This is a genomic window from Paraburkholderia sp. GAS334 (assembly GCF_050436625.1).
Taxonomy (GTDB): Bacteria; Pseudomonadota; Gammaproteobacteria; order Burkholderiales; family Burkholderiaceae; genus Paraburkholderia.
In genome coordinates this window covers 230,251-285,020 of the sequence record NZ_JBNDMO010000006.1, presented here as the reverse complement: position 1 = coordinate 285,020, position 54,770 = coordinate 230,251, and the positions used below count along the sequence as shown (strand labels likewise).

59 protein-coding genes and 2 tRNA genes (2 of these 61 only partly in view) are annotated in these 54,770 nt (G+C 63.8%); 38 read left to right on the top strand and 23 right to left on the bottom strand.

The window, feature by feature from the left end:
• The 3 genes in view from P3T21_RS14195 to P3T21_RS14185 are tightly spaced (at most 2 nt apart) and all read right to left on the bottom strand, a layout consistent with a single transcriptional unit that may run on beyond the window.
• A protein-coding gene (locus P3T21_RS14195) for an amino acid--[acyl-carrier-protein] ligase (protein ID WP_429256558.1) crosses the window boundary here: on the bottom strand, positions 1-840 show its 5' portion. Its footprint begins 186 nt before the window's first position; the window shows 840 of its 1,026 coding nt (coding positions 1-840); its start codon is at positions 838-840; the stop codon falls past the left edge of the window.
• A 2-nt stretch (positions 841-842) separates the two neighbouring features.
• Complete coding sequence (locus P3T21_RS14190; protein ID WP_429256557.1) at positions 843-2,114, bottom strand: acyl-CoA dehydrogenase family protein; 1,272 nt, start codon at positions 2,112-2,114, stop codon at positions 843-845.
• Positions 2,111-2,362, bottom strand: a complete 252-nt coding sequence (locus P3T21_RS14185; protein ID WP_090533874.1) for an acyl carrier protein — start codon at positions 2,360-2,362, stop codon at positions 2,111-2,113. Before P3T21_RS14185 ends, P3T21_RS14190 begins: the two co-directional genes overlap by 4 nt.
• Positions 2,363-2,608: 246 nt before the next feature.
• Here P3T21_RS14185 and P3T21_RS14180 point away from each other — a divergent pair, with 246 nt between their 5' ends.
• The 7 genes from P3T21_RS14180 (at position 2,609) to P3T21_RS14150 (ending at position 11,736) form a co-directional block, all read left to right on the top strand.
• On the top strand, positions 2,609-3,145 hold the full coding sequence (locus tag P3T21_RS14180; protein WP_429256556.1) for a GNAT family N-acetyltransferase: 537 nt from the start codon (positions 2,609-2,611) through the stop codon (positions 3,143-3,145).
• Positions 3,142-4,836 carry a hypothetical protein gene (locus P3T21_RS14175; RefSeq protein ID WP_429256555.1) on the top strand — a complete coding sequence of 565 codons (1,695 nt, stop codon included), beginning with the start codon at positions 3,142-3,144 and terminating at the stop codon, positions 4,834-4,836. Before P3T21_RS14180 ends, P3T21_RS14175 begins: the two co-directional genes overlap by 4 nt.
• Positions 4,833-6,011 carry a glycosyltransferase family 4 protein gene (locus P3T21_RS14170; protein WP_429256554.1) on the top strand — a complete coding sequence of 393 codons (1,179 nt, stop codon included), beginning with the start codon at positions 4,833-4,835 and terminating at the stop codon, positions 6,009-6,011. The genes P3T21_RS14175 and P3T21_RS14170 overlap by 4 nt, the downstream gene beginning before the upstream one ends.
• The gene (locus P3T21_RS14165; protein ID WP_429256553.1) at positions 6,008-7,162 is read left to right on the top strand and encodes a glycosyltransferase family 4 protein; all 1,155 of its coding nucleotides are present in this window, start codon (positions 6,008-6,010) and stop codon (positions 7,160-7,162) included. The genes P3T21_RS14170 and P3T21_RS14165 overlap by 4 nt, the downstream gene beginning before the upstream one ends.
• A 169-nt stretch (positions 7,163-7,331) precedes the next feature.
• A complete protein-coding gene (locus P3T21_RS14160) occupies positions 7,332-8,837 on the top strand; it encodes an oligosaccharide flippase family protein (RefSeq protein ID WP_429256552.1) in 1,506 nt (501 codons plus the stop codon).
• A gap of 128 nt (positions 8,838-8,965) precedes the next feature.
• The gene (locus P3T21_RS14155; protein WP_429256551.1) at positions 8,966-10,915 is read left to right on the top strand and encodes an alpha/beta fold hydrolase; all 1,950 of its coding nucleotides are present in this window, start codon (positions 8,966-8,968) and stop codon (positions 10,913-10,915) included.
• Complete coding sequence (locus P3T21_RS14150; protein ID WP_429256550.1) at positions 10,912-11,736, top strand: class I SAM-dependent methyltransferase; 825 nt, start codon at positions 10,912-10,914, stop codon at positions 11,734-11,736. Before P3T21_RS14155 ends, P3T21_RS14150 begins: the two co-directional genes overlap by 4 nt.
• 136 nt (positions 11,737-11,872) lie before the next feature.
• Here the strand turns inward: P3T21_RS14150 and P3T21_RS14145 are convergent, their stop codons facing one another.
• The gene (locus tag P3T21_RS14145) at positions 11,873-12,637 is read right to left on the bottom strand and encodes a hypothetical protein (RefSeq protein ID WP_429256549.1); all 765 of its coding nucleotides are present in this window, start codon (positions 12,635-12,637) and stop codon (positions 11,873-11,875) included.
• Positions 12,638-12,998: 361 nt separating this feature from the next.
• Between P3T21_RS14145 and P3T21_RS14140 the strand changes: the two genes are divergently transcribed.
• The 6 genes from P3T21_RS14140 (at position 12,999) to lepB (ending at position 19,648) form a co-directional block, all read left to right on the top strand.
• Positions 12,999-14,327 carry a hypothetical protein gene (locus P3T21_RS14140; RefSeq protein ID WP_429256548.1) on the top strand — a complete coding sequence of 443 codons (1,329 nt, stop codon included), beginning with the start codon at positions 12,999-13,001 and terminating at the stop codon, positions 14,325-14,327.
• 157 nt (positions 14,328-14,484) lie between these two features.
• A complete protein-coding gene (locus tag P3T21_RS14135) occupies positions 14,485-16,095 on the top strand; it encodes a mannose-1-phosphate guanylyltransferase/mannose-6-phosphate isomerase (protein WP_429256547.1) in 1,611 nt (536 codons plus the stop codon).
• Positions 16,067-16,615, top strand: a complete 549-nt coding sequence (locus P3T21_RS14130) for a flavin reductase family protein (RefSeq protein ID WP_429256546.1) — start codon at positions 16,067-16,069, stop codon at positions 16,613-16,615. Before P3T21_RS14135 ends, P3T21_RS14130 begins: the two co-directional genes overlap by 29 nt.
• A 437-nt stretch (positions 16,616-17,052) precedes the next feature.
• On the top strand, positions 17,053-17,772 hold the full coding sequence (locus tag P3T21_RS14125; protein WP_429256545.1) for a FadR/GntR family transcriptional regulator: 720 nt from the start codon (positions 17,053-17,055) through the stop codon (positions 17,770-17,772).
• A 117-nt stretch (positions 17,773-17,889) separates the two neighbouring features.
• Positions 17,890-18,870 carry a Gfo/Idh/MocA family protein gene (locus tag P3T21_RS14120; RefSeq protein ID WP_429256544.1) on the top strand — a complete coding sequence of 327 codons (981 nt, stop codon included), beginning with the start codon at positions 17,890-17,892 and terminating at the stop codon, positions 18,868-18,870.
• Between the two features lie 91 nt (positions 18,871-18,961).
• Positions 18,962-19,648: a signal peptidase I gene (lepB, locus tag P3T21_RS14115; RefSeq protein ID WP_429256636.1), complete on the top strand. Its 687-nt coding sequence runs from the start codon at positions 18,962-18,964 to the stop codon at positions 19,646-19,648.
• Positions 19,649-19,655: 7 nt separating this feature from the next.
• Here lepB and P3T21_RS14110 read toward each other — a convergent pair whose 3' ends face one another.
• The 7 genes from P3T21_RS14110 to P3T21_RS14080 form a co-directional block, all read right to left on the bottom strand.
• Positions 19,656-20,696 carry a quinone-dependent dihydroorotate dehydrogenase gene (locus P3T21_RS14110; RefSeq protein WP_429256543.1) on the bottom strand — a complete coding sequence of 347 codons (1,041 nt, stop codon included), beginning with the start codon at positions 20,694-20,696 and terminating at the stop codon, positions 19,656-19,658.
• Positions 20,697-20,751: 55 nt separating this feature from the next.
• Entirely contained in the window at positions 20,752-21,609 is an 858-nt protein-coding gene (locus tag P3T21_RS14105) for an arginyltransferase (protein WP_429256542.1), read from the bottom strand.
• A gap of 106 nt (positions 21,610-21,715) precedes the next feature.
• A complete protein-coding gene (gene aat, locus P3T21_RS14100) occupies positions 21,716-22,453 on the bottom strand; it encodes a leucyl/phenylalanyl-tRNA--protein transferase (protein ID WP_429256541.1) in 738 nt (245 codons plus the stop codon).
• Positions 22,454-22,466: 13 nt separating this feature from the next.
• Positions 22,467-23,012 (bottom strand): NUDIX hydrolase, encoded by a 546-nt coding sequence (locus P3T21_RS14095; protein WP_429256540.1) that lies wholly within the window; start codon positions 23,010-23,012, stop codon positions 22,467-22,469.
• A gap of 119 nt (positions 23,013-23,131) precedes the next feature.
• Positions 23,132-24,712: a hypothetical protein gene (locus P3T21_RS14090; protein WP_429256539.1), complete on the bottom strand. Its 1,581-nt coding sequence runs from the start codon at positions 24,710-24,712 to the stop codon at positions 23,132-23,134.
• A 97-nt stretch (positions 24,713-24,809) separates the two neighbouring features.
• Complete coding sequence (locus P3T21_RS14085; RefSeq protein ID WP_429256538.1) at positions 24,810-25,118, bottom strand: ligand-binding protein SH3; 309 nt, start codon at positions 25,116-25,118, stop codon at positions 24,810-24,812.
• Positions 25,119-25,523: 405 nt separating this feature from the next.
• Positions 25,524-25,600, bottom strand: a tRNA-Met gene (locus tag P3T21_RS14080).
• Positions 25,601-25,817: 217 nt separating this feature from the next.
• Here P3T21_RS14080 and P3T21_RS14075 point away from each other — a divergent pair.
• Positions 25,818-26,315: a heme-degrading domain-containing protein gene (locus P3T21_RS14075; RefSeq protein ID WP_429256537.1), complete on the top strand. Its 498-nt coding sequence runs from the start codon at positions 25,818-25,820 to the stop codon at positions 26,313-26,315.
• A 10-nt stretch (positions 26,316-26,325) separates the two neighbouring features.
• Positions 26,326-26,658: a DMT family transporter gene (locus tag P3T21_RS14070; RefSeq protein WP_429256635.1), complete on the top strand. Its 333-nt coding sequence runs from the start codon at positions 26,326-26,328 to the stop codon at positions 26,656-26,658.
• A gap of 50 nt (positions 26,659-26,708) precedes the next feature.
• Here the strand turns inward: P3T21_RS14070 and P3T21_RS14065 are convergent, their stop codons facing one another.
• Together P3T21_RS14065 and P3T21_RS14060 are read right to left on the bottom strand one after the other, a co-directional pair.
• On the bottom strand, positions 26,709-27,062 hold the full coding sequence (locus tag P3T21_RS14065; RefSeq protein WP_429256536.1) for a hypothetical protein: 354 nt from the start codon (positions 27,060-27,062) through the stop codon (positions 26,709-26,711).
• Positions 27,063-27,148: 86 nt separating this feature from the next.
• On the bottom strand, positions 27,149-27,346 hold the full coding sequence (locus P3T21_RS14060) for a hypothetical protein (RefSeq protein ID WP_429256535.1): 198 nt from the start codon (positions 27,344-27,346) through the stop codon (positions 27,149-27,151).
• A 325-nt stretch (positions 27,347-27,671) separates the two neighbouring features.
• Here P3T21_RS14060 and P3T21_RS14055 point away from each other — a divergent pair, with 325 nt between their 5' ends.
• Positions 27,672-27,959 (top strand): DUF1488 domain-containing protein, encoded by a 288-nt coding sequence (locus tag P3T21_RS14055; protein ID WP_429256534.1) that lies wholly within the window; start codon positions 27,672-27,674, stop codon positions 27,957-27,959.
• Between the two features lie 54 nt (positions 27,960-28,013).
• Here the strand turns inward: P3T21_RS14055 and P3T21_RS14050 are convergent, their stop codons facing one another.
• The gene (locus tag P3T21_RS14050; RefSeq protein WP_429256533.1) at positions 28,014-28,982 is read right to left on the bottom strand and encodes an NAD-dependent epimerase/dehydratase family protein; all 969 of its coding nucleotides are present in this window, start codon (positions 28,980-28,982) and stop codon (positions 28,014-28,016) included.
• Positions 28,983-29,134: 152 nt separating this feature from the next.
• Between P3T21_RS14050 and P3T21_RS14045 the strand changes: the two genes are divergently transcribed.
• Together P3T21_RS14045 and P3T21_RS14040 are read left to right on the top strand one after the other, a co-directional pair.
• Positions 29,135-29,878: a TetR/AcrR family transcriptional regulator gene (locus P3T21_RS14045; RefSeq protein WP_429256532.1), complete on the top strand. Its 744-nt coding sequence runs from the start codon at positions 29,135-29,137 to the stop codon at positions 29,876-29,878.
• A 40-nt stretch (positions 29,879-29,918) separates the two neighbouring features.
• A complete protein-coding gene (locus P3T21_RS14040) occupies positions 29,919-31,049 on the top strand; it encodes an enoyl-CoA hydratase/isomerase family protein (protein WP_429256531.1) in 1,131 nt (376 codons plus the stop codon).
• 132 nt (positions 31,050-31,181) lie between these two features.
• On the opposite strand, the gene P3T21_RS14035 is transcribed toward P3T21_RS14040, so the two are convergent.
• Positions 31,182-31,607: a hypothetical protein gene (locus P3T21_RS14035; RefSeq protein ID WP_429256530.1), complete on the bottom strand. Its 426-nt coding sequence runs from the start codon at positions 31,605-31,607 to the stop codon at positions 31,182-31,184.
• A gap of 388 nt (positions 31,608-31,995) precedes the next feature.
• On the opposite strand from P3T21_RS14035, the gene ssuD reads away from it, so the two are divergent.
• The 4 genes from ssuD (at position 31,996) to P3T21_RS14015 (ending at position 35,379) form a co-directional block, all read left to right on the top strand.
• On the top strand, positions 31,996-33,153 hold the full coding sequence (gene ssuD / locus P3T21_RS14030) for an FMNH2-dependent alkanesulfonate monooxygenase (RefSeq protein WP_429256529.1): 1,158 nt from the start codon (positions 31,996-31,998) through the stop codon (positions 33,151-33,153).
• Between the two features lie 121 nt (positions 33,154-33,274).
• Positions 33,275-34,081 carry an aliphatic sulfonate ABC transporter permease SsuC gene (ssuC, locus tag P3T21_RS14025; RefSeq protein WP_429256528.1) on the top strand — a complete coding sequence of 269 codons (807 nt, stop codon included), beginning with the start codon at positions 33,275-33,277 and terminating at the stop codon, positions 34,079-34,081.
• Positions 34,078-35,115 (top strand): ATP-binding cassette domain-containing protein, encoded by a 1,038-nt coding sequence (locus P3T21_RS14020; RefSeq protein WP_429256527.1) that lies wholly within the window; start codon positions 34,078-34,080, stop codon positions 35,113-35,115. The genes ssuC and P3T21_RS14020 overlap by 4 nt, the downstream gene beginning before the upstream one ends.
• A 48-nt stretch (positions 35,116-35,163) precedes the next feature.
• Positions 35,164-35,379, top strand: coding sequence for a TOBE domain-containing protein (locus P3T21_RS14015; RefSeq protein WP_117333809.1), 216 nt, complete (start codon positions 35,164-35,166; stop codon positions 35,377-35,379).
• A 72-nt stretch (positions 35,380-35,451) separates the two neighbouring features.
• Here P3T21_RS14015 and P3T21_RS14010 read toward each other — a convergent pair whose 3' ends face one another.
• Positions 35,452-35,712 (bottom strand): hypothetical protein, encoded by a 261-nt coding sequence (locus tag P3T21_RS14010; RefSeq protein WP_429256526.1) that lies wholly within the window; start codon positions 35,710-35,712, stop codon positions 35,452-35,454.
• Between the two features lie 234 nt (positions 35,713-35,946).
• Between P3T21_RS14010 and P3T21_RS14005 the strand changes: the two genes are divergently transcribed.
• The 3 genes from P3T21_RS14005 to P3T21_RS13995 all read left to right on the top strand — a co-directional run bounded on the left by P3T21_RS14005 (position 35,947) and on the right by P3T21_RS13995 (position 36,685).
• Positions 35,947-36,141 (top strand): hypothetical protein, encoded by a 195-nt coding sequence (locus P3T21_RS14005; protein WP_429256525.1) that lies wholly within the window; start codon positions 35,947-35,949, stop codon positions 36,139-36,141.
• Between the two features lie 122 nt (positions 36,142-36,263).
• Positions 36,264-36,527, top strand: a complete 264-nt coding sequence (locus tag P3T21_RS14000) for a hypothetical protein (protein WP_429256524.1) — start codon at positions 36,264-36,266, stop codon at positions 36,525-36,527.
• Between the two features lie 2 nt (positions 36,528-36,529).
• Positions 36,530-36,685 (top strand): glyoxalase superfamily protein, encoded by a 156-nt coding sequence (locus tag P3T21_RS13995; RefSeq protein WP_429256523.1) that lies wholly within the window; start codon positions 36,530-36,532, stop codon positions 36,683-36,685.
• 118 nt (positions 36,686-36,803) lie between these two features.
• Here P3T21_RS13995 and P3T21_RS13990 read toward each other — a convergent pair whose 3' ends face one another.
• Positions 36,804-37,073: a hypothetical protein gene (locus tag P3T21_RS13990; protein WP_429256522.1), complete on the bottom strand. Its 270-nt coding sequence runs from the start codon at positions 37,071-37,073 to the stop codon at positions 36,804-36,806.
• A 305-nt stretch (positions 37,074-37,378) separates the two neighbouring features.
• Here P3T21_RS13990 and dusA point away from each other — a divergent pair, with 305 nt between their 5' ends.
• Positions 37,379-38,380, top strand: a complete 1,002-nt coding sequence (gene dusA, locus P3T21_RS13985; protein WP_429256521.1) for a tRNA dihydrouridine(20/20a) synthase DusA — start codon at positions 37,379-37,381, stop codon at positions 38,378-38,380.
• Between the two features lie 98 nt (positions 38,381-38,478).
• Positions 38,479-38,554: transfer RNA gene (locus P3T21_RS13980), tRNA-His, on the top strand.
• Between the two features lie 131 nt (positions 38,555-38,685).
• Here P3T21_RS13980 and P3T21_RS13975 read toward each other — a convergent pair.
• Positions 38,686-40,116: a DHA2 family efflux MFS transporter permease subunit gene (locus tag P3T21_RS13975; RefSeq protein ID WP_429256520.1), complete on the bottom strand. Its 1,431-nt coding sequence runs from the start codon at positions 40,114-40,116 to the stop codon at positions 38,686-38,688.
• Positions 40,117-40,261: 145 nt separating this feature from the next.
• Between P3T21_RS13975 and P3T21_RS13970 the strand changes: the two genes are divergently transcribed.
• From P3T21_RS13970 to P3T21_RS13960, 3 genes are all read left to right on the top strand, one after another.
• Positions 40,262-41,314: an NADP(H)-dependent aldo-keto reductase gene (locus P3T21_RS13970; protein WP_429256519.1), complete on the top strand. Its 1,053-nt coding sequence runs from the start codon at positions 40,262-40,264 to the stop codon at positions 41,312-41,314.
• A 133-nt stretch (positions 41,315-41,447) separates the two neighbouring features.
• Entirely contained in the window at positions 41,448-42,500 is a 1,053-nt protein-coding gene (locus tag P3T21_RS13965; RefSeq protein WP_429256518.1) for a permease, read from the top strand.
• A 279-nt stretch (positions 42,501-42,779) separates the two neighbouring features.
• Complete coding sequence (locus P3T21_RS13960) at positions 42,780-43,202, top strand: hypothetical protein (RefSeq protein WP_429256517.1); 423 nt, start codon at positions 42,780-42,782, stop codon at positions 43,200-43,202.
• 41 nt (positions 43,203-43,243) lie between these two features.
• On the opposite strand, the gene P3T21_RS13955 is transcribed toward P3T21_RS13960, so the two are convergent.
• Positions 43,244-44,074 carry an ABC transporter permease gene (locus tag P3T21_RS13955; protein ID WP_429256516.1) on the bottom strand — a complete coding sequence of 277 codons (831 nt, stop codon included), beginning with the start codon at positions 44,072-44,074 and terminating at the stop codon, positions 43,244-43,246.
• A gap of 87 nt (positions 44,075-44,161) precedes the next feature.
• Positions 44,162-45,082, bottom strand: a complete 921-nt coding sequence (gene nodI, locus P3T21_RS13950) for a nodulation factor ABC transporter ATP-binding protein NodI (RefSeq protein ID WP_429256515.1) — start codon at positions 45,080-45,082, stop codon at positions 44,162-44,164.
• A gap of 248 nt (positions 45,083-45,330) precedes the next feature.
• On the opposite strand from nodI, the gene P3T21_RS13945 reads away from it, so the two are divergent.
• On the top strand, positions 45,331-45,801 hold the full coding sequence (locus P3T21_RS13945; RefSeq protein WP_429256514.1) for a universal stress protein: 471 nt from the start codon (positions 45,331-45,333) through the stop codon (positions 45,799-45,801).
• 37 nt (positions 45,802-45,838) lie between these two features.
• Here P3T21_RS13945 and P3T21_RS13940 read toward each other — a convergent pair whose 3' ends face one another.
• The 3 genes from P3T21_RS13940 to lexA all read right to left on the bottom strand — a co-directional run bounded on the left by P3T21_RS13940 (position 45,839) and on the right by lexA (position 47,631).
• Positions 45,839-46,510 carry a DUF2939 domain-containing protein gene (locus P3T21_RS13940; RefSeq protein WP_429256513.1) on the bottom strand — a complete coding sequence of 224 codons (672 nt, stop codon included), beginning with the start codon at positions 46,508-46,510 and terminating at the stop codon, positions 45,839-45,841.
• 109 nt (positions 46,511-46,619) lie between these two features.
• On the bottom strand, positions 46,620-46,961 hold the full coding sequence (locus P3T21_RS13935; RefSeq protein WP_429256512.1) for a hypothetical protein: 342 nt from the start codon (positions 46,959-46,961) through the stop codon (positions 46,620-46,622).
• Between the two features lie 19 nt (positions 46,962-46,980).
• Positions 46,981-47,631 carry a transcriptional repressor LexA gene (gene lexA, locus P3T21_RS13930; protein ID WP_429256511.1) on the bottom strand — a complete coding sequence of 217 codons (651 nt, stop codon included), beginning with the start codon at positions 47,629-47,631 and terminating at the stop codon, positions 46,981-46,983.
• Between the two features lie 292 nt (positions 47,632-47,923).
• On the opposite strand from lexA, the gene P3T21_RS13925 reads away from it, so the two are divergent.
• The 7 genes from P3T21_RS13925 to P3T21_RS13895 all read left to right on the top strand — a co-directional run.
• A complete protein-coding gene (locus tag P3T21_RS13925; RefSeq protein WP_429256510.1) occupies positions 47,924-48,961 on the top strand; it encodes a sulfate ABC transporter substrate-binding protein in 1,038 nt (345 codons plus the stop codon).
• A gap of 130 nt (positions 48,962-49,091) precedes the next feature.
• On the top strand, positions 49,092-49,997 hold the full coding sequence (cysT, locus tag P3T21_RS13920) for a sulfate ABC transporter permease subunit CysT (protein ID WP_429256509.1): 906 nt from the start codon (positions 49,092-49,094) through the stop codon (positions 49,995-49,997).
• Entirely contained in the window at positions 49,994-50,962 is a 969-nt protein-coding gene (gene cysW / locus P3T21_RS13915) for a sulfate ABC transporter permease subunit CysW (protein ID WP_429256508.1), read from the top strand. Before cysT ends, cysW begins: the two co-directional genes overlap by 4 nt.
• Positions 50,963-50,974: 12 nt before the next feature.
• Positions 50,975-52,033, top strand: a complete 1,059-nt coding sequence (locus tag P3T21_RS13910) for a sulfate/molybdate ABC transporter ATP-binding protein (RefSeq protein WP_429256507.1) — start codon at positions 50,975-50,977, stop codon at positions 52,031-52,033.
• 50 nt (positions 52,034-52,083) lie between these two features.
• Positions 52,084-53,010, top strand: coding sequence for a CysB family HTH-type transcriptional regulator (locus P3T21_RS13905; RefSeq protein ID WP_429256506.1), 927 nt, complete (start codon positions 52,084-52,086; stop codon positions 53,008-53,010).
• Between the two features lie 91 nt (positions 53,011-53,101).
• Complete coding sequence (locus P3T21_RS13900) at positions 53,102-54,133, top strand: asparaginase (RefSeq protein WP_429256505.1); 1,032 nt, start codon at positions 53,102-53,104, stop codon at positions 54,131-54,133.
• A gap of 191 nt (positions 54,134-54,324) precedes the next feature.
• Positions 54,325-54,770, top strand: the 5' portion of a protein-coding gene (locus tag P3T21_RS13895) for an FAD-binding oxidoreductase (RefSeq protein WP_429256504.1). 877 nt of this gene lie beyond the right edge of the window; the window shows 446 of its 1,323 coding nt (coding positions 1-446); the start codon lies at positions 54,325-54,327; its stop codon lies beyond the right edge, outside the window.

Genomic DNA, 54,770 nt, shown 5'->3' with positions numbered 1-54,770 from the left:
CTTCCAGATGAGACCGAAGTGGTCCATGTGGTAGTTGAACGAGAGGCACGCCGTCTTGCTGTCGTCCAGCGCGACCGGAATCAGCAGCTCGAACTTGAGCGCCTGCGCGCGCTGGCTGTCGGCGACGATCTTGCCGCCGCGACCGAAGAACGGGTCGTTGGCGAGATCGACTTCGACCGGCAGACGCAGCAGATCGATCAGAAGCGAGCCGCGTTCGATCCACATCTGGCGGAATGCCATTACCTGTTCCGGCGAACCGATCCGCACATATTCGCGCTGGCGGAACATCTGCATGCGGCCCGGATCGACCGACGGCTCATGACGGAAGCAGTACGACAGCACGTCGACCGTGTGGCCGCTGGCCGGCGCCGGGCCGCGTCGCGCGATGACCGGATAGATCGGATAGCAGGCCGCGGGCGTCAGCGTGAGCCGCGTCGGCTTCTGGTATTTCATCCATTCCTGGCTGCGGTCGTCGTCGCTCTCTTTCATCGCGTCGTCGAGACAGCGCAGGAGGCGAACGTGATCGCCCTCGTTGCCGCAGAACGAGTGGATCGTGCCCGCGAGATTCGGAAAGCTCTTCAGGTACTCGCTGTCCTCGAAGTCGGTGCGGCGCATTGCCGGCGGAAAACGCAGGAATTCCGGGTGCTGGTCGGCGCCCAGGTGCGTGATCGCGTTGTTCAGGCCGTCCACGACGCTTTCGAACACCTGGCTGCGGCCGTACAGGCCGTTTTCGCCGGTATCGATGAGGATGCCGTGAGCGAAGAGTCCCTCCCGAAATGCCGGCGCATCCGTCCGCGTAGCAGCGGCGGCGAGCGCGGCTGCATCGGTCATCGTATTCATGGTCATGCTCTCCCCGGAGTGGCTGGCCGCTGCGCGAGCAGGAGGCTGGCCGTGTTCTGTGCGATACGGTCGTTATTGATCATCAGCGGCGCCGAGTAAAGGTCGCGCAGATGCCGCCCGACGCTGTATTCCGTGCCGTTCTTGTAGCCCGCCATGCCGCAGATCATCAACACTTCGTGAACAACCTTGAGTGCCATGGTCGAAATGCTGGTTTTCAGCGTATTCATGTCGGACGCGAAGCCGAGCATCGCGGCGAGCGGTGCGTCGGCCTGCTCCGTGGCCTGCGACGCACGGCGCGCCACGCGCGCGGCATCGAGCGCGACCGACAGGCGCGACTGCATCATCTGCAGCAGTCCAACTGCTTCGGCGAGACGCGGGCCCGAAGGCGGAACAAAGCCAGGCTTGCCGCGCGCCTGCGCGCGAAAGAAAGCTTTCGCGCGGTTTACTGCATCGGCAGCGATGCCGGTCCAGACCGCGGCCCACAGCGTGTGCGATACCGGCAGCATGGTCTGGTCGGCGATTTCGGCGAAGGGCGTCGGCAGGATCTGCGCGGTGAGGCCCGTGGCGACGAGGCGAAAGCCTTCGCTGCACGTGCCGCGCATGCCCATCGAATCCCAGCTGCCGCGCTTTTCCAGCGTGATGGTGTCGTTCAGCGCGACGATCAGCACCTGGTCGCTCGCAGGGCTTTCGGCGGTGCGCCGCGCGGTGACGAGAATGCCGTCTGCGTGCGCGCCATATGAAATCGTCGGCGCGAGTTTTTCGATGCGAAAGCGCTCGCCGTCCACTTCGACGGCGCATGCGCTTGTGCGCATATTGCCGCCAATCGTTTCTTCGGACGTCGCCGATGCCAGCAGCCATTGCTGTTCGACGATCTGCGCGAGCACGCCGCGCTGCCACGCCGAATCGCTGCCGTGTTCCTCGATGCAGGCCACCTGGATCTGGTGCATCGCGTAGACCATCGCGGTCGACGCGCAGCTCTGCCCGAGGATTTCGCAGATCGTCGCAATATCGGCGAGCGGCAGGCCGGCTCCGCCGAATTCGGTCGAAATCATCGCGGAGAGCAGGCGTTCGGCGCGCAATGCGGCGAAAGCTTCGGTGGGAAAGCGTGCTTCACGGTCGACCGAATCGGCGTGCTGTGCCGCCACCTGAGCGGCGCGGCGGGCCGCGAGACGCCAGCTGGATTCAGTTTCGACGGTGGCAAGCGGGGCCGGCGCAGGCGCCGGCGGATCTGCGCGACCGAGCGCGACGGCATCCTGCGCGAGCGGGGCGTTCATGCTGCCGCCTGCGCCTGTTGAAGCTCACTGACGGCGGCCGCGAGCGAATCGATGCTCGAAAAGAGGCGCCGGGTCAACATCCGGTCCGGAATTTCGATGCCGAATTCATCTTCGATTGCGAGCATCAAATGGACAGTCGCGAGCGAGGAAAGTCCCGCCGCGTAAAGATCGGCATCGTCGGCCAGGGTGTCCGGTGCCACGTCGAGACGTGCCGACTCGGAAAGAATGCGTCGCAGTGCCGTTTTCATGGAATTCAACCCCTTCAGGAATTGTGACATCGCACCAGCATGGTTGTAGGGAGCCCGTCGCCGGTGAATCCAGGCCCATTGCACGGCGCCCTGGACGAACGCGACTGTGCATCGTTGGCGTATTAAACGGACTGCCAAGGTTGAGCGTCAGTGCGATTCCGCACGGAGAAATGCCGGTTGCAGACGTAAGGTAGCGCCATGGCAACGGGTGTTTGCCATTGAGCGAACTGTCTGGGGGAGACCGTGATGAACTGGAAGACGCTGGAGTTCGAGCATCTCACCGCGCGCGAGCTGTATCTGATCCTGCGTGCACGTAGCGCGGTGTTCGTGGTCGAACAGTGGCACGTCCATCTCGATGCGGACGGCCACGACGACGGCGCACTGCACCTCTTCGCCGCCGAAGACATGACCCGCCCGATGCCGATCATGGCGTACGCGCGCATCCAGCCGGGCGATGCCGAGGATCCGGAAGTCGTAATCGACAAGGTGCTGACGAGCCCCGCGCGACGGGGCGACGGCACAGCAGAAGAATTGATCGAGCGTGCCCTGAACGCAATTTCTGAACGCTGGCCTGGCCGGGTCGTGCGTCTGACCGCGCCTGTCGGGCTGCGCGGTTTCTATGAGCAGTTTGGCTTTCGTAAGACAGATGGGCCGTTTCTGGATCACGGCACACCTTTCATCGGCCTGCGGCGCCAGCCGCGCGGCGGCGGTCAGCCGATGTTCAGCTCGCTTCGCCGGGAGCGCAGTGGCCTGTCGGTCGTCAGTACCTTCGAGTTGCTGTGAATTCGAACGCGGGCTTTCCTGACGGTCTGCCTCCGGGTCGCGTCGCCGGCCTGCCGGTTGCTGGCGGCGCGGGCGCTGTCGCGCCCGCCGCGGAGCCGCCCGAAAGGGACCCGGCGGCGTGGGCGCAGCCGGCGCATCCGCATCTGCATCACTACGCGGGGAGGCGGCATGCGCCGGTAGCGAGGGCGAAAAAGAAGCGCCATATCGGCCCGGTTTCGGTGCCCGCCGGCATGTTCCTCGTCATGTTCGTGATGTGCTTCATGCACATGGGACGGATGGTCGAACTGTTTTATCCGGCCGCCGCGGTGCTGATCGCGCTGTGGCTGTATCGCGTGCATCCGGCGCACTATCTCGGGTTTACGTGCTGGGTATTTTTTCTGTCGGCGGAACTCCGGCGCATAGGCGACTTTTTCGCGGGCGGCTTCAATCCAGTCAGTACGATCATGGTGGCGCCGCTTGCCTGCGCCGCGATATCCGGCCTCGCGCTCATCACCGACATGAAGATTCTCGGCCAGCGCCGCGCGATGCCGCTCGCGCTGGTCCTGTCGGCGCTGCTGTATACGTGGCTCATCGGCGTGACGCGTGCGGGCTTTTCCGCGGCGACGTTCGCGCTTGCCACGGCGATATTTCCTGCGCTGGTCGGCTTTCGCATGGTCGCCACGTGGCGTGAATATCCGGATTATCAGCGTGTGCTGCTGAACACATTCATCTTTGGCGCCATTCTGATGGGTGTTTATGGCATCTACCAGTTCATCTCGCCGCCGCCGTGGGACGTGTTCTGGCACGTCGCATCCGGGATGACATCGGAAGGCGAACCGGTGCCATTTGGATTGCGGATATCGAGCACGATGAATTCGTCCGGTCCGTTCGCCAATACCGCGCTGGTGTGCATCCTGATGGCGCTCGCGGGTAAGGGCAAACTGCGCGTAGCCGCTTCGATTGCGTTGCCGGCGCTGATGTTTACCTCGGTGCGCAGCGCGTGGGGCGGCCTTCTGCTTGGCCTGATCTATCCGGTCATGATGCTCGATGGACGCAGCCGGATGCGTCTGATCGCCGGCATCGTTGCCTGCGTGGTGATCTGCCTGCCGGTCACGATGATCGATGAGGTATCGAAGAATTTCGGCTCGCGGCTTGGAACGGTCCAGAACCTCGGCGAAGACAACAGCTACCAGGTGCGCGCCGCGATGTATTCGAGTTTCATGACGCGTGCACTGACCGACATCTCGGGCCAGGGCTTTGGTACGACGGGGACCGCGAGCAAGCTCGCCGACAATGGCTCGGAGGTGATCGCCGTGCTCGATAGCGGTCTGATGGAAGTGCCTTACACGATGGGCTGGCCGGGCACGCTGCTCTACGTTGCCGGCATTGCCACGCTGATCACCCGCGCGTTCGCGGCGAGCCGTGCGCGGCCGCATGACCGCTTCGCTGTGTCGGGGGTCGGTATCGCTGTCGCGATCGTCGCGATGATGATTTTCTCCAACACGCTGGCAGGGATGACAGGCATGTTCTTCTTTATCGGCGTGCTGATGCCGGTCAACGGGCTACGCTATGCACGCGAGGCTGAAGCGGCCGCGCGTCGCGCGGCCGCGAAACGTCGGGCCGACGCGCCCGCGCCACCCCCAGTCGTCGTTCCTCAATACGGACCGCGCACGGTACCGGCCGTTTCAACACGTGACGGAGTCACGTCATGAAAATACTGATCGTGACGCACGTCGTGGGCAATCACGATGGCCAGGGGCGCGTGAACTACGAGATCGTGCGCGCGTTGCTCGCGGCCGGCCATGCGGTGACGGTGCTCGGTTCGCAGATCGACGACACGTTGCGCGCGCATCCATTGTTGCGTTTCGTATCGATCCGTGAGAGCCGGCTTCCGACGCGGTTGCTGAAGTATCAGGTTTTCGCATTGAAGAGCGGTGCATGGATCGCGTCGCATCGCAGGGAATTCGACCTCATCCACGTGAACGGTTTCATCACGTGGGCGCGCGCGGATGTGAACAGTGTGCATTTCGTGCACGACGGCTGGTATCGGTGCGGCTTCTATCCCTTCAGTCTTCGCCACGGCGCGTACGCGGCCTATCAGGTGGCCTTCACGCGGGTCAACGCATGGTGCGAGAAGCGGGCGTTCCGCGCGGCACGCAGGGTGGTGCCGGTCTCGCAGAAAGTCGCCGCTGAAGTGCAGGCCACCGGCATCGACGCGGGGCGTCTGCACGTGATCCATAACGGTGTCGACGTCGACGAATTCGCGCCGGGAACGTCGGAGCGTGAGCGCTTCAATCTGCCGGCCGCGCCGTTCCTGCTGCTGTTCGCCGGTGATCTGCGGACGTCGCGCAAGAATCTCGACGCCGTGCTGCACGCGCTGGTCTCGACGCCGTCTCACGTGCATCTGGTGGTGGCGGGCGGCTTGCGCAACAGTCCGTATCCAGTGCTCGCGGCCACGCTTGGCGTCACCGGGCGCGTTCATTTCGTCGATTTCGTGCGGGATATGCCTGCGTTGATGCGCTCGGTGGATGCGTTCGTGTTTCCGTCGCGCTATGAGGCGATGAGCCTCGTCGTGCTCGAAGCGCTCGCCAGCGCGCTGCCGGTCGTGACGGTCGCGACTTCCGGCGGCGCCGAAGTGATCGACCCGGCGTGCGGCGTGGTACTCGACAGTCCCGAAGATATCGAAGGTCTTGCCGCCGCGATCAGCACGATCGCCACCGATCCGCAACGCGCGCGCGCGATGGGCGCGGCCGCCCGCGAACTGGCGCGCTCGTTGAGCTGGGAGCAGATGGCCATGCGCTACCTGTCGCTGTATGAGGACCTGCTGCAGGCGCAGCGTGCGGGCGCGGGCGAAGCGGCGCACGATACCGTGTCGGCGGCGTCATGAGCGCGCCGATCGATTCGCTGCAGATCGGCATGCACTGGTTCGGCGAGCGGCCAGGCGGGCTCGATCGCGTCTTCAAGGCGCTGATCGAATCGCTGCCGGCCCAGGGCGTCAATGTGCGTGGCCTCGTCGCGGGTAGCACCCGTGTGTTCGGCGATTCCGGCGGCCAGGTGCAGGCGTTCGCCGACGCCGAAGACCGCCTGCCGACGCGCATGTGGCAGGCGCGCCGCCATTCGCAGAAGATGAAACGCGCGCTGCCGCCCGATGTGGTGGCGTCGCATTTCGCGCTCTATACGGCGCCGACAGCGGGCGTGTTCGCCCGGATTCCGCGCGTCGTGCATTTTCATGGGCCGTGGGCAGACGAATCCGCCGTGGAAGGGCACAGCAGCGTCTCGCGCATCGTCAGACATGCAATCGAAAAATCGGTCTACCGCAATGCAAGCCGGCATATCGTGCTCTCGCGTGCGTTCGGCGACCTCCTGCGCACCCGCTATGGCGTCCGCGAAGACACGATCCGTATCGTGCCGGGCTGTGTCGACGTCGAGCGTTTCAACGTGACGCAGACAAAAGCCGAGGTACGGGAGGCGCTCGGTCTGCCCGCCGACCGTCCGCTGATTTTCTGCATCCGGCGGCTCGTGTCGCGCATGGGGCTGGAAGAACTCGTCGATGCAATGTTCGTCGTGCGTCAGACGGTGCCCGATGCGCTCCTGGTCATCGCGGGCACCGGCCCGCTCGAACCCGCGCTGCGCGCGACGATCGCGGCGCGCAGGCTGGAGAACCACGTGCGTCTCGTCGGTTTCGTCGCCGACGAAACGCTGCCGTTCTGGTATCGCAGCGCCGACGTGACCGTGGTGCCGACGCTCTCGCTCGAAGGCTTTGGTCTGACGACAATCGAGTCGCTCGCGGCCGGCACGCCCGTGCTGGTGACGCCTGTGGGCGGCCTGCCGGAAGCGGTGGCGCCGCTGTCGCAGGAACTGGTGCTGCCGTCCGTCGGCTATCGGGCGATCGCTGCCGGTATCGCCGACGCGCTGCGCGGCAAACGCGTGCTGCCGGACGAGGCGGCCTGCCGCGCTTACGCCCGTGCAAGGTTCGACAATGCCGTGGTGGCTGCCCAGGTCGCCCAGGTCTACCGCGAGGCCGTCGGCGAGCGGTAAGCCGCACGACGTGGCGGGATTTGTGTGTGCGCGCACCGAGATCGCAGAGGAACGCTGGTCCAATACGTCAAACGAGGCATTCCGGCTTGCGCGGGCCCGGTCCGCATGGCGACACGCAGCGAACTGACGATCGCCGCATGAACGGTGATGTCGCCAACCTGGGGGCAAGATGGACAGTCGGATCCTGCGCAACGTCGGCTTGAATCTGCTCGGAACCGCGGTCCCGATCGCGATTTCGCTCGTGACGGTGCCGGGTTACCTGATCACGCTTGGCGCAGAACGCTATGGCGTGATGAATCTTGTCTGGACGCTGATCGGCTATTTCGGCGTGCTCGACATGGGCATCAGCCTCGCCACCGAGAACCGCATATCGATCGCCCGCGCGGCAAGAGACCAGTCGCACGAACGCGTCGAGCAGGTGTTCTTCAGCGCGCTCTTCGTCAACTTCATGACCGGCACGGCCGGCGCGCTGCTGCTCTGGGGTATCTCGCTGACGTGGCTGAAGATGTTCGGACACCTGTCGCCCGCGTTCAGCCATGAGGTCTATACGAGCCTGCCGTGGCTCGCGGTCGCGATTCCACTCGCGAACGTCACGTGGGTGATGGCCGGTTCGCTGACGGGCGCCGAGCGCTTCGCCGTGTTCAACCTCAACCAGGTGTTCGGCATGGCGACGTTTCAGTGCCTGCCGCTGGCGGCCGCGCACTGGATCTCCCCGACGCTGCCCGTCGTGATCGCGACCGCGGTCGCCACGCGCTTCTTTGGCGCGATCATCTTCGGTGTGTCGACGTGGCGTGTGCTCGGCCTCACGCGCTGGCGACGGCCGCGCTGGCCGGTCATCAAGGAACTGTTCCAGTACGGTAGCTGGATTGTGATCGGCGGCAGCGCGGAGATGTTCGCGGCGAGTATCGATCGCGTGATCATCGGCACGATGCTCGGCGCACGTGCCGTTGCGTATTACTCGACACCGCAGAATCTGGTGAGCCGCCTGTCGGTTCTGCCGACCGCGGTGATGCGCACGCTTTTTCCCCGTCTTTCTTCTTCGTCGCACGTCGATGCGCATGAGCTGGCGCGCCAGGGCATCGCGCTCGTCGTCGGCATCCTGACCCCGTGCACGATCGTCGCGATCTGCGCGTTGCAGCCGTTCCTGACGTGGTGGGTCGGCAGCGAAATGGCCAGCGCGGGGACGGCCGCGGGTCACATCATCGCGCTGTCGGTGTGGGTCGGCAGTTCGGCGAGCGTCGTACGCGTGCTGCTGCAGGCGCGTGCCGATCCGGGCCGCGCGGCGCGCATCAGCCTTGTCCAGTTGCCGGTGCTCGCGCTCCTGCTGTGGCTCGGGATCACGACGTTCGGTCTCGTCGGCGCGGCGCTTGCCGTGCTGCTGAAGACGCTCATCGACGGCGCGGTGCTGATCGTGCTGTCGCGCCTCGGCGGTCGTGCGTTGCTGGGCGTGCTCGTGCCGCACGCGCTCTGTCTGTGTCTTGCGATTGCGGTAGCGAGCCTGGTCGACAGCCGTCTGATGCTGGCGGGCGCGGCGATCGTGCTGACCGTGGCGAATCTGGCGTTGTCGCTGGCGCTTTCGGCGGAACTCCGCGAGTTCGTGCGCAAGCTCTCGGAACGCGCGGGCCTCGGCCGGCGGATCGCGCGGCGCGCCGAGCCAGTCGATGCGGAAACGTAAAGCGATGCAGAGCGCGGATTCCGCGATTGTGTGCATGCGTACGGAAGCGCGGCGGGCCGCCTGCTCTAATGCGCGAGACAGGACTTCACGCGCCGTGTGCGCTGATGCGACGGGGGATTGAACGGGCGATGGAACCGATCATTTTTGGCGAGTGTGCTGGCTGGCTACACGGCGCGGAAAATCCACGTGCAGGGCGCGGCGTCGTGCTGTGCAGCCCGTTCGGCTACGACATTCTCTGCACGCATCGCGGCTGGCGCAAGCTGGCCGAGGGGCTTGCCGCGAGCGGCATGCCGACCTTGCGTTTCGACTATCCCGGCTCGGGCGATTCGGCGGGAATCGAGGAAGATCCAGGCCGCGTGGACGCGTGGCTCGACAGTATCGATGCCGCCATCGATACATTGCGCGCCCGCACGGGCGTCACCGAAGTGGCGCTGTGCGGCTTCCGACTCGGGGCGCTGCTGGCCGCGCGGGCAGCCGAACGGCGCGGCGGCGTCGATGTGCTGGCGCTGCTCGCGCCGGTGATCTCCGGACGTCAGTACGTGCGCGAACTGCGCGCGCACCGTCAAAGCTGGATGACGACGCCCGCGGGATTCAGCGCCGATCCGCTGCCGGAAACGAATACTTACGTCGAAGCGTTCGGCTTTGGCGTGCACGGCGACGACGTCGCGCAACTCTCGGCGCTCGACCTGACGAAGGTGGAATCCAGGGTTGCGAAGCGCGTGCTGCTGCTCGATTCGCGCGGCGGCAAACAGGTCGGCAATCTGGTGAGCCGATACGAAGCACTCGGCAGCGAAGTGGAAACGGGTCCGTTCGACGAATGCGACCGGTTCCAGCTGGAGGCGCTGTACAGCGAAGTGCCGGAGCAGGTGTTCAGCACGGCGACGGAATGGCTGGCGCGCGATATGCCTCTACGCGATGTTGAGACGCCTGTCGAACAGCTGACACAAGGCGCACAAGGCGAACAGGGCGCACAAGGTGAGCTGAAGCTCCCCGCGCAGGGCGCCTGCGAGACACCGGTTTCGTTCGATGTGCCTTACCAGAGCGGTCGATATTTCGGCATCCATTGTGTGCCGGACCGCATCGATCCCGAATTGCCCGCAGTACTCTTCTGCAATACCGGTGCAAGCCATCATATTGGCGACGGACGCCTGTTCGTGCTGTTCGCGCGACGCCTGGCCGAGCAGGGCATCGCATCGTTACGCATGGATCTGGCGGGGCTTGGCGACAGCTCGCCGCTTTCGCCGACGGTCACGCTCGATACGATCTACGCCGATGAATCCGGCATCGATGTCGCGGCGGGCGCGCAGTGGCTCGCCTCGCAGGGTTATCGACGCGTCGTGGTGGTGGGTGTGTGCGGCGGCGCGTTCAACGGACTGCATGGCGCGCGCAGACATCCAGCGATTGTCGGTTGCGTCGGCGTCAATCTGCAGAAGTTCATCTGGGATGGCGAGGATCGCGCACCCGGCACGCCGGTGTTTGCGCAGAGCCGTCTCTACTGGCGTTCCGCTTTCAGCCTGAAGAAATGGCTCGAAGCGCTGAGAGGCAAGGCGAACCCCGTGCGCGCGGCACGTGCCGTGTCGCAGCGCGCATGGCGTCTCGTGCGTGCGCGGACAGGCGACGCGCTGGCGCGCGTCGGCGGCGAGGATAAGGATCCGATCCGTACCCTTGCGCGTGATCTGGCAGAAAAGGGCGTGCAGGTGCGACTCGTGTATGGCGAGTTCGATGTCGGCCTCGAAGAGCTCAAGATTCATTTCGGCACACATGGCAGCGGTCTTAAGCGCTATCCGTCGATTCGCGTGGTGCTGCTGCCGAAACTCGATCACGCGCTTTTCACCGGCGCGGCGCGCGAAGCAGTGATGCGCGACACCGAAACATGGCTTACGCAGGCAATGCGCGAGCCCGCAGTTGCGAAGTGCGACGCGAAGGAAGCGTCGCAAGTGAGGCAGGGCGCGAACTGGCTGCACGCTGGCGTCGCGCTCGATGCAGCTAATCCTGCCGTCGCGGTTACGGAAAGAGACTCCGACCGTCAGGGCGGCACGGCGCTCCAAGGGGCGCATTTTCCAGGAGTCGGATCATGAATCTGGGCAAGGCACTCGATCACGTTAACCAGAGCGCGTGGAATTCGCGCGACGCCAAACGCGAGTTCACGCACAACCCGGGGTGGAGCGATCCGGGCGAACGGGCGGCCGTCGAATGGGTCGCCTCCCGTACCCGTGGCCAGCCGATTCTCGATATCGGCGTCGGTGCGGGACGCACGGTGCCGTTGCTGACGGCGCTGTCAAAAGACTACACGGCCGTCGACTACACGCAGAAGCTCATCGATCTGTGCAAGGAACGCTATCCGGAAATCGATCTGCGCTGGATGGATGCGCGCGACATGTCCGCGTTGCCTTCCAATCACTATGCATTCGTGCAGTTCAGCTGGAACGGTATCGATTGCGTCGACTACGACGACCGGATGCGCATCCTGCAGGAAATGAAGCGTGTGACGCGACCCGGCGGCCTGATTCTGTTCTCGTCACATAACCGTGGAGGCCCGGGTTATCGTGAGCCGTTCAGCCGCATTCTGCCGGTGTTTTCGTTCAACCCGGTCAAGCTCGGCTGGCGGACGTTTCGTACGTTGCGCCGCATGCCGATAGCGGCTTACAATTATCTGCATAACGCGCGTCTGACGCGCGATTTCGAAGGTTATTCGATCGCGACGGCCGCGGCACACAACTTCGGCATTGTCATCGTGTACACAACGCTCGCGCATGAACGTCGCCAGATCGCGGACCTCGGTCTCGAACTCGAAGCAGTGTTCGGCAGCACCGACTCACAGCGCATTCCGGACGATGCGGCTTCGTCCGACGCGTGGTGGCTGCATTTCGTGGCGAAGAAGCCGGAGCAGGTGGCTTGACGCTGCGAGGTGGTTTGAAGGCTTGAAGCGGCCTGAAGCGGCTTGGCGCCGTTTCAGGTCGCATTGACTGGTTTGAATAAAAAAGGGCAGAACGTCACCGTGCTGCCCTTTTCTGCATTGACGGGCGTGCGCGCCCTTACACCCAGATCCACGGCGCGACGATCGACAGCACGTTACGCAGCAGATATTTCCCACGTCCACCCAGATGGTAGCCCGCGCCATCCGCGCCGCGAATGCCCACGAGTTTCGGCGTCTTCCTGAAGCGATACGGCCCTGCAAAGCGGATGCGCGTCAGGTGCTCGCGCATCAGATGTTCGGCGGTCACCGGGCGGCCATCGGGATCGTCGATGAGTTGCGTATAAACGCCCGACAGATACGCGCGATACGACGCCGGCGTCCACGCCATCAGGTAAAGGTCCATCCAGCCTTTCTTCGGCACGTCGCGATAGTTGCAATAGAGCGCGGAGCCGTGCGGGCGCGTGTCGATGATGCTGTGCAGGTTCTCGACGATATAGCGGCCGGTGATCTTCCAGATCGGGTCGTCATCGTGCGCCCTGCGGATGAACTGCGACGTCGCCATCGCGTGCTCGACCATCTTGAACTCGCCGTATCCGCGGCCATACGTCGGCGGAAAATCGTTGCCCGCGAAGCTCAGGAACTCGATCGAATCCGTGACGTTGAACCTGCGCGCGATGTCCTTCAGCGTGGTCAGATCCGAGGCGGAGTTCTCGCAGAAAACGATTTTCTCGCCCGGACGCAGCAGGCGTACGTAATGCTCCAGCGCCTGTTCGTAATCGCGAAGGCGCTGCAGCGGATCGGTACGGCTCAGGTTATTGATGTTCTTCAGCGGGGTGATCGTGGCTGTCAACAGCAGGATGTGCTGCTCGATGCGTCGGCTCATGCTGAATCCTTTCCGTGACGGGTCGTCCAGACCCACGGCGGCTCGGGCGGCAATGGACGTCGATGTGGCGCCCATTCCAGCTTTGCCAGTCTGCATTGACTCTAACGCGAAGACAGGCCGCTTTCCGTTCGCCAGGCCACGCTGAAACGCCCGCCTGGAACGCCTGATATGCCTGATACGCCTGAAATAGCCGTTTCGCGTGTGCGCAACCCGGGACGCACTTCCGGGCGGCACGCAGGCTTCTCTCCTTCTGTGTGACGTATCGCACGGCGGGCGCGCATTGCCGCCACTACGATGCTTCCATGATGCGTCGCAGACGTTCACGCGACGCCGGACCGGCGTTTGCAAAGGTATCCAAGGGATGAAGCGGACCTGTTCGTGGCTGACTTACCTGCTCGTAGGCGCTTCCATCTCACTGGTCTGGGCCGTGACGATGTTGAACCCGGCGCATCTGAACTGGAGCCCGTGGGCCTATTCGGAATGGCTGATCAGCTATGACGCGGGCTTTATCCGGCGCGGCATCAGCGGCTGGCTGATCCGCCTCGTGCGCGGCGATGGCGCCGATGTCGCGACGGTCAATCTCGTCGTCTTTGCCAACTACGCGGCGCTCAGCCTGCTGATGGTGTGGGTCTGGGCCCGCTCGCGCGAACGCAGCCCTGCCGCGCTTGCGCTTGCATTCCTTGTGCCCGGTGGACTCTTCCAGATGGCGATCGGCAACGCGTTCTTCTTTCGCAAGGAGATCGTGTTTCATGTTGCGCTCGGCCTCGACTGCCTGCTGTACAGCGTGATTGCGCGTTCGACTGTCGAGCCACGCAGGCTGCGCGCGGCGTGGTTCTTTGCTGCGTTCTTTCTGGTGCAGGCCGCGGTTTTGCCGCTGCTGCACGAGTCGTATGCGTTCATTTCGTTTCCGGCGGCGTGGCTGCTCGCGCGACGTCTTGCCGCGATGTTCCCCGCACAGCCCGCGCTTGCCCGCGTGGTAAAGGCGGCGATCGCGCTGCAGGTCGTGATGTTCCTGATGTGCGCGGCGTTCAAGGGCAATCCGGATATCGCCAGCCAGATCTGGCACATGCTCGCGCCCTCCGACCGCTCGCTGATTTCTCCCGGCGCGCCGGCCGTGCCCGGTGGCGGCATCTCGGCAATCGGCTGGAGCACGGTCTTCAACCTGTCGGGCGTCGCGTTCCTGTTCATGGGCGGCCAGTTCTGGGTCTGGGGTTTCGCGGGCGTCGGCATCGCCGCGATTCTCGTGCTGGTGACGTTGTGGAACGGGCGCGGTTACGGCCTCGCGCACGAAGAGATGCTGCGCCGGCATATGGCGCAACTCGGTTTTCTCTTCGTCGCGTCGTTGCCGATGTATTTGCTCGGCATCGACTGGGGGCGCTGGCTTTCGTCGGTGTCGATTTCGTATCTGTTGCTGTTTTTCGTCGACGGACCGTCGGCGATCACCGTGCCCAACCTGACGCTTCTCGTGCCGCGCGCGCTGAGAACGCGAATGGCGTTGTCTTTCGACATCAGTCCGCTGGACGTGATGCACAGCATCGTTGCATCGACGTCGCGGCACCGGAAGGCGCTGTTTCTTCTCGCGCTGTTCTTCTGTCTCACGTTCCGGGCGCCCGAGTGCTGCATGACGCTCGGCAGCCCGTTCTACCGGTTAAAGCCGGTACTGGAACAGATCTTCAAACCGGCCGCGTGACCACGCCGGGCGCAGGCCCGATATGTGGCGCCTCGTACAGAGGCAAGCGAGCCGGTCTGCTTCAATGAGCCTGTGATGCGCGTTGCGCGCATCGCGTGCCTGTGCAGCGCGTGGTGTGTTGCGCGCGCTGAACGCTGTAGCCACGGGAGAGGGTCGGATGAACGATCTAGCATTGCCTTTAACGCTTCGTGACCGTGACGCGAAGTCGCGTTGCACGGTTCAGCCCGTGATTCTTGCGGGTGGGTCGGGTACGCGGCTGTGGCCGCTGTCGCGCGAACAGTACCCGAAGCAGATGATCGGCCTCATCGACGACGAGTCGCTGCTCGAAGCCACGCTGCGCCGTCTCGACGGCGCGTTCGTGCCGGCCTCCGATGACGCTGGCGACATCGATGTGGTCAAGGCCGCGCCGATGATCGTCTGCGGTGAAGACCTGCGCCTGTTGACCGTCGACAAGCTCGAACGCTGCGGCAAGGCCGCGCGGCTGGTGCTCGAACCGCTGCCGCGCAATACGGCGCCCGCGTTGACCATTGCCGCGCTCGCTGCACTGGGCGACGCGCCGGCCGGCAGCGACCCGGTGCTGATCGTCATGCCGGCCGACCATCTGATCGCCGATCAAGCCGTCTTTGCACGTGCGCTCGAAGAGGCCGTCACGCACGCGGCGTGCGGTGCGATTGTCGCGCTCGGCGTGCCGCCGGAGCGTGCCGAAACCGGCTACGGCTATATCCGTACGGGCGTAGCGAGCGGCGAGAATGGCGCGCGCGCAATCGACCGTTTCGTCGAAAAGCCTGACGCCGAACTCGCCGCGCACTACGTTGCTTCCCGCGAATACTGGTGGAATAGCGGCATCTTCGTTGTGCGCGCATCGGTCTGGCTCGATGCGATCGGGTTGTGCCGTCCCGCGATCGCATCGGCGTGCGCGGATGCCTTCGCACGCGCATCGATCGAGGGCGATGGCGCGTTGCGGCTCGATCGCGCGGCCTTCGCGAACTGCCCGTCCGATTCGATCGATTACGCGGTGATGGAACAGATCACGAGCGATACGCGGCTCACCGGCGTCGTCGTGCCGTTCGTCGCGGGATGGTCCGACGTCGGTGCATGGGACGCCGTGTGGGACGTCTCGAAGAAGGATGCCGACGGCAACGTCGCGCGCGGCCGCGTGCTGTTCGAAGGCTCGCACGACAGCTTCGCGCATTCGGATGGACGTCTTGTGGCGTGCGTCGGCGTGAGCGGCGTGGTGGTCGTCGAAACAGCGGATGCGGTGCTCGTCGCGTCGAAGGATCGCGTGCAGGATGTGAAGGCGATCGTCGGCCGGCTGAAGGCCAGCGCCGGCACCGAAGCGAAGGAACATCGCAAGGTGCAGCGGCCGTGGGGCTGCTATGACTCGATCGATCACGGCGAGCGTTTTCAGGTGAAGCGCATTGTCGTGAAGCCGGGCGGACGGCTGTCGTTGCAGATGCATCATCACCGCGCGGAGCACTGGGTGGTCGTGCGCGGCACGGCGCGTGTCACGCGCGGCGAAGAGCGTTTCCTGCTGTCCGAAAACCAGTCTACGTATATCCCGCTTGGCGTCACGCACCGGCTCGAAAATCCCGGCAAGACGCCCCTCGAAATCATCGAGGTGCAATCGGGCAGCTATCTCGGCGAAGACGACATCGTGCGCTTCGACGATCAGTACGGACGCGCCGCGACGGGCGCCGCCGGGCAGGGAACCTTGAACGGAACCGTGACGGGGGCCGACGATGAATGCACGGGCACTTCCGGTCAGTGACACAGCGTGTCCTGACCGTGCGGCGAACGAGGCCGCCGCGGGTTTCGACGAGCGCCATTTTCGGCGCGCGCTCGGCCGCTTTGCAACGGGCGTCGTCGTGATCTCGACGGGCAGCGGGGATCATCTGCATGCGATGACCGCCAACGCGTTCATGTCGGGCTCGCTCAAGCCGCCGCTGATCGTCGTGTCGGTCGGGCATCGCGCGCGCATGCACGAGCGCCTGATGCAGAGCGATCTGTTCGGCGTCAGCGTGCTGTCCGACGAACAGGAACCCCACAGCCGGCACTTCGCCGGCGAGCCGCAGACCTGGCTTGCGCCGAGCTTTACGGAGGTCGACGGCCTCGACGGTGTCGTGCTGCTCGATCGTGCGGTCGCGCGTTTTGGCGCGCGCGTCGTCGACCGGCATCCGTGTGGCGATCACACGCTGTTCGTCGGCGAGGTGCTGGCGTTCTCGCTGGACGAGCACGCGCCACTGGTGTTCTTCGGCGGCCGCTACGCTTCGGTCGCACGCGATCATTGACCCGCCTCGCGTGTTACCGCTCTTTCGAGGCCGCTACGCCTGGCCTTCCCCAGTTTCGAACCGGTGTGTCCCATTCTGTGCGCAGCCACGTGCACGAACGCGTGCGGGAACGCGGACGCGGCAGCCTTCCTGCGCGGACCGATCGCATGAACGACGCGAACGACCGTACGCGTACGTCTTCGCGCTTCTTTCATCTCATGCAAGGCAATGCAATTTTTTCACGTCGCATCCGTTGAGCGCCATACGGCGTGCGCCTCTCGGGGCAATGCGTTACGCAGACGAAACAATTTGTCAGAGGGATAACCCTGTCAGGACGTATCCCAACTGGCGCATCTCTTATGAACGAAGCAACGTACAGAAAAACAATGAGTAAACACACGAGGGCGCACGGGTCAACGGGCAATGCAGGCGACAGACGCCAAATCGGGGAGAGTGTCATGGAACAGACGAACAAGGACCGCTCGCTGGTGAGCAAGGTCATGGATGGGCTCGTCACGGGCATCGTCGAAGAGAAATATGGTGCGGTGCTGCCACCGCAGGATGTGCTGTCGAAGGATTTCGACGTCAGTCGAACGGTGATGCGCGAGGCGCTTTCGATGCTGCTCGCGCGCCACATGCTCGACGTGCGTCCGAAGATCGGCACGCGCATCCGTCCCATGCACGACTGGCGCATGATCGATGAGGAAGTCGTGAACTGGCGCTTTCGGGCGAAGCCGGATCCGACCTTCCTGCGCGATGTGATCGAGTTCCGTATGCTGATCGAACCCCGCGCGTCGGCGCAGGCGGCCGCGCGCGCGACGCCCGCCGAGATCGCGGGCATCCGCGATGCGTACACGGCGTTCCGTGCGCTGCGCCCGGGCGATGCGGGTTACGTGGACGCGGACGAGCTGCTTCACACGCGTATCCTGGTGGCGAGCGGCAACCAGTTCTTCCAGCAGATGGCCGCGATCATTCGTGGCGCGCTGTCGGCGGCGCGTGAGGTGGTCGACCAGAAAGAAGGCGTCTGGCAAACGACCGTCGATACGCATGCCCGCGTGGTGGACGCGATCGAACGTCATGATCCGAAGGAAGCGGAGGCGGCCTCGCGCGCGCTGATCGACTTCACGTCCGATGAGATCTGCCGCATGTTCGAAGCGGAACGGCCCATGTCCGGCTGACGATGTGACACTGCAATTCCAGTGAAGGGCGGGTGGGCGATGCGGGCATCGTCTCCCGGCGGTGCTGACATGCGCGACAATGTCGCTGTCAGCCATTGCACTGGAACCGCTACATCGATGAAAGAAGACACCGTGATCCGCTGGGGCATCGTCGGGACAGGGCGCATCGCGCGTCGTTTTGCGCAGGGTCTCGCGCACGTGCCCAACGCACAGGTCACCTCGCTATGGTCGCGCCGGGCTGAACCCGCTGACGCGTTCGCCGCGGAGTTCGGCGGCGCTGCGTACGGAAGCCTCGACGCGCTGCTCGCGAGCGATATCGACGCCGTTTATATCGCCACCCATCAGGACAGCCACGCAGACTACGCGATCGCCGCGCTCGCAGCCGGTGCTCACGTGCTGTGCGAAAAGCCCGCGACCGTCAACGCGGCGCAATTCGATCGCGTGGTTGCTGCGGCGCACGCCGCGCAACGGCTGTTCATGGAAGCGATGAAGCCGCCGTTCTATCCGCTCTATCGCAAGCTGCGCGCGCATCTCGCCGACGATCCCATCGGCGCCGTCGGGCTTGTGCGTGCCGGCTGCTCGGTGCCGGGCGTGCCGCCCGATCATCCGTCGCTGTCGTTCGATCATGCGGGCGGCGCGCTGCTCGACATCGGCATCTATGAGATGTTTCTGGCAGTCGACTGGCTCGGCGCGCCGCTCGATGTGCAGACGATCGGCCGGCTGGGCGCGACGGGCGTCGATATGTTCGCGAGCCTCAACAGCCGTCATGAACGCGGCATCGCGCAGTTATTCTGCGGTCTCGATCTGGCGGGCAAGGGCGATGCGCTGATTGCCGCGACGGGCGGCCACGTGACGATCCATGAGAACTGGTGGAACCCGGTGCGCGCGACGATCTGTTACACGGGTGGCCGCGTCGTCGAACTCGATGCGCCATTCGAAGGCGGCGGCCTCAACTATGAGACCGCGCACTTCTGCGAGCTGATTCGCGAGGGGCAAGCCGAAAGCCCGATCATGACGCATGCAAAGTCACGACAGATGATCTCGATGGCGGACGCCGCACGCGCGGCGCTCGGTCTGCGGTTCGCCGCCGACGAGTGATACGATCTGCACGTTCATACCGTTGCATACAATCTGCAACGGCATGTTCGAGCTTTCGATTTCCTTGCCGCAGGAGCAGGTCGTGACCCGCATGTTGATGAGATTCTGGCATAGCAACAAAAGCCTGATTGCCTTCCTCGCGCTGATGGTGCTGTTTCGCAGCGCGGTGGCCGACTGGAACGTCGTGCCGAGCGGCTCGATGCTGCCGACGATCCGCGAAGGCGACCGCATTCTCGTCGACAAGATGGCCTACGACCTGCGTATTCCGCTCACGCACATTGCGATTGCGCACCTGCACGATCCGCAGCGCGGCGATATCGTGACGATCGATTCATCGGCGGCGCATGAGCTGATTGTGAAGCGGTTGATCGGCCTGCCTGGCGACCGCATCGCGATGCGCAACAACGTGCTGTATGTGAACGGCGTGCGCGCAAACTATCAGCCGGTGCAGCTGATGCCGCTACCGGGCGACGCGTTTTCGCCGGGCGACTATCTGCGGGAGCGCTTTGCGGGTGTGTCGCACGTGGTGCGGCTGTCGGAGATTTCGCCGAGCCCGCGTCGTTCGTTCGGGCCTGTGATCGTGCCCGCGAACGAATATCTGATGCTCGGCGACAATCGCGATGACAGCGCCGATTCACGCTACTTCGGCTTCTTTCCGCGGAAGGAACTGATGGGCCGCACGCGACGCGTCGCGTATTCGCTCGACCCCGATCACTTCTACAGGCCGCGCTTCGATCGGTTCGGCGCGGCCCTCGATGGCCTGGCGCGCGGCGGTTGAAACTGCTTTACGCGTTGGTGGTAGCCGAGGCGAGCGCCCGCGCGCATTCCGAAACCAGCGCCGGGCCGCGATAGATGAACCCCGTGTAAAGCTGCACCAGCGACGCGCCGGCTGCGAGCTTGGCGCGCGCATCGTCGCCCGAGAAAATGCCGCCGACGCCGATGATCGGCACCGTCTCGCCAACTTCCGCGTGCAGCTTGCGGATCACTTCGTTCGATGCATCGAACACCGGACGGCCGGACAGGCCGCCCGCTTCGTCCGCGTGCGGCAGACCCTTGACGGCTTCGCGCGACAGCGTCGTGTTGGTTGCGATCACGCCTTCGAACTGGTGGCGCAGCAGCGTGTCGGCGATCGACTTGATCTGCTCGTCGTCGAGATCCGGCGCAATTTTTAGCGCGAGCGGGACCAGTTTGCCGTGCAGATCGGCGAGACGCTGCTGCTTGTCCTTCAGCGCCGCGAGTAGCGCGTCGAGTTCACCCGCGCCCTGCAACTGGCGCAGATTCTTCGTATTCGGCGACGAAATGTTGACCGTCACATAGCTCGCGAACGGGTACACACGTTCGAGACAGTACAGATAGTCTTCGGCGGCGCGCTCGATCGGCGTGTCGGCGTTCTTGCCGATATTCAGGCCCAGGATGCCGCGATAGCGCGCGGCCTGCACGTTCTTTACGAACTGGTCGACGCCCGCGTTGTTGAAGCCCATCCGGTTGATGACCGCATTCGCTTCCGGCAACCGGAACATGCGCGGCCGCGGATTGCCTGGCTGCGCGCGCGGCGTGACCGTGCCGACTTCGATAAAGCCGAAGCCCAGTGCAGCGAGGCCGTCGATGCACGCGCCATCCTTGTCGAGCCCGGCCGCAAGGCCAACCGGATTGCGGAACGTCAGACCCATGACGGTGCGCGGCGAGTCGGGCACACGCGGTGCGAGCGCGCCGGCAAGGCCGGTGCGGCCGGCGGCGCCGAGCATACGGAGCGTCAGATGATGAGCGTCTTCCGCGTCCATGCGAAAGAGCCGGGCGCGCACGAGCGGATACAGGGAGCTGAACAAGGGGGAACTGAACACGGGACGAAGCCGGGCGGCCGGAAAATGGGAACCCGCTATTTTAGCCGATGCCGCCGCCGCGTCCGTTGGGTCCGCTGCCTGGTCCGACGCTGGGTCCACCGTGTAAGGCCGGGCCGACCGGAGACAGGTCGAGGTTCCCGGTATCGAGCACTTTCCACAGGCCTTCGTGAAGCCCTTCGAGCGGCCGGAAATTCGCCTTGTACGCCATCTTCTGGCTCTCGCGAATCCAGTAGCCGAGATAGACGTACGGCAGGTTCAGGCTGCGCGCCTGTTCGATCTGCCAGAGGATGTTGTAGGTGCCGAAGCTCGCATGCTGCTGGTCCGGATCGAAGAACGTATAGACCGAGGACAGGCCATCGCCGAGGATGTCGATCATGCTGACCATCCGCAGGACGCCAGGCAGGTCCGGATGGCCGCTGTGCGGCGCTTCGCGGAACTCGACGAGACGCGAGTTGATCCTGCTTTGCAGCAGGAACTGTTCGTACTGGTCGCGGCTGTCGCGATCCATGCCGCCGCCGGCGTGCCGTGCCGACTGGTAGCGCATGTAGAGCGCGTAGTGTTCTTCGTCGTAGTGAAGCGGCGAGACGGACGCGATCAGCTGGCCGTGCTTTTTCCATACGCGACGTTGCGTGCGGTTCGGCTCGAAGCGCTCGACGGGCACACGCACCGGCACGCAGGCGCGGCAGCCGTCGCAGTAAGGGCGATAGGTGAAGACGCCCGAGCGCCGGAAACCCGCCTTGACGAGCTCGGTGTAGACGTCGGAGTTGATCAGGTGACTGGGCGTGGCGACCTGTGAGCGTGCGATACGCCCCTCCAGGTAGCTGCAAGGGTAAGGCGCCGTCGCGTAGAATTGCAGCGCCGAAAGCGGTGACAGCGGCAGCTCATTCGGGTGAGTCACGTTGGCAGCTCTCGAAGCGTTTTCTGGTCCCGCAAACCCGGCGGTGCGTTCCGTGGCGCGGATCTGAACGACCGCTTCGCGCCAGCGTTGCCCCACCGTTTGCCCTTCACGCCGCCCGCGTGACGATGTCGGACAGTACGGTCTTGTCGAAGCACCAGGGAATCGAAGGAGCATCGACAGACGCGCGGACATGCGCGACGAACGCCTTGCGCGCTATCTCGCGACCGCCCAGCGAAGCCAGATGCGACGTGTTCTGCTGGCAGTCTATCATTTCTATTTCATGACGTCGCAAGTGGGCGACCAGCGCGGAGAGCGCTATTTTCGAGGCATCCGAGACTTCGGCGAACATCGATTCGCCAAAGAACATGCGCCCGAACGACACGCCGTACAGCCCGCCGACGCGCCTGCCTTCGTACCAGGTTTCGATGCTGTGCGCGTCGCCCGCGCGGTGCAGCGACGTATAGGCTTCCACCACATCCGCCGTGATCCACGTGCCGCGCTGGCCGTGGCGTGGCATCAGCGCGCAGGCGCGCATCACGCTCGCGAAGTCGTCATCGACGCGGATCTCCCACGCGTCGTCGCGCAGCACGCGTTTGAGCGTCTTCTTCAGCGAAGGTGAGATCTTGAATTCGCCCGTCTGCAGGACCATGCGCGGGTCGGGACTCCACCAGAGCACCGGCTGGCCGTCCGAGTACCACGGGAAGATGCCGCGCCGGTAGGCGTCGATGAGCCGGGACGGCAGCAGGTCGGCGCTCGCGGCGAGGAGACCAGGCGCACCGCTGGCCGCCCCGAGCGCGCGCTCGACGGGCGGAAACGGATCGTCGGGTCCGAGCCAGGGCACCATGCTCGCGGCCCGCTCAGCCGTCGCGCAGCGAGCGGAAGATGTCGCCGGTATGCAGACCGTAGTTGCCCGACGCACGATCAGCGAAGAAGAACCGCAGCGTCTGGCCGACGGTCGGGAACGCGATGTCGTCCCAGGGGATTTCGTGTTCTTCGAAGAGGCGGACTTCGAGGCTTTCCTCGCCGGCGGCGATGTCGAGATCGAGCAGGCGCGCCATATAGAACAGATGGACCTGATGCACGTGCGGCACGTTCAGGAGCGAGAACAGGTTCTGCACTTCGACGCGCGCGCCGGCTTCCTCGAGCGTTTCGCGCGAAGCCGCTTCGGCCGTGGTTTCGCCCATTTCCATGAAGCCCGCGGGCAGCGTCCAGTAGCCGTAACGTGGCTCGATCGCGCGACGGCACAGCAGCACCTTGTCGTCCCACACCGGAACGGTGCCGACGACGTTGCGCGGATTCTGATAGTGCACGGTGCCGCAATCGGCGCACACGAAGCGCTCGCGGTTGTCGCCGGGCGGAATGCCGAGGCTGACCGCGTGGCCGCAGACGGAACAGAATTTCATGGAAAGGGGAGCGAGGAACGGTGATGGGAGTTTATCACCGGGGCGAGGGTTCACGACGGGCTGTCGATCTTCCCGCCGGGCGTTCCGTCGTGAACCGCTGTCGCGATCCCGCCTTAAGGTCAGTGGCACGCGCGCCGTTCGAACAGCGACCAGTCGGGCACTGCCTTCACGAGTACCACCTCGCACTCGTCGTTCTTGAAGAGCGTGGCCGGCAGCGGTTGCGTGTGACGCACGAAGAAGTAGCGGTACGCGCGACCGTCCACTGCGTGCCAGTCGAAGCCATCCGCCGTCGACTCCTGCGGACCCGGCCGCACCGCAGGAATGCGATCCGGCCGGAACCGCACGATCTGTGGCAGGAAAAATGCGAAATTGAAATCGACGAAGCCCTGGCGCTCGGCCTGATACCAGAGCGGATACGTGTGATACGTCCACAGGTTATGGATGGTCGTGCTCTCGGGCGCGAAGATCAGGCTGAGCGCACGCTGGCCCGGTTCCGTCGCCGAAAGCAGCGTTTCGAACGGTGCGTTCTCGACCGCGAAGCGATGGTCGCGCACGGCCAGCATCCCCAGATACGACCAGCAGAACAGCGCCAGCACGATCGGCGTCAGCCGCGTGACGGCGGACGATGCCGCGCGGCTTGCCGATGCTGGATCAGCCTGAAACATCAGTGCGTACACGGGCAGCAGGAAAATCGCGAAGCGTTGATAGAGCAGGGCGATGCCGAGCGCGTCGGATGGCGCGCAAAACCAGATGATCACGATCGCGAGCATCGGCAGCAGTGCGGTCGGATCCCGATAGTTGAGTTTCGCGCGCAGCAGCCACGGCGCCGCCAGCATGAATACCGCGCCGAGGAAGAAATACCCGTCCTTCATCTCGGAGGCGAGGGTATAGAGCAGAAAATTGTAGACACGGTGCCAGCCGATCGGACCCTTCCAGTCCCATGTCATGTCGGACGATGCTTGCGTCGCCGCGCCCGGTATGACGAGATCGTTGTGCCGCACGTAGACCAGATACGCGAGCGTCAGTGCGCCGAGCAGCACGTATGGGACGACCGCGCGCGCGATGCGCGCCGGTTGCCTGATGAAGCACGGAATGAACGCAGCGCCGACCGCGCACGCAAACAGGAAGACGAGGCCGTGAGAGAAGAACAGCACCACGCCGGCAACGGCCAGGCCGATCCCGCGTGCGACGGACGGCGCACTGGCAAAGCGTCGCGCGAGAACCAGGAAGTACAGTCCCACCGGTACGGCGAGCAGGTACGTATAGAAACCATATTGATACGCGAAGCCGAAAAAGCCAGGTACGTATAGCCAGTCGAGGCGCGCATCGGCATCGTATTCCTTGCGAAGCGCGACGCCGGCTGCGACGTACGCGTAGAACGCCAGCATCATGAAGAGCTTCAGCGCGCTGACGACCGGCATCACGAATGACAGCACGAACGCGAGACCATAGCCGAGCAGATAGGGCGTGAAGAAGTTGGCGCGGACGAGATCGGCCCACGGCGACGTGCCCGTGACCAGATCGTGCAGCATCGAGACCTGGGCGGCGTGTTGCGGCAGATCGCCCATCGGCGGCCGGGGCGCGATCCAGAACAGCGCGCCCGCGAGCAGCACCGTGCACAAGAAAAGGAACCGGCCAAGCCGTGCGCCCGTGTTGTTGCGGTTATCGGCGACGATCGGCGGAATGGGGGCGGTGTTCAATTTTTATTAACCTCGTTTGCCGGATACGTTCGCCGTGGATGCGAAACGCCGCTGCATTCCTGTCACGTGAGCGCGACGGAAGTGCCTTGCTGGCCGCTCAGGCCTGCGGCGTAATGGATGAAAAAAGCAGAACCACGCCGACCAACAGGAATCCCGCCCCCGTCAGCGTTCTCAATGTCAGTGCCTCGTTGCTCATCATTCCGAAAACGAAGATCTCGAACACCGTCACGCCGACCATTAACGGGTATGCGACGCTCAGTTCGATTTTCTTCAGGGCGATTGCATAAAAGATAAAGCCCAGACCATATGCGCCAAGTGCGCCGACGCGCAGCAACATCGCCTGATTGAGGAGTGCGGAGAGATGGCTGAAATCGTCCACCGATTTGCCGGCGATTCGAAGCAGCACGCTTGCCGTCGCACTGCAGGTGCCGCTTAGCAGCAGAAATATTATGTACATTTTGGCGTGTAGCTAGCGGTCAGGAGATCGGCATGCCGCTTTGACATCGCGCGACACTCTATTTTCGTGAAACATACAGGGCCGGTGAATAGACGTGTGTTCGCTATCCCACGTCGCGGAATATCGAGGGGCCTGGCGAGGCGGCGGAAGAAGGGAAGGGGAACGGCGGGCGCGCTGGGTGCAGCGCGTGTGTTTGATCAGGCGTAGTGCGGATTCGTGGATCGCGGCGAGCAAACACGCCGCCGCTGATCAGAAAGCAAAAAGCCCATCACAGGGATGGGCTTTGAATGCTTCGAACTAATTCTTTCGAGGACTTAGGCTTTCTATTCACCATTCATAGGCGACATCTTTGAATGGTTGCGGGGGTAGGATTTGAACCTACGACCTTCGGGTTATGAGCCCGACGAGCTGCCAGACTGCTCCACCCCGCGTCCGTCGAAGAAAAGATTATAGGACAGATCGAGAGTCGGTGCAACAGCTATTCAAGAACCGGCTTAAATGTGCTTCGCTCCTGACTCCTGACGCTACCTGCGCGCGCTGCTTCATGAGCGCCGCGGGAAGGACGCGCAACACGCTGCGCTAGAATTGAGCGCTTCCCGTGCCGCCCGAGCGCGGCCTCATCTCTCATCTGTGATTTTCTCTCCGCCCATGGACATCGCTCACGATCTTCAGTCGATTCTCGCCCAGGAAAAAGCGCTGGTGTTTCCCCGCTTCGATGCCGACCGTGCCTGGCAGGTCGGCGCATATCTGCATGAAGTGGCGAAGGCGCGTGGACTCGCGCTCGCGATCGACGTGCGTACGTTTGGCCAGCCGCTGTTTTTCAGCGCACTCGATGGCGCGACACCCGACAATGTCGACTGGGCGCGTCGCAAGGGCAACGTGGTCGCGCATTTTCGCCGTAGCTCGTATGCAATCGGGCTGCGCATGCAGCAGGCCGGTTCGACGCTCGCCGAGAAACATGGTCTGCCGGCGAGCGAGTACGCGTCGCACGGCGGCGCGTTTCCGCTGACCGTCGCGGGTGCGGGCGTTATCGGCTCGGTAACGGTGTCGGGGTTGCCGCAGCGCGCCGATCATGAACTGGTTGTCGAAGCGCTGTGCGCGCTGCTCGAAATGGACTACAGCAAGCTCGCGCTCGCGAAGGCCTGACCCGATGCGCCTGCCTCCTTACGCATGGCTCGCCATTGCGATCGTCGCGGAAGTGATTGCGACCTCCGCGCTGCGTGCATCCGACGGCTTCTCGCGGCTCGTGCCTTCGGCGGTCGTCGTGACCGGCTATGCACTGGCGTTCTACTGTCTTTCGATGACGCTTCGATCGATTCCCGTGGGCGTCGTCTACGCGATCTGGTCGGGTGTCGGCATTGTGCTGATCACACTCGTCGCGATCGTGATGTACCGGCAGGTGCCGGATTTCGCGGCCGTCTGCGGCCTCGGGCTGATCGTCGCGGGTGTCGTTGTGCTCAATCTGTTTTCCAGGATGCAGGCGCACTGAAGACGCGCCTGGTACCATCCGGGCGGTTCGGGCGCAGCGTGGCCCGGGCGCTATTTGCAGCGAATGACCATCGAGCGGTTCTTCACGTTCGCCGACACCACGTTCGTGACGCCGCCGCCCGCGGCGCCGCCTTCGTCGTTGTCCTTCGAGATGATGTCGTAGCCCGTCGCGCCGCACGCATTGCCGGCCTGAACGTAGCACGATGCCCAGCTCGAGCCGGCATCGGCGCCGCTACAGTTCACCGCGAAGCCAGTCTGGCCGTTCGGCAGATTGATCAGCGATGTCGTATTCGACGATGCGCACGCGCTCAAGCCTGCAATCAGCAGCGCGGCACAGGGCAGGGCGGCAATGCGCGCCGCGGTAAAAAGGGCAGACGGGCGCGTGCGCCGCTCGAATGACTTCATTGTGTGTCCTCGTGAATGATGTTGCGTGTGTTGCGTGTGTTGCGTGGTGTTCCGGTAACGCCGGCCGGCAGATGGACCGGCGCGCGTCATGCGATTTCGGGATCGATCCGGATCCCGGCGGCGCTGACGATGCGACGACTTTCGGCGCCGCTTTCGCTCGCCGCGTCTTCCCAGATGCTGATGGCTTTCGGTATGTCGATGCCGTGACGCCCGGCATACGCAAACCACTCACTGGCCGCATCGGGCTCGGGGACTTCATTGTGCCGCAGGAAATATTTTCCCATATCGACGTTCTCTCTCCGGATCTGCGTGGATTCAGGGAACTCCCTTCAACAGTTCGACTATTTGCGCGACGACAAGTGCGCTGCGATCGCTGCGCGGCTCGTCGCAGTGTATGCGGAGACGAAAGGGGCGCCGGCGGATCACAGGGGGCGCGCGGAGACGGCGAAATATGCCGGCACCGGTGGCCTCCTTGCATCAAACGCGCGTGGCTGGACCTTCATGTGTCCCTGCGAGTACCATTACCCCGCCATCCGCTCCTGCGCGCCGATCCCCTTTGGCATCTGCGCCACGAAGCGGTTTATGCCGGATTTTCCTGACGAGGCGACCATGGAAATTCGTTTTCTCGCGGACGCACCCGCTTACCGCGACTTCAACCTGACCCTCGTGTTTCCTGCACTCGTGGACGGCGAACCGGTGCCGTGCGCAATCTCGGTCGAAGCGCTCGAAGACCATTTTGGCGCGCAATCCCACGACAGCGAAGGCTGGCGCCGCGCGTTCGACGCGGGCCGCGCGCATATCGAAGCCGTCGCACGCGAGCATCTGCGGATCAGCAACGGCACACCGGTGCTTCTGAAGAGCGGCCACTTTCCGCCGGGCAACGTGCCGGGCGCGTGACTGCCCAGTGGCTGCTCAGTGGCTGCTCAGGCAGCCGCGCATTTCGCGCAGCGTTCAGGCCGCGCGCGCGACGGCGGTTCGCGCCGCCTCAAACGAACGTGCGATGCCTTCCTCGTACGATGTTTTGCGGATCGGCCCGATCAGCGTGCCGAGCGCGGTGTCGTCGAGCACGAGCGGGTCGGTCACGAGGTAGTGCATCTCCACCAGTTCCCGCATCACCGGATTAAAGAGCCCCATCACGCGCAACGTGGGCTTGCCCGCGACCATCAGCTTCGGTGCACGGCCCGCCAGCGCATAAGCCTTTTCCGCGACTTCCCGCTGGGTAATCGTGCCCGCGCCGGCCAGATGCAGCACGCGGCCGTATGCCGGCGGCGTACGCGTCAACGTTTCGACTACCGGGCCGACGTCTGGCATGAAAACGAACTCGTGCGGCACGTCGATCGGGCCGATCATCTGTGCACGCGTGCCACGCGCCGCGCCCTCGAAAACGCCGTGCAGGAAACTGCGTTCGATGCCCGGACCGTAAAAATCTGGCAGCCGCAAAACGAGCGTTTCGAGCCCGTGATGGCCATGCGCGTCGAGCACGAGATTTTCCTGCGCAAGACGCATCTTGCCCTTGAAGGTATGCGGCTCGCGCGGATGCGATTCTGTGACCGGCATCGTCTGCGCACGCCCGTATGGATACACCGTGCCGATCAGGATCAGCCGCTGCACGCCGGCTGCAATCAGTCCGTCGAGCGTTTTCTGCATCAGCGGCGGGTGCGTCGCGAACTGGTCATACGGCACGCCGACGAGGTACACCGCGGTGTGCAGGCCCGCTGCGGCCGCCTTGACTGACGCCGGGTCGTCCGGATTCCACGTGACGATTTCCGCATTCGGGTCGCTCCCGAACGACGTTTGCAACGCCTTCCGCCCGCGTCCGATCACCCGGTATTGCCGGCCGGCCGCGCTCAACGCCGCCGCGATGCTTTGCCCAGCCGCGCCTGCGGCACCAAACAGACCTGTTTTTCCTGCAGTTTCCATGTCGACTCCGGGTTTCGCGATGACTTTGGACGGCCTCAGAACGCCATCCAGACTGGCGGTTGATTAACACTTGAGGGTTTACTGAACAACGTTCACTAAACGGTGTTCAGTTTAATTTGACTTTTCAGTTTGTCAACCCGAAAATGCATGACATGGGAATCGCCGAACGAAAGAACCGTCAGAAAATGGCGCTGCGCGAACGCATCCTCGATGCGTCGCGGCGCATCGTGATGCGTGAAGGCTTCGCTGCGCTGTCGATGCGCAAGATCGCCGACGCCATCGAATATTCGCCCGCCACGCTGTATCTGCATTTCGCGAGCCGCGACGAGATCGCGCGGGCGTTGTGTGCGGAAGGCTATGCGCAGCTGCTCGCAAGCTTCGAGCCGCTCACGCAGATCGCCGATCCGGGCGAGCGTCTCCGGGCGCTGGGGCGCGCGTATGTCGCCTTCGGCATCGCGCATCCGGAAACGTACCGGCTGATCTTCATGGAGGATCCGACCTACACCGACGCCGCACTCGCCGAGGCCGCCGATGCATCGGACGAAGCGGGCGACGCATCGTTTCGTCTGATGGTCGATTCGATCGATGAACTCAAGGCGGCAGGGCGATTGCCCGCATCTGCGGAAGGCGCGGTATGGGCTGAAGCGCTGTGGGCCACCATGCACGGCATCGTCGCGTTGAAGCTCACGTGTCCCGTCTTTCCACGCACGCCGGTCGATACGTTGATTAACGTCGCGTTCGATGCGTGGTTCGGCTCCGCCACCGCCAGCACTGACGCCGCGACCGCCCAGCCGGCACCGCAGGCGCATGCAATGGCCCAGCCCGAACCTGAATCGAAGCCGCGCCCCAAACGCGCGCGTCGCACGGCTGCGAAACCGGAATCGCCGGTCACGTGATACCGTTCAGTTCCCGATTCATTCAATCTCCCCGCAGCCCATGTCCATCACCGCAACGCCCGCAACCAGCGACGAAATCATCACCTATGTCGCAAACCATATTGGCTTCATCGAACTCGAGCGTCCCAAGGCGCTGAATGCGCTGTCCACCGGCATGATCCGCGCGATGCATGCCGCGCTGGAAAGCTGGCGTGAAGATCCCGACGTGCTCGCGATCGTCGTGCGCAGCCAGCATGCGCGGGCGTTCTGCGCGGGTGGCGATATCCGCTTTCTGTACGGGGCGGCGCAACGTGGCGATCGTGATCTGCTGGACACTTTTTTCACTGAGGAATACGCGCTCAATCACGCGATCTTCACGTATCCGAAGCCGTATATCGCGTTGATGAGTGGCGTCGTGATGGGCGGCGGCATGGGCATTTCGCTGGGCGCGCATCGCACGCACGGCTTGCGCGTCGTGACCGGCTCGACGCGCATGGCAATGCCCGAAACCCGCATCGGACTATTCCCCGACGTCGGCGCCGGCTGGTTTCTCGCGCGCACACCGGGCGCACTCGGCCGCTATCTGGCGATCACTGGCGAGACGATCGGCGCGGCCGATGCGCTCTATGCAGGTCTCGCCGATACCTATATCGACGATGCGGCGTTGCCTGCCCTGATCGATACGTTGAAGAGCGAGTCGTTCGAATCTGGCGCGGATATCGTGGCGTGCGTCGAGCGCGAAGCGGCCCGCTGCAAGGTCATGCCGAGGCCGGATGCATCGCCGCTTGCGCAGGCGCGTGCGCTGATCGACCGGCATTTTTCGAAAGCCGACGTCGCGCAGATTCTGAAATCGCTGGAAACGGAAGAGGAATGTGAGGCGGCCGAATGGGCCGAGCAGACCATCGCCGTATTGCGCGAACGCTCGCCGCTATCGATGGCGATTTCGTTCGAGGTGGTGACGCGCGCCGAAGGATCGATGGCGGAGTGTCTGCGTCGCGATCTCGATCTGACGCGCTCGTGCTTCAGTCACGGCGACGTGATCGAAGGCGTTCGGGCGCGCATCATCGACAAGGACAATCGTCCGGCATGGCGCTCCGCGCGTATCGAAGATGTGCCGGCCGAAGAGGTCGAGAAGATGTTCGACAGCCCGTGGCCGGCGGCAGAACATCCGTTGCGTGAGCTTCACGACTAGCCAGCTGGAGGCCGGGCTGTAATGGCCCGGTCGTTTCTGCCGCGCCGCAGTCCGTGCGATCCCGGCAGTTGCAACAGTCCCAATCCCCGGTCGCTCGGTCACGCGCCATTCGCCGGGGCATTCCGCAAACGCCTACTCCTCCTCATGCGCGGCCATGAACGCCCGCATGAAGACCAGCGCGCCCCAGCCCCACATCGCATTGGCCGCGAAGCCGACGGCAAGCCGCGGCAGCATGTTGCCGCTCGGCCAGATGCCGCGCAACGGATCGACAACGAACACGCTTGCTGCGGTCAGCACGATGCCGCCGAACACGAACGCCTGAACCCACGGCGCGATCCGCTCAGGCGATATGCGCAACAGCCACGCCATCAGCACGGCCCAGACCGAACTCCAGATTGCATTCGCGATGAACCCGGGCAAACCGAGTGGCAGAAAAGGGTCGGTCGAGAAGCCCGTCGGGTCGATCAGCCCGGCGGCGTGCAACAACGCGAGCGTCGATTCGTGAAAGAACAGGGAAGCCAGAAAGCCAGACACGAACGGCAGGATGATCTTTTGCATGCATTGCACCGCCAGGGGCACGTCGGCGAGGTTCGCAGCGCCGTGCCGGGATTATCGGAAAACGTGCGTCATTATATAGACCGCCAGCGCCCACACCGCGCACGCGGTGGCGCGTGCCGCGCTCGCCGTGCCCGTATGCTAAAGCGTCGGGCAAATCACGAAAGTGGAAAACCTAAGCTCAAATAAATCGTTCAAAAGCTTCAACCCCGTCCCTAGACTGTTTCCCCATGCAGACGCTTTAGCCGTCGCCCCTCTGGCGCACGACAGTGCGCGTCGCGCGTTCCTCGATGATGCCGCTTCATCGCCGTTGTCATGGATGGCGAGGCGTGTTGTCGCGTGTGTCCGCCCGACCGGATTCACCCGTTTCGAATAAAAGCAGGAGCAGCCCATGAATGTGTTCTGGTTCATTCCGACTCACGGCGACAGCCGCTATCTCGGCACGTCCGAAGGCGCGCGCGCAGCCGACTACGACTACTTCCAGCAGATCGCCGTCGCAGCCGATACGCTCGGCTACGAGGGCGTGCTGCTGCCCACCGGCCGTTCGTGCGAAGACGCCTGGGTGGTTGCGTCGAGTCTGATTCCGGTCACAAAGCGCCTCAAGTTTCTCGTCGCGATCCGGCCGGGCATCGCGTCGCCGGGTCTGTCGGCGCGTATGGCGGCGACCTTCGACCGTCTCTCCAACGGACGTCTGCTGATCAACGTCGTGACGGGCGGCGACGCAGCCGAACTCGAAGGCGATGGACTCTTCGTCGATCACGATACGCGTTACGAAATCACCGACGAGTTCCTTCGCATCTGGCGTGCCCAGCTCACCGCCGCGCACACGAACGATTCGATCGACTTCATCGGCAGGCATCTGACGTCGAAGGGCGGCAAGGCGCTGTATCCGCCCGTGCAGAATCCGCATCCGCCGCTGTGGTTCGGTGGCTCGTCGCCGGCGGCGCACGAGATGGCGGGCGAGCACATCGATACGTATCTGACGTGGGGCGAGCCACCCGCAGCCGTCGCGAAGAAGATCGCCGACATCCGTTCGCGCGCCGAAGCGCGGGGCCGCAAGATCAAATTCGGCATCCGCCTGCACGTGATCGTGCGCGAAACCGAAGAAGAAGCATGGGCCGCGGCCGACAGGCTCATCAGCAAGCTCGACGATGAAACCGTCGCACGCGCGCAGGCGTCGTTTTCGAAGATGGATTCCGAAGGGCAGCGTCGCATGGCCGCGCTGCACGGCGGCAAGCGTGGCAGCCGCCAGGAACTCGAGGTGTATCCGAACGTGTGGGCCGGCGTCGGGCTCGTGCGCGGCGGCGCGGGCACCGCGCTTGTCGGCAATCCGCAGCAGGTCGCGGCGCGCATGAAGGAGTATGCAGAGCTGGGCATCGAGACATTCATTCTGTCCGGCTACCCGCATCTCGAAGAGTCGTATCGCTTCGCCGAACTCGTGTTCCCGCTGTTGCCGGACCGGCTGAAGAAGACTGCGAGCGGTCCGCTGTCAGGGCCGTTCGGCGAGATCGTCGGCAACAACTACCTGCCGAAGGCAGCGCAGAGTTGATCGAGTGCTGAACGTGCGTTGAGTTAGTTGAACCGTTGACCTGAAAACGGTCAGCTGACGCAACTGGCCATGAGCGGCAGTAACGGGCAACGTCGAAAAAGCATCGGAAAGGAATCACATCATGGCTGAATCGCGTATCAGGACGGGACGTCTCCGGCGGCTCGGCGCACACGTCGCACCGTGGATCGCACCTTTGCTGATCCTGCTCGCGTGGGAAGTGGCCGCGCGCAGTGGCGTGCTGTCCGCGCGCGTGCTGCCCGAACCGCTGGCGGTCGTGAAGGCCGCGTGGTCGCTGATCCGCTCAGGCGAAATGTGGGCCGACGTGAAGGTCAGCACGTGGCGCGCGGTGTCGGGATTTGTCGTCGGCGGGGGCATCGGTCTCGTGCTCGGTCTCGCGACGGGTCTCTTCAGGCCGGCCGAAGTCGTGCTCGATTCGACCGTGCAGATGATCCGCAACATTCCCGCGCTCGCGATGATTCCGCTAGTGATCCTCTGGTTCGGTATCGAAGAAGAGGCGAAGGTGTTTCTCGTCGCGCTCGGCGTGTTCTTTCCGGTTTACGTGAACACGTACCACGGCATCCGTTCAGTCGACGCGAACCTGGTCGAGATGGCGCGCAGTTACGGCGTGAAGGGCTTCGCACTTTATCGACATGTGGTGCTGCCGGGCGCGTTGCCTTCGATTCTTGTCGGCGTGCGGTTCGCGTTCGGGCTGATGTGGGTCACGCTGATTGTCGCGGAAACGATCTCCGCGCAGTCGGGCATTGGCTATATGACGATGAATGCGCGCGAGTTTTTGCAGACCGATGTCGTGGTGGTCGGCATTCTGTTGTACGCGGCGCTGGGCAAGCTCGCCGACATGCTCGCGAAGCGTCTGGAGCGCGTCACGTTGCGCTGGCATCCCGCGTATCAACGAGGAGCGAAAGCATGAGCGCAACGCTTTTTTCCGCCTCGTATGCCGGCGTCTCGGGTCTCGATCTGGAAGCCGAACTGGCGCAACCGCGCACGCTCGATCACGATCGTGCCGAAGCCGCGGCGCTCGATGTTTCTGGCAATGCGTTCGATGTTGACAGCGTTTCCAGCGGGGCCCGCGTTGACACTGCATCGCAGGCACTCATCCGCGAAGCGCCGCGCGCAGCCGACGACGCCGTCGAACTGCGCGGCGTCGGCAAACGGTATGGCGAGCGCACGGTGCTGTCGGATTTCAGTCTTTCGATCGAGCGCGGCAGCTTTGTCGCGATCGTCGGCCGGAGTGGTTGCGGCAAGTCGACGCTGCTGCGCCTCGTCGCCGAACTCGAAGCGCCCGACGCCGGCGTGCTCGAAAAGCGCGACGCACGCGGCGCGCCGCTCGACACGCGAATCATGTTTCAGGATGCGCGTCTCTTGCCATGGAAGACCGTGCTGCAGAACGTGATGCTGGGCCTCGGCCGTGGCGCCCGCGAAGACGCGCGTGCCGTGCTGGCCGAAGTCGGCCTCGCCGGGCGCGCGAACGACTGGCCTGCGCAGCTATCCGGCGGTCAGCGTCAACGCGTTGCGCTGGCGCGCGCGCTCGTGCATCGGCCGCAACTGCTGCTGCTCGACGAGCCGCTTGGCGCGCTCGATGCGCTCACGCGAATCGAGATGCATGCGTTGATCGAGCGGCTGTGGCGCGAGCATCAGTTCACCGCGCTGCTCGTCACGCATGACGTGCACGAGGCCGTGGCACTCGGCGATCGCATTCTGCTGATCGAAGAAGGGCGCATCGCGCTCGACCAGCCCGTGCCGCTCGCACGTCCGCGTGCGCGCGCGTCGGCGGCCTTTGCCGCGCTCGAAGAACACGTGCTGCAGCGTGTGCTGAAAACCGCATCGAACGACGACGCCCTGTCGTATCCCGCTGATGTCGCCGAAGGTGCCGCTGGTGTCTTCGGGAACACCGATGTGACAGGTCATCCCGTGCGGCCGACGGAAGTCCGTTGGGCCGTTTGATGTCCCTTGCCTGACCGCTTTTTAATCGTTCTACTGGAGTCACTCGACATGAGCATTTCCGCAATCAATGTACGTAATCAGTTCAAAGGCAAGGTCAAGGAAATCATCCGCGGACCGGTCGTATCCGAAGTCGATGTCGATACGCCATTTGGCATCGTGACTTCGGTGATCACGACGCGTTCCGTCGATGAACTCGAACTGAAAGTCGGCGCGGAAGTGGTCGCGCTGGTGAAGTCGACAGAGGTGTCGATCGCACGCCTGTAGGACGTGATCCGCGCGTGTCCGTGACTGCGTTTCTCGGCACGTCACGACGGGCGATCGCGTGCTGTTGCGGTATCACTTCGCGTTTGCCGCGCTGGCCGGCGGCGCTCGCGTGATATTGTCCCGGGTCGGCTTGTCGGGGCGCTTCACCGGCATGTTGTCCGGGTTATCGGGGTGATCGACCCGCGCGCTACCCGATGCCGCCGAAGGCGGGACGGCCATCGAGGCCGCGCTGTCATTCGGCGCCGGTTGTTGCGCCATCGCGAGCTCGCTTACGACGGCGAGGCATGACGCGGCGGCGATCTGCGCAGCCGATGCGATTTCGATGCGTTTCATTCGACTCTCCCAAACAGGTTCTCCCGAGCAGCTTTCGACACTGCTGTTCTTTCCGGATGGACCTGACGCGCGGCGGAACAGATTCGCCTGCAGCTGTCCTCCAGGTCCTTAAGCGTCTTCAGTGCCTTGAAGCAAACGACGCACCCGAACCGGGGGGGGCGTGCGTCCCAGAATCGCCGCTGTGCGATTCCGTGGAAGTGCTAGGATGAATTGAGCATGTTGAAGGAGACAGCCATGCCGAAATCCCTGAGTACGGAAGCGATCGACGCGCTGCGGCTGCTGAACGAGGTTGGCATCGGGCAGCCCGCGCCCCAGCTGCCGTCAGGCGTCGCGGCTGAATTGCTGAGTGCCGGCGTTGCGACCCGCAGCGCGGACCACGTCGAAATTACCTGCGACGGCAGAAAATATCTATCCGGCGATTGCGATTGATCCGGCCGCTACGGTCGATCGCACCCCTGTACGCTGGATCGTGATGACATGAAGCTGATTGCGGATGCGCTATCGTCCGCGGGGCCGTTGCGCGTTGCCGTTCAGAAAACGTGAGGAAAGGCATGAAACCCGTCGGCGCCGACATGGGCGACTACACAGAACGTTACGGGGACTACGACATCGAGGTCGCGGTCGAGCAGGTGCTGACCGGCGTCAAGGCGCACTTTCGCGTGCTGAAGGCGGGCGCCGTCGCGATCGACTGGCGCCTCGTGCATATCGACCGGCTGTGGTCGACGGAGCACGGCGCGGCCGAAGCCGGCTTTCGCGCTGCACGCGAGGCCATCGACGCTGCTGACGGCACCGGCGCCGGCGCCGACATGCGCTGATCGTGCGTAAATCGTCGCGCCTCGCGATGTTCCCCGGCGTCGAGCAGAGAGGCTGGCGCAGGGTAATGGAGGTTTTCGATCCGTTCGGGAACTGGATACGGTTCTGCGAATTGTCGAAGCAGGCAGCGGGAGTAGACGCGCGGAGGAAGGCTGGATGAGCCGGTGAAGCGAGAGCGGTGAGGCGGTAACAGCGGGGCGGTAAGGCGGGCGGTAAAGCGGGGAAAACCGGAAAAGCAAAAGCCGGACGCCCTTGTGAGGCGTCCGGCTTGCAGTCAATTAATGACCGAAGAACACCGAGCCAGGGCCGGTTTGTTCTGCGCGGCTGCCGGATTGCGACGACGACGCGTTGACACCGCCGTAGGCGCTATTGGAAGCCTGAGCGGCACGCTCAGCAGCGACGGTCTGCGCATTCTGGCCTTGCTGCGAAGCAGGCGCGCCGACGGTCGGGTTGTAATGCGGCGCCGGGCCGTAGCCACTTGCGAAGGCAGGAGCTGCGATTGCAGCAGAAGCGGCGATCAGGACGGCGGCGATAAGCTTGCTCTTCATGGTGACTCTCCAATAAACGTTGATTTCGGTACGAAGCCGTTGCGGAAGGTTTTGTTTTTCACCTGTCGCAACGTCGATGGAGCTAGTGTATTCCCCTACTATCGAAAATTTGTACCCATAATTTGAATTTACTATTCTGCAATCAGGAACAATGGTTCGAAGCCTTGGAGAACAGGCGTTCCGGACGTTTCGACCCCTGTTTGGGGTGTTCCGGACGGGTTTAAGTCCTCAACGTCGGCAGGGACAAGCTGTGTCGACGGCATGCTGTAAAATCGCGGTTTGATTCCCGCCGTCTGGCCGTTCCCATGTCTTCATCTCAATCCCCGAGTCCCCGTCGCGTCAGCGTTGCGCCGATGATGGACTGGACCGATCGCCACTGCCGCTCGTTTCACCGCATCCTGTCGCGCCACACGTGGCTCTATACGGAGATGGTGACGACGGGCGCGCTGATTCACGGCGATGTCGCGCGTCATCTCGCGTTTACGGCCGACGAAGCGCCCGTTGCGTTGCAACTGGGCGGGAGTGAGCCGGCGGACCTCGCGCGCGCAGCGAAACTGGGTGAGCAATGGGGCTATGACGAGATCAATCTGAATTGCGGCTGCCCGTCGGAACGCGTGCAGCGCGGCGCATTCGGTGCGTGTCTGATGAACGAGCCGCAGCTCGTTGCGGACTGCGTGAAGGCAATGCGCGATGTGGTGTCGGTGCCGGTGACGGTGAAGCATCGGATCGGCGTTGACGCGGTGGAAGAGTACGGTTTCGTGCGCGACTTCGTCGGCACGATCGCCGACGCAGGCTGCGACGTGTTCATCGTGCATGCGCGCAATGCGATCCTCAAAGGGCTGAGCCCGAAGGAGAATCGCGAGATCCCGCCGCTCAAATACGATTACGCGTACCAGTTGAAGCGCGAGTTCCCGCACCTCGAAATCATCCTGAACGGCGGCGTGAAAACACTCGACGAGGTCGAGACCCATCTGCAGCATGTCGATGGCGTGATGCTCGGGCGCGAGGCGTATCACAACCCGTATGTGCTCGCGGATGTCGACGCGCGTTTCTACGGTTCGTCAGAACCTGCGCTGAGTCGCGAAGCCGCTGAAGCAAAGCTCATCGAGTATTGCGCGGCCGAGCTTGCGCGCGGGACGTTCCTCGGTGGCGTGACGCGTCATGCGCTTGGGCTGTATCGCGGTGTCGCGGGTGCGCGTGGGTGGCGTCGTGTACTGTCCGATAACAAAAAGCTCGCGTTGGGCGATCTCGCGATCTTCGACGAAGCGCGCACGCATCTGCGTGAGCCCGCCGAAATGTTTGAATAAAGGGCTAGGCAAACGCTATCCATGTTTGTATAATCTCGCTTCTCGATCGGCAAGCCAGTTCATGGCGAGCCACGGAGCAGTTCAAAGTTGTCCCAGTGGTGGCTGTAGCTCAGTTGGTAGAGTCCAGGATTGTGATTCCTGTCGTCGTGGGTTCGAGTCCCATCAGCCACCCCATCGTTTAAATCCCCCCCTGTCTGTTTTATGGCTATTCCCGGAAGCGAATTCTTTCGTCGCGTCGTCGCGTTTGCACGCTTCGTCGAGCCTTCTTCGCGCCCTGCGTCGTGCCATCGCAGGACATGCAGCCGTCAAACCCCACTGCGCCCATGTCCGCTCACGTGTGCGCCTGCCCGCCGGTCGAGGCCGACCACGTCGACGATTGCCGCGAACCCCAGCGCGGCCACGATCAGAAACGCCAGGCTGAAGTCGGCGGTGGTCACCGTCTGGCCGTCGTGTCCGTGAACCCACGCCGCGATCCGCAGCGCGATCGCGCCGAATGCGACGCCCATGCCCACGGTCATCTGCCCGAGCGTGCTCGAGAGCGTCGACGCGCCGCTCATCTGCGATTTGGGGACGTCCGCGAAACTGAGCGTGTTGATCGCGGTGAACTGCAGCGAACGCGCGAGGCCGCTGACGAACAGCACCACGACAATCCAGAACGAGGGCGTCGTGGGCGTCAGCAGACTCATCGCTGCAAGCGACAATGCTGCAAACGCGCCATTCACCAGCAGCACGGAGCGGAACCCGTATCGTCGCATGATGGGCGTCGTGACGAGCTTCATCGACAGGTTCCCGGCGAACACCGCGAGCGTGAGCAAGCCGGACTGGAACGCGTTCAAGCCGAAGGCGATCTGGAACATCAGCGGCAGCAGAAAGGGCACCGCGCTGATCGACACGCGAAAGAGCGATCCGCCGCCCATCGCGACTGCAAAAGTCCTGATCGTGAACGCGGAAAGGTCGACCACCGGATGCGTCGTGCGCCGCAGATGAAACAGCGCGGCCGCGCCGGCCACGACGCCGATGACGAGGCACACCAGCGCCTGAATCCACGGCGCGTCCGCGCGACCGGTCAATTCCATCGCGTACATCAACGCCGTGCAGGCGAGCCCCGACAACACGAAACCCGGCGCGTCGAACGGGCGCTTTTCCGCTTCGCGTTCGTTGCCGATGGAGCGCCATGCCAGCACAAGGCCAATCAGGCCAAGCGGCAGATTCAGATAGAAGATCCAGCGCCACGATGAATACGTCGTGATCAGGCCGCCCAGTGGCGGCCCGATCACCGGCGCCACAAGCCCTGGCCAGGTGATGATCGAGATCGCGCGCATCAGGTTGTCCTTGGGCGTCGCGCGCAGGACCGCCAGCCTGCCGACCGGCACCATCATCGCGCCGCCGATGCCCTGAAGGATGCGCGCCGCCGTGAATTCAACGAGACCATGTGTGATGCCACACAGCACCGACGAAGCGGTAAACACCGCAAGCGCGGCGGTGAACACGTTGCGCACGCCGAAGCGGTCGGCTGCCCAGCCGCTGATCGGGATGAAGACGGCGAGCGTCAGCAGATACGACGTGATGCCGATGCTGAGATCGACCGGATGCACGTTGAACGATCGCGCCATCTGCGGCAGGGCGGTTGCGATGATGGTGCCGTCGAGGTTTTCCATGAAGAACGCGGCGGCCACAAGCACGACGATCAGCGACGAATCACCGGGATGTGGTGTGACGGACGATGAACCTGACATCTACATGACACTCCGGAGCGAAGTGAGGCGGGGCGGCGCATCCGCATGCGTCGCGCGAGAGCGTCATTCTAGCGGTCCTGCACGCGTTGCGGCGGCGTGGTAACTTCGATGCTCTCCGCCCACATCAAGCATAAGGAACAGTTCGATGGAATACCGCAGACTCGGCGCAACGGACGTAAAGGTCAGCGTCATCGGCCTCGGCACGATGACGTGGGGCGAGCAGAACACCGAAAGCGAAGCGCATGCGCAGATCGACTATGCGCTCGACCACGGCGTCAACCTGATCGATGCAGCGGAAATGTATCCGGTGCCGCCGCGTCCCGAGACGCAGGGTTCGACCGAGCGCTACATCGGCACGTGGATCGCGCAGCATCGAAGCGCGCGCGAGAAGATCGTGCTTGCCACCAAGATCGCCGGACCGGCGCGTCAGCCGCACAACCCGCGACATATTCGCGGCGAGGGCAACCAGTTCGACCGCAAGAACCTGACCGAAGCACTCAACGACAGCCTCAAGCGTCTGCAGACGGACTACGTCGATCTGTATCAACTGCACTGGCCTGATCGCAGCACGATGACGTTCGGCCGCACGGCCTATCCGTGGATCGACGACGCATACACGGTGCCGATCGAGGAAACGCTCTCGGTGCTCGCGGAGTTCGTGAAGGAAGGCAAGATCCGCCACATTGGCGTGTCGAACGAGACGCCGTGGGGCGTCGCGCAGTTTCTGCGTGCTTCGGAGAAGCTCGGCTTGCCGCGCATCGTCAGCATCCAGAATCCGTACAGCCTCCTGAACCGCACGTTCGAACTCGGCCTGTCGGAGTTCAGCCATCGTGAAGACGTCGGTCTGCTCGCGTATTCGCCGCTCGCGTTCGGCTGGCTGTCGGGCAAGTACGAAGGCGGTGCGCGTCCCGCAGGCGCACGTATCACGCTGTTCGAGCGCTTTCAGCGCTACAGCAAGCCGCAATCGGTCGAAGCAACGACGCGCTATGTCGAACTCGCGAAACGTCATGGACTGTCGCCGGCGCAGTTCGCGCTTGCGTTCGTCAACAGCCGTCCATTTCTCACTAGCAATCTGATCGGTGCGACATCGCTCGATCAACTGAAGGAAAACATCGCGAGCGCAGATGTGATGCTCTCGCCAGAAGTGCTGGCCGAGATCAACGCATTGCACGAACGGCAACCGAATCCGGCGCCTTAACGATGTCGCGACGTTGCGACGCCGCGACGCCACGTCGCCGCGTCGCTGCGTCGGATGCGCGGGGATGCATCCTGAAATGGGCCATGCCACAATCTGCCCTGCTGACCCACACCGACCGTCACCCAAAACAATGATGAACACCACACGTCAAACACAACCGGTTTCCGGCTGGCTGGTCTTCCTGCTGATCGCCGTAGTCGGGCTCTTCTACGTGAAGTGGTTTCCGTATTACAACCGCGCGTTCACTGCCGCGTCGACGCATTCGATCGGCAAGTCGATCCTGATGGGCACGGCAGCGAGCCCGCCCGAGCCGTCGCTCGCGGCCGCGCTCGATTACGCATGGGCGTACGGCAAGGCGATCTGGCAGGCGATGGTGCTGGGCCTGCTGCTCGGCTCGGCGGTTCAGGCGCTGATACCCGCGCACTGGGTTGCGCGACTTCTCGGCAGGACCAGCTTTGGCAGCGTCGCCGCGGGCGGCATGCTGGCGATTCCCGGCATGATGTGCACCTGCTGCGCCGCGCCGGTTGTCGTCGGTCTGAGGGCGCGTGAGGCGTCGCCGGGCGGTGCGATCGCGTTCTGGCTCGGCAACTCGGTGCTCAATCCGGCGACGCTCGTCTTCATGGGCTTCGTGCTCGGCTGGAACTGGTCCGCCTTGCGGCTCGTGCTCGGCGTGCTGATGGTATTCGGACTCGGCTACGTGGTGAACCGTTTCGTCGCGCCGCAAGACGCTCAAGCCGCCGACGCCCGTCTCGCGGAACGCGTCGCGCTGCAACAGACGGGCAACGTGTTCGCCCGCTGGCTGCAGATTCTGGCGCGCATGGCCGTGCGCCTGATTCCCGAATACCTTGTGCTGATCCTGCTGCTCGGCGCGGCGCGGGCCTGGCTCTTTCCGCACATTGGGCCGGACATTGGCAATCACGTTGGCTGGATCGTCGCACTCGCCGTCGCCGGCATGCTGTTCGTGATCCCGACGGCCGGCGAGGTGCCGATCATTCAGGCGATGCTGTCACTCGGCATGGGCGTCGGCCCGGCGGGCGCGCTGCTGATGACGCTGCCGCCGGTCAGCGTGCCGTCTCTCGCGATGCTCGTCCGTTCGTTTCCGCCGCGCGTGCTGGCGCTGGTGGCCGTGTCGGTGGTCGGGTTTGGGGTCGTCGCGGGGGCGCTCGCGGTCGCACTGGGCTTCTGATCGCGCCCCGCCAGATTGGTGCGCTGCCACGCGATCGGTAACGAATTGCCGTGTTCAATCGTCAAACGCGACCTAAACTGGGGGAACTGAGCGGGGGAACTGAGCGGCGAAACCGGGAACGGTGCGCACGATGTTCACAATGCGCCGTGGCCCGCGCGACGGCTGCGTCGGGCGTCCGGATGGTACGATTCAGCCCGCGATGGCAACCTGCACAACCCGCGGCGACCTGCCGTAACGCGGCTGTCCGCCCGAAAAGAACGATTGAATCCAGGAAACAGAATGGCGCAACAAAAAACGAATCCGAAGCTTGAACAGGCGCTCACGCGCGGGGACCTCGCCATCCGCCAGGCGAACTCGGCGCGGGCGACTGCGCTGCTGCGCGCGCTCGGCAAGATGATCATCGACGCTTCGGCGACGATCGGTGTGGAAGCGTTCACGCTGATTCCCGACGGCGATCGCATTTACGATCCGGCCGACGGTCTGTGGCCGCAAACGCTGCTGATCTCGCTCGACGGTCCGGTGGAAGAAGCGGATCAGGACGAAGTGCGCACGATCCGCCTCCTGGCTGACGATCCGGGCACGGTGTTCCGCGTCGAATGGCAACGCGCGGACGGCAAGGTCGGACGTCAGGACGGCGGTCCGTTCGCCACCGTCGCGTTTATTTCGGACGTCGATATTCCGTGGACCGACGACGAAGACTGACCGTCGACTTCGTCGTACCTTCGGTGTGATCGCGCCGTCGTTCAGCGCATCATGCGACGCCGGAACAGCATCGCAGAAATGATGAACGGCACGATCACATATGCCGCGAGCACGCCGACGTGCAGCGCGGCATCTTCGACCGGACGGCCGAGCATCGCCGGCCGGATCAGCTCCACCGCGTGCGCGAGCGGCAACAGCAGCGTGATCTGCTGCGCGACGGCGGGCAGTTGCGTCACCGGAAAGAACACGCCGGAAAGCAGCATCATCGGCGTAAGCGCGAGCGTCTGATAGAACATGAAAAAGTCGTACGACGGCGCGACCGCTGTCACGATCATCGCGACACTCGCGAAGGCGAGGCCCGTCAGCACGACCACGGGCAGCGCGATCAGCATCGACGGAAAGCTCGCGTAGCCGAGCAGGCCCGCCACCAGCATGATCGCCACGCCCGACAGCACCGACTTGCTGGCCGCCCAGATCACTTCACCCAGCACGATATCGCCGAGTGTCAGCGGCGTATGCATGATCGCTTCCCACGTGCGCTGCACGTGCATCCGCGAAAAACCCGAATACATCGACTCGAAACTCGCCGACATCATCACGCTCGATGCGACCGTGCCCGCCGCGAGAAACGAGATGTACGACACGCCTTCGACGTGTCCGACCATCAGTCCGAGTCCCAGACCCAGACCGAACAGATAGATCATCGGATCGGCGAGGTTGCCGAACATCGAGGCGATGGCGAGCTTGCGCCACACCAGATAGTTGCGGCGCCAGACGGCGATCCAGTTGACCGCGTTCGCGGGCAGGGCAGCGAAGCCTTCGTGCAGCCGGGAAGGCTTCGCGGGGGAGGAGTCGTAACTGCGTGCGTCCATATATTTCCGGTGAATCTTTGCCTTTGCTGCGGGTTGGGTGGCGAGCGCTTTCAGTCGTTGTGTCTGCGTTTGCGTGTTTGCAGTGGCTCAGTCCTGCATCTCGCGGCCGGTGAGCCGCAGAAAGACGTCTTCGAGATTGGCCGGCCGATGCAGATAGCGCAGATCGGTGCGCTGCTTGAGTTTCGTGTGCACCGGCTGCGGATCGTCGACGTAGCAGAACAGCGTCTCGCCACTGATTTCAGTGCGTACTGCGAACGGCGCAAGTTCGTCGCGCAGCAACGCCGGGTCGGGACCATAGATTTCGATCACATCGCAACCAATCTCCGACGCGATCAGTTCACGGGGCGCGCCTTCCGCGATCTTGCGACCTTCCTCGATCACGCACACGCGATGACACAGCCGCTCGGCTTCTTCCATGAAGTGCGTCGTGAGCAGGATCGTCTTGCCGCGCGCGAGCAGCGAACGAAGCCGCTCCCAGATCAGGTGCCGCGCCTGGGGATCGAGACCGGTGGTGGGCTCGTCCATGATCAGTACGTCAGGATCGTTGACGAGCGCGCGGGCCAGTGTGAGGCGCCGCTTCATGCCGCCCGAGAGTTCGCCGACGCGCGCGTCGGCCTTGCTTTCAAGGCGCGCGAATTCGAGCAGCGACGGCACGAGATCGCGCGTTTGCGCCGCGCTCAGGCCGAAGTAGCGGCCGAACACCAGCAGATTTTCGCGGACGGTGAAATCGGGATCGAGGTTGTCGAACTGCGGCACGACGCCGACGCGCGCCCGGGCGTAACGCGCGCGCGCCGGAATGGGCTCGCCGCAGAGCTGGATCGTGCCCGCATCCGGCGCAGCGATGCCGAGCAGCATGCGCAGCGTCGTCGTCTTGCCGGCGCCGTTTGGACCGAGCAGGCCAAAACATTCACCCGCGCGGACATGGAATGAAAGGCCGTCCACGACCGTTTTCTCTCCATAGTGCTTTTTCACCTCTTCGAATCCGATTGCGGCGTTTGGTAGGTACATGGATCGACACTTGCTCCGGACTTGCTTCTGACTTGCTCGATACGCGCCTGCGAGGCGAGGGCAGGCTATTCTAGGGCATCGCCGTCGTCGCCGCCGGGCGCCAGATTGCTGCGATGGGGCGCTTTTTGCACTGCGGCAGGGCGTCAAACACGGTGGCGACGCACTTAGCGTTTTCCATCCCTTGCAACCTGAATTGCGGCGCACCATGATTGAAGCGATGCCGCGATCGACGCGGATGGGAGATGACCATGGCGAGCTACAAAAAAATCCTGCTGTGCTACGACGGCTCGCGCGAAGGCCGCAAGGCGCTGCGCTGCGGCGCGGACCTTGCGCTTGACCTTAAGGCCGAGACGCATCTGCTCTCGGTGGTCGACATGCGCTCTAGCATTGCGCAAAGCGCGGGTCTATTGACTGACGTCGCATGCGGCCGTTTCGAAGACACGGCTCGCGACATCCTTCAGGAAGGCGTGAACTGGCTGACCGAGCGCGGGGTTCAGGCGCACGGTCATTTCGCATTCGGCCATCCGATCGATGAAATTGCCAATCTGGCCAATCAGTTGCAGGTCGATCTGGTCGTGGTCGGCCATCGGTGCCGGACCGGTCTCTCGCGATGGTGGATGGGCGCCGGCAACACGCCGTTGCTCGATAGAGTGTCGTGCAGCATCCTGGTGGCATGTTCATCGGTGGAAGAGCAGCATCAGACGGCGGCCGCGGCCTGACATCGAATGCGATTCTGGACGACGCGCGTGTTCGCGTTCAGCCGTTGAGATCGACAGCTGACAGCTTCCACGAAAAGAGTCCATCGCGTCGCAGGATCGCGGAATAGTGCGTATCGCCGACACCGTGCCGATACGTTACGACGAACTCGTTGATCCCGTGATATTCCGCCGTGGTCTGTGGAGGTTGTGGCGGTGTCTGCTGGACCGACGACGTTGAAGCCGCGGGCGGCGCAGGTGCCTGTGGCGCTGCTGCGCCCGGCGCCCCGGTGGACCGCCCGTTCGGTGCTCCATCCGATACCGGACCTGCCGCTACTGGTGGCCGCTCGCCGGGGTCGCCGCGCGGCGGCATGCCGTTCAGCAACGCTGCGACGCCGTCCGGCGTCGCATACGCATCCACCAGTGGACCAATCAAAGCAACGCCGATCATCGCGCCGATCGCGGCCAGCGGGTTTCCGTTGTGCTGCGCATCGAGCCGCCTTGCGAGCAGCCCGGTGACCTGCTGCTTCAGACTTTCGCGCAACGCGGGAAAGTCGACGTATTCATTGACCGTCTCGGCGTCGCGGGCGTCCGCAGCCCGCTTAAGGCTGTCGAGCGCGATGTAGGGCGACGCATATCCATACCCCAGCGCAGCCACGACCACGATTACAACAATCGCGATGGCAAACGCGCGCAGGGAACGACGATTTCTTGTGGGTACCGAAACGCTCATAGGTTGCGACTCGCCGTTAAACGTCAATTAACGTGGACCGCAACGAAGTGAAAACGATCCCTTGCGGCTCCTGATGCTACCGCAAGAATCCGTTTTCGCACGCCTTCAGCTATTCGAACAGCGCGCCTTGCATGGCCGCGCTTTCTTCCGCGATACAGCGGTCGATCATGCGGCAGACTGCGTCGACAGTTCCCACCATGATGAGCCGCGACGGCCCGTGATACACGCGCACCGGCGCGCGACGGCCCGGCTCCGCATTCAACCCTGAGTTCAGCGAAACACGCGCAAAAGCCGGCATCGCGGACGGCAAGGTCGACGCTTCCGTCATCACCTCGCGGTCGAACAGCGACGGCGCACCGGCAGCGTCGAGCGGTGCGCACGGCACCAGCTTGCGCAGATGACGCAGACGTCCGAACTGACGGAAAGGGAGCAGGCGGGCAAGGCGTTCCATGAGACTCTCCAGGCGAAGTTCAGAATTCGGTCGGGCGAATCAGCCCAACCGCGATGCCTTCGAGCGCAAATTCCCCGCTGCCGGCCTGAACAAAGATGTTTTCATAATCGGGGTTCTCGGCGATCAGCTCGATACCGTCCGGCCGGCGCTTCAGGCGCTTGACCGTGACGTCGTCGCCAATACGCGCAACGATGATCTGACCGTCTTTCGCTTCGCTCTTCTTCTGCACGGCGAGCAGGTCGCCGTCGAAGATGCCCGCATCGCGCATCGACAGCCCGCGCACCTTCAGCAGGTAGTCCGGCCTGCTGGAGAAGAGCGCCGGGTCGCACGCGTAGTGCTGCGAGATGTGCTCCTGCGCAAGGATCGGGCTACCTGCCGCCACCCGGCCGATCAGCGGCAATGACAGCTGCATGATGCTCGAGTGCGGCAACGTGAACTGGTAAGGGCTGTCGTCCGAACCGGACAGCAGCCGGATACCGCGCGACGCGCCCGCCGCAAGCTCGATCACGCCTTTGCGCGCCAGCGCGCGCAGATGTTCTTCCGCCGAGTTCGCCGAGCTGAAACCGAGCTCGGCGGCAATCTCCGCGCGGGTGGGCGGGAAGCCGGTGCGTTCGATGGCCCGGCGGATCAGATCGAAAACCTGCTGCTGTCGTGCGGTGAGTTTGGTCATGGCGCCACTGTATGGATGAACAGGTGACTGTATTTTTATACAGTAATCGGCGCATTTCAAGCTTTACTTTAAGTTCGTCCGGATCGCTGCCGCCAGAACGCCGGTTTTCGGCGTTGTCGCAGCCGGATTCGCGTCGCAACGCCACGCCAGGCCGTCGTTACCACTTTTGAGTATTAAAAAATGAAGAACAATTATTTTTAATGATGAAAGCCGTTCGATAGACTGGCCTCCAGTCGATGCAAAGCAACGCACACGTGCCGCGATAACGAAAGAACAAACCGGAGAAAATCGGATGAGCAGAAATACGGGGCTGGCAGGCAAAACACGAAAAATCGTCACGGCGCTCGCGCTGGGCGTCGCTGCAGCAGCGGGTTTCGCCGGTCAGGCGCTGGCAGCGGATACGACGCTGCTGAACGTGTCGTACGACCCGACGCGCGAGCTGTATCAGGACGTCAATCAGGCGTTCGGCAAGGAATGGAAGGCGAAAAACGGCGAGTCGGTCACGTTCAAGCAGTCGCACGGCGGCTCGGGTGCACAGGCGCGCTCGGTGCTCGACGGTCTGCAGGCTGACGTGGTGACGCTGGCGCTCGCATACGACATCGACGCGATTGCGAACAAGGGCCTCATCGACAAGGGCTGGCAGACGCGTCTGCCGGACAACGCGTCGCCGTACACGTCGACCATCGTGTTCCTGGTGCGCAAGGGCAACCCGAAGCACATCAAGGACTGGGACGATCTCGTGAAGCCGGGCGTGTCGATCGTGACGCCGAACCCCAAGACCTCGGGCGGCGCGCGCTGGAACTATCTCGCAGCGTGGGCATATGCCGAGCATCAGCCGGGCGGCAACGACCAGAAGGCGAAGGAATTCGTCGGCAAGCTTTACAGGAACGCGGGTGTGCTGGACTCCGGGGCCCGCGGTGCGACGACAAGTTTCGTGCAACGCGATATCGGCGACGTGCTGATCGCGTGGGAAAACGAGGCGTTTCTGTCGGTGAAGGAATTCGGCCCGGACAAGTTTGAGATCGTCGTGCCGTCGGTGAGCATCCTGGCTGAGCCGCCTGTCGCGGTGGTCGACAAGGTCGTCGACAAACACGGCACGCGCAAACTGGCTGAGGCGTATCTGAACTTCCTCTATAGCGAGGAAGGTCAGGAGATTGCCGCGAAGAATTTCTACCGTCCGCGTTCGAACAAGGTGCCGGCCGCGCTGACGGCGAAGTTTCCGAAGCTGAAGCTGTACACGGTGGACGACAGCTTCGGCGGCTGGGCTAACGCGCAGAAGACTCACTTCGCGGACGGCGGCGTCTTCGATTCGATCTATCAGCCGCAATGACGCCAATGCCAATACGTATCAGGCAGTGAAACCAGACAGGCGCGCCCATCGGGCGCGCTTTTTGGCCAGATGGACCCCGAAGTCTTGACCCGGCTTGAAGCGCGGGTTTAACCCTGAAAGAGCACCCAGCATGACGACGTTGACCTTCCGAAAGCCGAGCGCGTTACCCGGCTTCGGCCTGACACTCGGCATCACCGTGGCGTATCTGAGCCTCGTGGTGCTGATTCCGCTCGCGGCGACCTTTCTGAAAACCGCGACGCTCGACTGGTCGCAGTTCGTGCGCGCCGTGACGTCGCCACGCGTGCTCGCGTCGTACCGGCTGACGTTCTTCGCCGCGCTCGGCGGCGCGCTGATCAACGCCGTGTTCGGTTTCCTGGTGGCGTGGGTGCTGGTGCGCTACACGTTTCCGTTCAAGCGGATCGTCGATGCGGTCGTCGATCTGCCGTTCGCGCTGCCGACTTCGGTGGCCGGCATTTCGCTCGCGGCCGTGTATTCGGGCAACGGCTGGCTCGGACAGTTTCTCGTGCCACTTGGCATCAAGGTCGCGTTTACGCCGCTCGGTGTGCTGGTCGCGCTGACGTTTATCGGCCTGCCGTTTGTCGTGCGAACCGTGCAGCCGGTGCTCGAGGATTTCGAGCGCGAACAGGAAGAGGCCGCCGCGTGTCTGGGTGCGTCGCGCTGGCTGACGTTCCGTCGGGTGGTGTTGCCTTCGGTGTTGCCCGCGCTGCTGACGGGTTTCGCGCTCGCGTTCGCGCGTGCGCTCGGCGAATACGGCTCGGTGATTTTCATCGCGGGCAATGTGCCGATGAAGTCCGAAATCACGTCGCTGCTCATCATCACGAAGCTCGAACAGTACGACTACGCGGGTGCGACCGCGCTTGCCGTCGTGATGCTGGTCGTGTCGTTCCTGATGCTGCTGCTGATCAATACGCTGCAGTGGTATCTGCAACGGCGCACGAGTCGCGGCGCGTCGGGGCCGACCGTGCCGCCGGCGGGCGCTTCCACTGCGGCCGCCGTCGCCGGAGGTGCGCAATGAGCGAGGATTCCGTGACGTTCGCCTCGGGCAATCCGCGCAACGGCGCTGCGGCCAGCCGCCGCCCTGATCCCGTGACCGAGCCGCGCGCCGTGCGCTGGCTGCTGGTCGGCATCGCGCTGCTGTTCCTCGCGCTGTTTCTGGTCGTGCCGCTTGCCGCTGTGTTCTATCAGGCTTTCAGCAAGGGCGTCGGTTTCTACTTCGAATCGCTCGCCGATCCGGATGCGCTTTCCGCGATCAAGCTCACGGTGATTACCGCGGCGATCGCCGTGCCGCTGAATCTCGTGTTCGGTCTGGCCGCGTCGTGGTGTATCGCGAAGTTCGAGTTCCGCGGCAAGGCGCTGCTGACGACGCTGATCGATCTGCCGTTCTCCGTCTCGCCGGTGATCTCAGGTTTGATCTATGTGCTGATGTTCGGCGCGCAAGGCTGGTTCGGTCCGTGGCTCGAGGCGCATAACGTGCAGATCATTTTCGCCGTGCCGGGCATCGTGCTCGCGACGATCTTCGTCACGTTCCCGTTCGTCGCGCGGGAGCTAATTCCGTTGATGCAGGCGCAGGGTAACGATGAAGAAGAAGCCGCTCACGTGCTCGGCGCGTCGGGCTGGCAGATCTTCCGCCGCGTGACGCTGCCGAATGTCCGGTGGGGTCTGCTGTACGGCGTGATCCTGTGTAACGCGCGTGCGATGGGCGAGTTCGGCGCGGTGTCGGTGGTGTCGGGCCACATTCGCGGACAGACCGACACGATGCCGCTGCACGTCGAGATTCTCTACAACGAATACAACTTTTCCGCGGCGTTCGCCGTGGCCTCCGTGCTCGCGCTGCTCGCGCTCGTCACGCTGGGCCTCAAGCTGCTTGCGGAACGTCATATGTCGGCAGAACGCGTCGATGCGCAGGCTGTGCCCGCGCACGCCGGTCCCGTCACCCCGTCGCCGGCGCCGTCGAATGCGGCCAGCCGTCCGGTCCAGTAAGGAGAGCAGCACATGGGCATCACCGTTCGTAACCTGCAGAAGCGCTTTGGCGATTTCACCGCGCTCGATAACGTTTCGCTCGATTTCCCGCCCGGCGAGCTCGTCGCCCTGCTTGGCCCTTCGGGGTGCGGGAAGACCACGCTGCTGCGCGTGATCGCAGGCCTCGAATACGCCGACGCGGGCCAGGTCGTGCTGCAAGGTCAGGATGTGGCGGAAGTCGGCGCGCGTGAGCGTCAGGTCGGTTTCGTGTTCCAGCATTACGCGCTGTTCCGTCATATGACGGTGTTCGAAAACGTCGCGTTCGGTCTGCGTGTGAAGCCGCGCAAGGAGCGGCCGTCGGAAGCGGTGATCCGCGAGAAAGTGCATGAGCTGCTCAAGCTCGTGCAGCTCGACTGGCTCGCGCAACGCTTTCCTTCTGAGCTGTCCGGCGGACAGCGTCAGCGTATCGCGCTCGCGCGTGCGCTCGCCGTCGAACCGAAAGTGCTGCTGCTCGACGAACCGTTCGGCGCACTCGATGCGAAGGTCCGCAAGGAGCTGCGCAGCTGGCTGCGTCGTCTGCACGACGATCTGCATATCTCGACGATCTTCGTCACGCACGACCAGGAAGAAGCGCTCGAAGTCGCGGACCGTATCGTCGTGCTGAATCGCGGACACGTCGAGCAGGTCGGCAGCCCGCAGGACGTGTACGACCATCCGCAGACATCGTTCGTCTACGAGTTTCTCGGCGCGGCGAACCGGCTGCATGGCAAGGTCGATCGCAGCGGATTCGTGGTCGACGGCGCGGCGCTGCCGATCTCGATTGCCGCGGGTTTCGAGGGGCCGGCGTTTGCGTATGTGCGTCCGCACGATCTCGCGTTGTACCCGAAGGCCGACAGTCATCGCGATGGCATCACGGTCGGCGTGCGGCGCGTGGTGACGCTGGGCGGCTCGGTGCGCGTCGAACTCGAAGGGCACGAAGGCCGCGTGCTCGAAGCCGAACTCGATCGTGAAGCGTGGCGCGAACTGCGTCTGAATGTCGGCGATGGCGTGACGGCGGTGCCGCGCGCACTGCGCGTGTTTCCCGCGCATTGATCGCGCATTGATCACATAACCCTAACTTCGGCAGAACCGGAGACAAGCCAATGAACTTCCAGCAATTGCGTTTTGTGCGTGAAGCGGTGCGCCAGAACATGAACCTGACCGAAGTCGCGAACGTGCTGTACACGTCGCAGTCGGGCGTATCGAAGCAGATCAAGGATCTCGAGGACGAACTCGGCGTCGATATCTTCATCCGTCGCGGCAAGCGGCTCACGGGTCTCACGGAGCCGGGCAAGGCTGTCCATCAGCTGATCGAACGGATGCTGCTCGACGCGGAGAATCTGCGCCGTGTCGCGCGGCAGTTCGCGGATCAGGACAGCGGTCACCTTGTCGTTGCGACGACCCACACGCAGGCGCGCTACGCGCTGCCGAAGGTGATCCGCCAGTTCACGGAGGTGTTCCCGAAGGTGCATCTGGCGCTGCGTCAGGGTAGCCCGCAGCAGATCGCGCAGATGATCATCAACGGCGAAGCGGACATCGGTATTTCGACCGAAGCGCTCGACCGCTATCCGGACATCGTCACGTTCCCGTGCTATTCGTGGCATCACGTGGTGGTGGTGCCGAAGGGCCATCCGCTCGTCGGCCGCCCGAATCTGACGCTCGATGAAATCGCCGAATTTCCGATCGTCACCTACGATCAGGATTTCACGGGCCGCTCGCATATCGACCAGGCGTTCGCAAAGGCCGGCGCGCTGCCCGACGTTGTACTCACCGCGATCGACGCCGACGTGATCAAGACCTACGTCGAACTTGGCATGGGCATCGGCATCGTGGCGGCGATGGCCTACGATCCGAAGCGCGATACCGAACTCGTCGCGCTCAATACGCAGCATCTGTTCGAGGCGAGCACGACGCGCGTCGGTCTGCGCAAGGGCGCGTTTCTGCGTGCGTATGCGTACCGGCTGATCGAGATGTTTGCGCCGCAACTGAGCGAAGCGGAAATTGCCGCACAGTTGCGCGAAGCAGCGTGATGGTGTTGTGCGATAAGGATGGGGCATAAAGCGTCCGCGCGGTCGGGCGGACTCCTCGCGGATCGCGCGGCGCATCGCTTACAATCGCCGCATGAATACTTCCACTTCTTCTTCCAGCGCAGCACCGTCGAACGGCCTGCCGCGTATTGCCGTCCTCGCGACGGGCGGCACGATCGCGGGCTCCGCCGCCGATGCCACGAATACTGCCGGCTATCAGGCGGGCGTTGTCGGCGTCGACCGGCTGCTCGCAGCGGTGCCGGCGTTATCGGATGTCGCGCAGGTGGTGGCCGAACAGGTTGCAAGCATCGACAGCAAGGACATGGCGCTTCTGCTGTGGACGACGCTCGCGCAGCGCGTGAACGCGCTGCTCGCGACCGACGACATCGACGGCGTCGTGATCACGCACGGCACTGACACGCTCGAAGAAACTGCGTATCTGCTGCATCTGACCGTGAAAAGCACGAAGCCTGTCGTGCTGACCGCAGCCATGCGGCCTTCGACGGCGCTTTCCGCCGATGGTCCGCTGAATCTGCTCAACGCGGTCGTGGTGGCGGCCAGCGCCGCGGCGCACGGGCAGGGCGTGCTCGTCGCGATCAATAACCGGATCCACAGCGCGCGCGATGTCGTGAAAACGAGCACGTTCGCCGTCGATGCGTTCCAGTCGCCGGAAGTCGGCGCACTGGGCTGGGTGCAGGACGGGCGCGTCGAGTTTCAGCGCAGCGTCGTCCGCCCGCATACGGTCGATACGGAATTCGTGATCGGCGCGAAGTGGCCGGGCGTGGAGATTGTCGCGAGTTATGCGGGCGCATCGCGCGTGACCGTCGATGCACTCGTGACGGCCGGCGTGCGCGGCATCGTCGTGGCGGGGACCGGAAACGGCTCGATTCACGCGTCGATCCAGCAGGCGCTCGCCGACGCCGTGTCGCAGGGCGTGGCCGTGGTGCGCGCGTCGCGTGTCGGCTCGGGACACGTGATGCGCAACGGCGCGGCGCCCGACGATACGCTCGGTTTTGTCGCCGCGAACGGGTTGAACCCGTACAAGGCGCGTGTGCTGCTGATGCTGGCGCTCGCCGCAGGCGGCGCCGGGCCGGTGGTGCTGCAGCGGGCCTTCGATACGTACTGACCGACGCCCGGCCCGGCGGGCGCTGCGGGTTTCCGGCGCAACCGGGCCGGCCACGGTCCACGGCCTACGGCCAGCCCGACCACCCGGCGACCGGGCGCGCCCATCTGGTTAACCCCATCTGTGAGGTAACCCACGCGCCTTGCGGGCGTTTCGTGCGAGGATGACGCTCATATCGTCCACCGTGGCACCCAATGAGCGCGTCGAAGCTCCAGTCGTGGGGGCATTACCCCTACGCGCCTCAATCCAGTCATCCGCTGTCGTGGCGAGACGCCGTCCAGGCCCAGCTGGACGACGCGCGCGCGCGCTTCGGCACGACCTTGCCGTTCGGCAACGGCCGGAGTTATGGCGACAGCTGTCTTGCGGCGACCGATCACGTTTTACATATGCGCGGCCTCGGCCGCTTTATCAGCGCCGACTGGGAGCGCGGCATCGTGCGGGCCGAAGCCGGTGTCATGCTCGGTGAAGTGCTCGAACTGTCGATTCCGCGCGGCTGGATGCTGCCGGTCACGCCCGGCACCCAGTTTGTGACGCTCGCCGGCGCAGTCGCCAACGATGTCCACGGCAAGAATCACCACGTGCGCGGCACGTTCGGACGGCACGTCCGGCGATTTTCACTGCTGCGCTCGGATCGCGAACC

Excerpts from the sequence above, each read along its gene's own strand:
- P3T21_RS14190 (WP_429256557.1), bottom strand. The coding sequence starts at position 2,114 with ATGAACGCCCCGCTCGCGCAGGATGCCGTCGCGCTCGGTCGCGCAGAT.
- P3T21_RS14185 (WP_090533874.1), bottom strand. The coding sequence starts at position 2,362 with ATGAAAACGGCACTGCGACGCATTCTTTCCGAGTCGGCACGTCTCGAC.
- P3T21_RS14180 (WP_429256556.1), top strand. The coding sequence starts at position 2,609 with ATGAACTGGAAGACGCTGGAGTTCGAGCATCTCACCGCGCGCGAGCTG.
- P3T21_RS14170 (WP_429256554.1), top strand. The coding sequence starts at position 4,833 with ATGAAAATACTGATCGTGACGCACGTCGTGGGCAATCACGATGGCCAG.
- P3T21_RS14165 (WP_429256553.1), top strand. The coding sequence starts at position 6,008 with ATGAGCGCGCCGATCGATTCGCTGCAGATCGGCATGCACTGGTTCGGC.
- P3T21_RS14160 (WP_429256552.1), top strand. The coding sequence starts at position 7,332 with ATGGACAGTCGGATCCTGCGCAACGTCGGCTTGAATCTGCTCGGAACC.
- P3T21_RS14155 (WP_429256551.1), top strand. The coding sequence starts at position 8,966 with ATGGAACCGATCATTTTTGGCGAGTGTGCTGGCTGGCTACACGGCGCG.
- P3T21_RS14150 (WP_429256550.1), top strand. The coding sequence starts at position 10,912 with ATGAATCTGGGCAAGGCACTCGATCACGTTAACCAGAGCGCGTGGAAT.
- P3T21_RS14145 (WP_429256549.1), bottom strand. The coding sequence starts at position 12,637 with ATGAGCCGACGCATCGAGCAGCACATCCTGCTGTTGACAGCCACGATC.
- P3T21_RS14140 (WP_429256548.1), top strand. The coding sequence starts at position 12,999 with ATGAAGCGGACCTGTTCGTGGCTGACTTACCTGCTCGTAGGCGCTTCC.
- P3T21_RS14135 (WP_429256547.1), top strand. The coding sequence starts at position 14,485 with ATGAACGATCTAGCATTGCCTTTAACGCTTCGTGACCGTGACGCGAAG.
- P3T21_RS14130 (WP_429256546.1), top strand. The coding sequence starts at position 16,067 with ATGAATGCACGGGCACTTCCGGTCAGTGACACAGCGTGTCCTGACCGT.
- P3T21_RS14125 (WP_429256545.1), top strand. The coding sequence starts at position 17,053 with ATGGAACAGACGAACAAGGACCGCTCGCTGGTGAGCAAGGTCATGGAT.
- P3T21_RS14120 (WP_429256544.1), top strand. The coding sequence starts at position 17,890 with ATGAAAGAAGACACCGTGATCCGCTGGGGCATCGTCGGGACAGGGCGC.
- lepB (WP_429256636.1), top strand. The coding sequence starts at position 18,962 with ATGTTGATGAGATTCTGGCATAGCAACAAAAGCCTGATTGCCTTCCTC.
- aat (WP_429256541.1), bottom strand. The coding sequence starts at position 22,453 with ATGGTGCCCTGGCTCGGACCCGACGATCCGTTTCCGCCCGTCGAGCGC.
- P3T21_RS14095 (WP_429256540.1), bottom strand. The coding sequence starts at position 23,012 with ATGAAATTCTGTTCCGTCTGCGGCCACGCGGTCAGCCTCGGCATTCCG.
- P3T21_RS14075 (WP_429256537.1), top strand. The coding sequence starts at position 25,818 with ATGGACATCGCTCACGATCTTCAGTCGATTCTCGCCCAGGAAAAAGCG.
- P3T21_RS14065 (WP_429256536.1), bottom strand. The coding sequence starts at position 27,062 with ATGAAGTCATTCGAGCGGCGCACGCGCCCGTCTGCCCTTTTTACCGCG.
- P3T21_RS14060 (WP_429256535.1), bottom strand. The coding sequence starts at position 27,346 with ATGGGAAAATATTTCCTGCGGCACAATGAAGTCCCCGAGCCCGATGCG.
- P3T21_RS14055 (WP_429256534.1), top strand. The coding sequence starts at position 27,672 with ATGGAAATTCGTTTTCTCGCGGACGCACCCGCTTACCGCGACTTCAAC.
- P3T21_RS14050 (WP_429256533.1), bottom strand. The coding sequence starts at position 28,982 with ATGGAAACTGCAGGAAAAACAGGTCTGTTTGGTGCCGCAGGCGCGGCT.
- P3T21_RS14045 (WP_429256532.1), top strand. The coding sequence starts at position 29,135 with ATGGGAATCGCCGAACGAAAGAACCGTCAGAAAATGGCGCTGCGCGAA.
- P3T21_RS14040 (WP_429256531.1), top strand. The coding sequence starts at position 29,919 with ATGTCCATCACCGCAACGCCCGCAACCAGCGACGAAATCATCACCTAT.
- P3T21_RS14035 (WP_429256530.1), bottom strand. The coding sequence starts at position 31,607 with ATGCAAAAGATCATCCTGCCGTTCGTGTCTGGCTTTCTGGCTTCCCTG.
- ssuD (WP_429256529.1), top strand. The coding sequence starts at position 31,996 with ATGAATGTGTTCTGGTTCATTCCGACTCACGGCGACAGCCGCTATCTC.
- ssuC (WP_429256528.1), top strand. The coding sequence starts at position 33,275 with ATGGCTGAATCGCGTATCAGGACGGGACGTCTCCGGCGGCTCGGCGCA.
- P3T21_RS14020 (WP_429256527.1), top strand. The coding sequence starts at position 34,078 with ATGAGCGCAACGCTTTTTTCCGCCTCGTATGCCGGCGTCTCGGGTCTC.
- P3T21_RS14015 (WP_117333809.1), top strand. The coding sequence starts at position 35,164 with ATGAGCATTTCCGCAATCAATGTACGTAATCAGTTCAAAGGCAAGGTC.
- P3T21_RS14010 (WP_429256526.1), bottom strand. The coding sequence starts at position 35,712 with ATGAAACGCATCGAAATCGCATCGGCTGCGCAGATCGCCGCCGCGTCA.
- P3T21_RS14005 (WP_429256525.1), top strand. The coding sequence starts at position 35,947 with ATGCCGAAATCCCTGAGTACGGAAGCGATCGACGCGCTGCGGCTGCTG.
- P3T21_RS14000 (WP_429256524.1), top strand. The coding sequence starts at position 36,264 with ATGAAACCCGTCGGCGCCGACATGGGCGACTACACAGAACGTTACGGG.
- P3T21_RS13990 (WP_429256522.1), bottom strand. The coding sequence starts at position 37,073 with ATGAAGAGCAAGCTTATCGCCGCCGTCCTGATCGCCGCTTCTGCTGCA.
- dusA (WP_429256521.1), top strand. The coding sequence starts at position 37,379 with ATGTCTTCATCTCAATCCCCGAGTCCCCGTCGCGTCAGCGTTGCGCCG.
- P3T21_RS13975 (WP_429256520.1), bottom strand. The coding sequence starts at position 40,116 with ATGTCAGGTTCATCGTCCGTCACACCACATCCCGGTGATTCGTCGCTG.
- P3T21_RS13970 (WP_429256519.1), top strand. The coding sequence starts at position 40,262 with ATGGAATACCGCAGACTCGGCGCAACGGACGTAAAGGTCAGCGTCATC.
- P3T21_RS13965 (WP_429256518.1), top strand. The coding sequence starts at position 41,448 with ATGAACACCACACGTCAAACACAACCGGTTTCCGGCTGGCTGGTCTTC.
- P3T21_RS13960 (WP_429256517.1), top strand. The coding sequence starts at position 42,780 with ATGGCGCAACAAAAAACGAATCCGAAGCTTGAACAGGCGCTCACGCGC.
- P3T21_RS13955 (WP_429256516.1), bottom strand. The coding sequence starts at position 44,074 with ATGGACGCACGCAGTTACGACTCCTCCCCCGCGAAGCCTTCCCGGCTG.
- nodI (WP_429256515.1), bottom strand. The coding sequence starts at position 45,082 with ATGTACCTACCAAACGCCGCAATCGGATTCGAAGAGGTGAAAAAGCAC.
- P3T21_RS13945 (WP_429256514.1), top strand. The coding sequence starts at position 45,331 with ATGGCGAGCTACAAAAAAATCCTGCTGTGCTACGACGGCTCGCGCGAA.
- P3T21_RS13940 (WP_429256513.1), bottom strand. The coding sequence starts at position 46,510 with ATGAGCGTTTCGGTACCCACAAGAAATCGTCGTTCCCTGCGCGCGTTT.
- P3T21_RS13935 (WP_429256512.1), bottom strand. The coding sequence starts at position 46,961 with ATGGAACGCCTTGCCCGCCTGCTCCCTTTCCGTCAGTTCGGACGTCTG.
- lexA (WP_429256511.1), bottom strand. The coding sequence starts at position 47,631 with ATGACCAAACTCACCGCACGACAGCAGCAGGTTTTCGATCTGATCCGC.
- P3T21_RS13925 (WP_429256510.1), top strand. The coding sequence starts at position 47,924 with ATGAGCAGAAATACGGGGCTGGCAGGCAAAACACGAAAAATCGTCACG.
- cysT (WP_429256509.1), top strand. The coding sequence starts at position 49,092 with ATGACGACGTTGACCTTCCGAAAGCCGAGCGCGTTACCCGGCTTCGGC.
- cysW (WP_429256508.1), top strand. The coding sequence starts at position 49,994 with ATGAGCGAGGATTCCGTGACGTTCGCCTCGGGCAATCCGCGCAACGGC.
- P3T21_RS13910 (WP_429256507.1), top strand. The coding sequence starts at position 50,975 with ATGGGCATCACCGTTCGTAACCTGCAGAAGCGCTTTGGCGATTTCACC.
- P3T21_RS13905 (WP_429256506.1), top strand. The coding sequence starts at position 52,084 with ATGAACTTCCAGCAATTGCGTTTTGTGCGTGAAGCGGTGCGCCAGAAC.
- P3T21_RS13900 (WP_429256505.1), top strand. The coding sequence starts at position 53,102 with ATGAATACTTCCACTTCTTCTTCCAGCGCAGCACCGTCGAACGGCCTG.